Genomic DNA, 57,671 nt, shown 5'->3' on the forward strand with positions numbered 1-57,671 from the left:
CCGTTTCTCTATTGTACCCCATATTGCTCCTTACCGGTCTGACCATATTTTCTTTTATTATATCGGGATTCGCAAGGTACGTCAAGTATGTTCAAGGCTCCAAAAGCAGGGAATAAATAAGTGCATCACTATTTCTAATGATGCACTTACTGCCAGTCAGAAAGTTTCCCGTTACTTCCCCATAAATCCGCCATCGACCGGAATCACCGCACCTGAAATATAGGACGATGCATCTGATGCCAAAAAGACGGTCAAGCCCTGCAGATCCTCCATATTTCCCCAGCGTCCCATGGGAATCCTTCCGGTGATCTCTTCATACTGCTTCGGATTCACTTCCTTCATATTCGCGGTCAGCTCCGTAGACATGTACCCCGGCGCTATGGCATTTACATTCACACCCTGGGCCGCCCATTCATTGGACAGCGCCTTTGTGATCTGTGCCACTCCGGCTTTACTTGCACTGTATGCCGGGATCAGTACGCTGGCAAAGAAAGACGTCATTGAGGCGATGTTGATGATCTTTCCATATTTCTGTGTCAGCATCGTTTTACCGGCTAACTGCGACAGATAAAATACCGCATTCATGTTAATGGCAACGATCTTCTCCCAACGGTCATGAGGGAATTCAACAGCCGGCGCCCGAAATTGTATCCCCGCACCATTGAGCAGGATATCTACTCTGCCGCCAAGCTGATCCAGACATTTCTGATAAATATCCTCCAGCTCTTCTGTCTTTGACAGATCTCCTTGTACTGCATGGACCATCGGACCATTTTGTGCCATCTTTTTCGCTGACTCATCCACCATATCCAGAATATCCAGCAGAACGATCTCGGCTCCGGCATCATGCAGTGCCTGTGCCATGCCATTACACAGTCCCTTCGCCCCGCCTGTAACAATTGCTTTCTTCCCTTCTAAGCTAAATTTCTCTATAAAATTACCCATCTAAAAATTCCTCTCGCGGTACCGCTAAGCTGCGGTCACCGATTTTTGTTTCATCCGTATTGTTTTCTATTTTACGATCTAGCCTTAGCTTCTATACAGTCCATACCCCAGCTCTTTACTGATCTGGCTGCCATATTTTTTCATGCACAGCGTATATTTCTTGATCGTGGCCGGTGTGATCTGTTCCTTCGGGGCCGAGATCCCTATACAGCAGCTGACATTCCCGTTGTAGTTGAAAACCGGTACCGCTAAGCATCTTACCCCCAGAGTACGTTCTTCATCATCCAGCGCATAGCCTTGTTCCCGAACCTTCTTCAACTCTTTTTCCAGCTCCGGATAGTTTGTGATCGAATTTGGTGTATACTGCTCAAAATCATAATCCTGAAAGATATCCTCGATAAATGACTGAGGTTTATATGCCAGCACACATTTCCCCACAGCGGAACAGTGCCATGCCTCGATCATCCCGATCTGTGCCGAAAGATTATACTCCCTCTGACTCCTGACCTGATCCACAATATACATTTTACGGTTTCCCATTGCTGCCAGATGAACACTTTCCTTCGTTTCGTCACAGATCTTATATAGATAAGGCCGTGCCGCTATCGCAACATTAAAATTCTTTTTGACTCCTTCACTTAGGTAGAGCAGCCTAAACCCCAGCCGGTACTTCTTACTGACCGGGTCAACACTTACCATATCGTACTTCATCAGAGTTCCCATCAGGCGCGAAACCGTACTTTTATCTACACCAAGAATAGCCGCCACCTCTACGATCGTCGCACTTCCTCTTTCATGAATAATTGATAAAATCTCGATTCCTCTTGCCAGTGACTGTACCATTTTACACCTCTCTTATTTACTTTGCTTTAGCAGCTCAAATACTGCCTCTGCTCTTTCGCCGCCATCCGCTAGAGCCTTCATAAAATCCTCAGTCCCCGCGATGGCCTTTAAGATCTCCGGGTCTGATGCTTTCAGGATCTGGATCAGATCTCTGTGGGAGATTTTGGATATACTGCTTAGTATCTCCCGGCTCTGGGCCTGGCTTGAGGCTCTTTCCCTGGGATACCCTGCCCCTGCCGGATCTGCAAACAGCTTTTCAAATATATATTCCAAGCCGATATTGCCGGCCCATCCATATCCTTTATTCAGTGGTAAGGACACACAATTCCCTCCGTTTATCTGTGAAAAAAGCCAGGCATCCAGCGGCTCTGCGATCAATCCACACACAACTTGCGGAAATTGCAGCACCCCGTTCATAAAGCCCTGTCCTGTACCGCATCCGCCGATCACAAAGTCACAGCTTCCTGTGTTCAGAAGGACCGCCGCCATATAACTGGTGTGGATGTAGGTTAAAGACGGCATCTGCTGTGGGTTCTTCATTCCCACATTCAGCACCTTCGCATCCGTAGTCCGCTGTAATGCGTTGATAATATCCTCGTTTCTGCTTGAAGCACTTACTTCATTGATCACTGCGATCTTCATGTTTTTGTATCTCCTTTCACTATATGTAACCGCATACTTCCTTCTGTTCTAAGCGTTCCTGCCCCTTAATATAATCCGGTCAGCAGCCCCACACCATACATGACTACAGCCACGATCACACAGGAAACAACAGACATAATTACCCCCGCCTTTGCAAAATCCTTGATGGAAAAATAACCTGCTGAATAGGCAATTACGTTCGTCGGAGTAGAGGTAATTAAAATAAACGCTAAGGAAGATGCTAATGCTGCCGGGAATGCGATCGCCAGTGTCGGAATCCCTACATTGACAGAAAGCTCTATAATGATCGGGATCACAATACTTGCGGATACGGTAGCACTGGAAAGGGTTATATTCATCAGTGAAACGCTTAATACAACTACAAAGATCATCAGGATCGGACTTAATCCGCCTACATTTCCCAGCAGACCGAGGGCGATCCAGTTAGCAACTCCAGTCTGGTAGAGCACCATTCCAATGGATACTCCGGAAAGTACTAAAATAATACTGCTCCAGGACATCTCTTTTTCAATTGCCTTGTATTTCGTCTCACTGACTCCCGGGAAGAAAAACAGCATCGTAGTTAAAATAACCGGCAGGGCGATCGGAATATCGATCCCTAATAATCCTGAGATCTGAGAGGAAAATACCCACAATGCAACGGTTGCAACAAAAAGGATCAAAGTTACGATCTCGTCACGCGACAGCTTCGGCTGATGTCTGAATTCATTTTTAATTTCTTCATTCGTCTTTTTAAGATACTTCATTTCCGGCTTAAATGCCAATAACAGCAGCCCCCATGCGATAGGAATATGTACCAGGGAGATAGGGATGCCATATTTCATCCAGTCTAAAAATGAAACATCAATGCCTGCCATATCCTTCATAAATCCGATTGCCAGCGGATTCGGTCCATTTCCTGCAGGAGTTCCGAAGCCACCGATCAAGCTTCCCCATGCAACAGAAATAAGAAGCGCCTTACCAAAATTGCTTTCCAGTGGTTTCACACCCTCTTCATCCAAAAGGGATTTAGCCAGCGGCATAAGCATTGCAGCGACAGCCATATTGGAGATCCACATGGATAACACAACACCTACGACCAAAAAACCTAGTATAATATATTTCGTACTATTTCCTGTGATGGATAAGCATATGTTAACAAGTCTCTTTCCCAGCCCTGATTTATTGATGAATGCACTTAAAATAAATACACCAATAAAAAAGATAACATTAATGTTTCCGAAACCGGTCTTGACAATATTGGCAAAGGAATCCACGCCGAACAATGCCAATAGTGCCATTGCAAGCAGCCCGGTAAAATGGAACGGGATCGCCTCTGTGATCCAAAGCAGGAGGGCAAAGAACAACACAGCCAATGCTTTCTGCCCCTCCGCGGTCAGTGTTGCATCTTTCATAGTCGTAAGGGACGCCGGAAAGCTGATATTCTTAATGAGTATCAACACGACGACACTGATACAGATATAAATCCATCTTTTTGTATTTACTGATAAACCGCCTGATCTACCAGATACATTATTTGTACTATTCATAATCAATTTTCTCCATTTACAAAGTATTATGGGACGGTGAGATGCAAAGAGGCCTGCCTTTCCATCTCATTTAAAATCTTTTCGGGAGTGGCCGGAAGTGACGTGATGCGCACTCCCACAGCATCATAGACCGCATTCACGATCGCCGGTGTTGTCGGCAGCGGAGCCGGTTCACCGATCCCTTTTGCACCGAGCGGACTAAAAGGATCCCGGTCTTCCACCAGGCTTGTGTGGACCATAGGGACATCCACGCTTGTTGGCAGGATATATTTTGCAAAATCCTTATTTACAGGCACACCCCCGGAAAATTCAAAATTTTCCATGATGGCCTGTCCCATGCTCTGCACGGCACCGCCCTCGATCTGTCCTTCGATTCCCTGCGGGTTGACCGCTCTTCCAACATCATGTGAGGCCCAAATGCCAAGCACATACACCTCTCCGGTATATGTATCCACAGCGACCTCCGCGATCTGGCTTCCAAATACATAGGCCTGCCACGGATTCCCTTTTCCGCTAACAGGATCCAGTGCCTCATGATGAGCGGTATAAGTGCCTGAACCCAGCGGAACATACCCTCTCACCTTTTTACAGATATCCACTGCCTCTGTCAGTGAAAGATCATAATGAGAATGCCCTTCTACAAAGATCCTCCTGTTTTTCATGCGGATCGAGGATGCATCTACATTCCAATAGGCAGCGATCTCTCTTATAAATTTTGCCTTTACATCCCGGCAGGCATTTAAGACTGCATTGCCGATCATATAAGATTGTCTGCTTGCACCTGCATGAGCTGCTTCCGGCACTCTTGCCGTATCGTTATCACCAATCGTGATATCCTGGGGATACATTCCCAGTTCATCGGCAGCGATCTGCGTTAAGACTGTCAGGATTCCTTCACCGATCTCCGTAACTCCGGTCAATACCATAGCAGTACCGCCATCGTCAATTTCAACAAATGCCCCCGCTTTATCAACCGTCGCACACCGCCCTATTCCGTACCATCCGCTTCCCACACCCCGGCCATATCTCAACCTGGATCTGCAAAGTTCAAGCGCAGCCGGAGCTTTAAACTCATATCCCGGGATATAGGGCTGTACGATCTGACTGCCCTTTACATCCTTTCTCACCTGTCCCCTTACATTGGAAGGGCCTGGTTCCCAGTCTGCAAGCCGGGCACATTGTTTCAAGGTCTCGCAATAGCTTACACTCCCCAGCACTTGCTGCGTATGTGTGAGTGACCCATCCTTCACTCCGTTTATAATGCGCAGTTCGATCGGATCGATCCCCAGATGCCCGGAACAGATATCCATGGTGGATTCGATCGCAAAGGTCGGCTGTAAGATTCCAAAGGTCCTCATTGCTCCGGAAGGGGTATTGTTTGTATAATAGCCCTTTGAAATCACCTTGACATTCTCTATCTCGTACGGCCCTGCCCCTAAAATCGCAGATTTCGCTACCGTGCCTTTGGTAGAAAAACAGTAGGCTCCGCCATCGGATCTTATCTCGGCCTCAATTGCCTGTATCCTGCCATCTTTCGTCAGTCCGATCTTATGCCGGATGAATACAGGATGACGTTTACTGCTTCCGATCATAGAATCCTGTCTGGAAAAGACCAGCTTTACCGGACGCTTTGTTTTCAGCGCAGCGATGGCCAGAATCCCTTGATAGATCATGTCCTCCTTGCCGCCAAAGCCGCCGCCGACAGGAGTCATGATGACCCTGATCTTATTGACCGGCATCCCCAGGATCTTTGCTAACAGCATCCGGTGCTGCGTAATATCCTGATCGCATGATTTGACTACTAAGACGCCATCAGGATCCAGGTACGCCAGGCCTGCCTCTGTTTCCAGATAGGCATGATCCACACATTGTGTTGAATATTCCTGTTCAATAATGATGTCACTGCTGCCAAAACCACTCTCAACATCTCCCTTTACCACAGACGCTGCAAAGACCACATTATCGGGATAAGCATCGTGAACGACTGCTTTGCAGGCTGCTGCCTCTTCAATGCCAGAAATGGCCGGGAGCTTTTTGTATGTGATCTCAATCACTTTTTCCGCTTCCTCTGCCTCTTCCAAGGTCTCAGCAACGATCGCCGCGACCGGCTCTCCATAAAAACGGACTTTGCCCTTTGCCAAAACAGGCTGATCATGATAGTAAACACCAAACCCATCTTCACCGGGTACATCTTCGCTGGTGATCACAGTTTCCACTCCGGGCATCTCCAGTGCCTTTTCATAATCAATCTTTAAGATCTCTGCATGGACTTCCCTGCTTCTGACAAGGTGGACATGAAGCATTCTGGGCATCGTCATATCAGCTGCATATTCCAGCGCTCCCGTCACTTTTCCTCTGGCATCGACCCTTTCTATACAGGAACCGATGGTCTCACCGGTCTTAGGTGTGACCGATTCTAAGCAATCGGCGCTTTTCTCATGGTTTAAGATATCCCTGGCCAGTTCTATCGCTTCTATGATCTTCGCGTAACCTGTACATCTGCAGATATTTCCGCCGAGGCCTTTTCTGATCTCAACTTTATCCGGATGCCTGTTTCTTTTTAAAATGGATGTTGCAGCCATGATCATTCCCGGTGTACAATAACCACATTGAACAGCTCCGGCTTTTATGAAGCACCTCTGGATTATATTTAAACCATCCTTTCCAATGCCTTCTATCGTTACGATCTCACAGTGATTGACCTTTATGACAGGTATCAGACAGCTCTTTTTTAGAACACCATCGATCAAAACAGAACAAGTCCCGCATTCTCCTGCATTACATCCCTTTTTTGTTCCGATCAGATGAAGCTCTTCCCTCAGAAAATCAGCAAGCCTCATAGATGGAGCAACATTTCTGCAAACCTTTTTCCCATTTACTATCAGTTCAATCTTTTCAAGTTCTAGATCCATAATTTCTCACTTCTTTAAGATTCATTTTTATGTCTGTTTTGTTTGGTTACCTCAGTACAATATTAATTTCTGCAAGTGCTTCATAAAGGCCTGTCAGTAAAAAGTTTCTGACCACAGTTCTCCGATACTCTTTTCTGCTTCTGGATCTCACGATATCATCGGGAATATAATCCGCCATTTTATGAATCATCTCTTTGGAAATAAGCCCGCCCTTTAGATGGTCCTCAATCTCTTTTAATCTGACAGGAACCGGGGCAATTCCTCCAAACGCGATCCTGACATCCTCAAAATACCTCTTTGTTTTATCAGCTTCTACTAAAAAGGCTGCATTCACAGTCGAAATACATAAAGAACGTCTTAGTCCAACTTTCTTAAATGCACATCCATACTCTCTCAATATCGGACATGAAACGGATTCGATGACTTCCCCTTCTGATAGAGAAGTCCTGCCAACTCCTTTTATGAGATCCATGATCAGACTCTCTTTCTTACAGATACCATTCTCACTTTTCATCACCGTATGAAGGATTGCATCCATCGCCAGTAAAGGCGGGATCATATCCCCGCAGGGAGACGCATTAGCGAGGTTGCCGCCAAGCGTTGCCATCTCCCTTATCTGCCGGTCCGCAAAGTAGCAGGCGGCGTGCCTTAAGATGGGCACGTTTTCAATGAATCCAGGCTCCTCCAAAAATTGCTGGATCCTGGTATTGGCCCCGATCGTTATGGAATCCTCCTTTAATTCCACAACGGAAAACTCTTCAATACTGCTGATATCGATCACAACATCCATGCCATGGAATGGAGTTCTTTCTTTTGCGTAAAGGTCTGTCCCGCCGGAAATAATATCAAAAGAATGCGCATTGCTTTCCATCAGATTAAAAAGCTCTTCCTTTGACCGCGGCATATAATATTTTTTATATTGAAGCATACAATTACTCTCCTAGTAAGCACTGAGTCAAAGCGGATATTTAAAATCCGCTTTGCTACTTCCTTGATGAGGTTAAAATCGTTTTCCTATTCCGGGATCTTTACCACAACCTTGATTGCATCATCGATTCTTTCTTTTGAATATTTCAGGGCTGTAAGCAGCTCTGAGAATGCAAATGTATGAGTATGGATCAGGGATGCGTCAAAACGTTTTTCGCTGATCAGTGAAGCTGCTCTGTGCACAGCGCTTCTTCCTTCACCTCTGATGCCAAAAAGAGAGATGTTATTCCGTACCAGCGCTGCAACATCCACCTCAACAGGCTTAGACGGGAAAGCTGCCAGGCAGATCCTGCCGCCTCTCTTCACCATACTGGCAGCCTCGTTGACCGCATTGGGCGCACCGGAACATTCCATGACATAATGGACGCCTTCGCCATTTGTGATCTGCTTTACTGCATCAACTGCATTTTCTTTTCTGACATTTATGGTGTAGTCTGCACCTAGTTTTTTACCAAGCTCCAATCTGTTATCTCTCGTACCGGTCAAGATTACAGGGTTTGCCCCCAATGACTTCGCCACTGCAACTGCCATCAGGCCGATCGGCCCCGGTCCGGTTACAACTACGGACTGCCCTGCGATCAGGCCGCCAAGCGTATCCAGGCCATACATTGCAGTACCGGCAGTTACGATCAGTGTTGCTTCTTCATCCGTAACGTTATCTCCCACATGGCACAAAGTATTTACATTGTTGATCGCATACTCAGCAAATCCTCCGTCTGTTGTAAAGCCATTGGCTCTGTGCCCTTTGTCATTGCCTTCATAGTTTTTACCATAGTTCAGACATGAGGTGTACATTCCTTCACGGCAGCGCTCACAGCTGGAGCATCCGGCATGGATCTCCACTGCCACTCTATCCCCTACTTTATACTCGTCAACCCCAGGCCCCAGCTTCACTACGGTACCCATATATTCATGACCCGGTGTAAAGCCCTTATTGAAAGGCAGCCCCCCCTGGATCAGAGCCGGAGGTCCGTTCTCGATGATCTCCAGATCCGTTGCACAGATCGCTACAGCATCGATCCGAACAAGCACCTCTGATTTTTTCGGCTGCGGAACCGGTTTCTCTTCCAACGTCAGTTCTCCCGGATCTCCCAGGACCCATGCTTTCATTTTTTCTGGAATTTCGTAATTCATAGTATATATCCTCCTTTAATTTATCTCGCTTTTTATATGCTTCTGCCTGCTGTTATCAGGGCTGATATTCAAAAATCCACTTTACTTTTCTACTTCCCCGGTGGGATTAAAATCCGATGGTGTGCTTGAGTTTTTGAACCCGGTCGCACCAATTTCCGACATTCCAGTCTCCAAAAGAGCCAAGGCCGGACAGCTCATCTCTGCCATAATATACGGGAACATGTACCAGGGACAATCCATGATACTCATAGGCCTGATTCAATGCCTTTTCCAGCTCTTCTATCGTTTCACCGCCATAGAAGCCCTTCACCCCTTTTACAGCCTCTGCCATTTGTACATAATCTACTGCGACTGTATCATCCGTCTTATACTCCACATCATATTGAGAGTGCTGAAGACTCGTAATCGCCCCCATCCGCCGGTTATCAAACAATACGATCATACCTTTCAGTCCATGTTCAACTGCATCGATCAATATCTGCGGATTCATCATAAAGCTGCCGTCACCGGTAAAGGCCATGGGATAATCCTTCCCTCCTGCCAGCGCAAATGCAAGCATGGAGGATACAGCAAAGCCCATATAAGACGATCCGGTGTCCGATATCGTCTGTCCTCTTCTCTCATCAGTCACGATCTGGAATCCATTTGCCTGGACATCGCCTGCATCAAATATCTTAATGCAGTCATGCAGGTCTGCAAAATCTACTGCTTTTTTGATCGCAGCCGGTTCTGTGAGAATCGGTTTCCCCCGCTTTTCATCCAGCAGAACAGGGTGCTCATATCTTAACTGCTTATATGCCTCCCACTCAACGCGCTTAGCCATGCACTCTTTTAACCATTCAGGATCAGATGCCTTATCTTTGACGTTTTTCAGTAAGCCGGTCAATTTTAAAAGTACTTCCTTTGCATCTCCCTGGATGCGCACGGAGTTGTTATACTGAGCCAGATCCTCGTATTCACAATTGATATTGATCATCTTTTTAGCCTTTCTGTAGGCTGTCCCCGAGCTGTCCCACTGGCAGACTCCTCTTGCACCAATAACGATTGCTAAGTCACATTCGTTCATCGCGTAATTTCCGCAGATGGAACCTTTTGATCCGCCAACACCCATATTGCGCTCTTTTGAATATGGATAAAGGCCGGGAACCTGTGGTCCGTGTACATAAACCGCATCCGTAAGCTCTAAAAATTCCTCCAAGACTTCTGCCGGAACATCCGCGGCTCCGCCTCCGACTTTCACGGTAATTCTGGATGAACTGCAGACAGCCTCCACTGCAGCATGGAAAAGCTCCATATCTGTACTAATGACTCTTGATTCCACTGATTTCTCCGGGAACTCAAGCAGATTGCAGCTTTCCATGACCTTAGGCTGGATATTCATGGGGAGCAGCATATAAAATGGAGAATGCTTTGTCTTTCCATTCACCGCAGCATCCCCCCTTTTCAGCGCCGTAAACACCGCTTCGGGAGTATGCAGTGAGTATGCCGGTCCCAGTGTTGACAAAAACCTGAGAAACAATTCCTGTTCCCTTCTTGGAATCTGCTGCATGTTAGGACCTTCACTATGGCTGGTTTCATCTCCCATCAGGTAATAAACCCCAAGTCCATTGGCCAGTGCAACTAAAGATCCTGCGGCTGCCTGCAAAGCCCCCGGGCCGATGGATGTAAATACTGCCGAAACTTCACCATATTTCCATCTGAGCATTGACGCCACATGGGACGCCTCCACTTCGTTTCTGACATTCACTGTCTTAACAGCTTTTTCTTCTTCATAGATACGCAGCACTTCTCCGACATCTGTCATTCCATGGCCAAAAATTCCTACAAAGGTTTTCACCCCCTGATTTATCAGGCCTAAAACGACTGCCTCACTGAGGCTGATGTCTTGAAACTGGTCCAGGCTGCCTGCTTCTACAGCCTTTCGAATTGTGCCATAGGTTCTGATCTCCTTAGCACGCTTTCTTCTCTGTTCAATCATTTCGCTCATAATTATTCCTCAATACATGTTTTATTTCTTCTTCATTTTGCATTAACGACGGGTCCTTTTCATTCGTTTTCTTTCGTTTGTTTTCACCTCTCTTTTCATATATAGTAAAATCAAAACTATTTCTTTCTGAATCTGATTATATCACAATGCAACTGTGTCACAAAACACAATCAAAGGGGTCATTGCGCATTATGCAACTTCGTCCATTTTTGTCATTTTCGACAATTATATTACATATTTTTTGTGCATAATTAGCATTTCATTCTCTATGCAAGCACTGTTTCATGAGAATTTTACATATGAAATGAAAGAGATGGTTTCTTATAAATACTCAACGTAAATAGGGAGTAAAGGGATAAACTTAGAGATTATTATTACAAAACAAAAGGATAAGCTATAGAAATATGTTCAAAGAAAAAGGCGCATCACCATGATAGTGATACGCCTTTTGGATTCAATTATGCATTCTTCTTGGCAATTGCAGCCTGCGCAGCAGCGAGCCTTGCAATTGGTACACGGAATGGTGAGCAGGATACATAATCCAGTCCAAGTGTGTTGCAGAATTCTACAGAACTTGGATCTCCGCCGTGCTCTCCACAGATTCCGATGTGAAGGTTCGGATTAACCGGTTTTCCTAATTTAATGGACATTTCCATTAATTTGCCGACACCTGTCTGATCCAGTTTTGCAAATGGGTCATTCTCGAAGATCTTAGCGTCATAGTATGCATCTAAGAACTTACCAGCATCGTCACGGGAGAATCCGTATGTCATCTGTGTTAAGTCATTTGTTCCGAAGCAGAAGAAGTCAGCTTCTTTCGCGATCTCATCAGCTGTAAGAGCAGCTCTTGGGATCTCGATCATTGTACCAACTTCGTACTTTAAGTCGCTTCCTGCTGCTGCGATCTCAGCGTCTGCTGTCTCAACAACAACTTTCTTCACATATTTTAACTCTTTGATATCTCCAACCAATGGGATCATGATCTCCGGGCAAACCTTCCAGTCAGCGTGTGCCTTCTGTACGTTGATCGCTGCACGGATCACAGCCTTTGTCTGCATCTTAGCGATCTCTGGATATGTCACTGCCAGACGGCATCCACGGTGTCCCATCATTGGGTTGAACTCATGCAGAGAATCGATGATCGTCTTGATCTCTTCTACTGTCTTGCCCTGAGCGTCAGCCAGTTTCTTAATGTCTTCTTCCTCTGTAGGAACGAACTCATGAAGCGGTGGGTCTAAGAAACGGATGGTTACCGGATTTCCTTCCAGTGCCTCAAACAGTCCTTCGAAGTCTCCCTGCTGTACCGGAAGGATCTTCTCAAGTGCTGCTTCTCTTTCTTCTACTGAATCAGAGCAGATCATCTCACGGAATGCAGCAATTCTGTCTCCTTCGAAGAACATATGCTCTGTACGGCAAAGACCGATACCTTCTGCACCAAGCTCACGAGCCTTCTTAGCATCTGCAGGTGTATCAGCGTTTGTACGAACCTTCATTGTTCTGTACTTGTCAGCCCATCCCATGATTCTTCCGAACTCTCCGGCGATCGTTGCATCAACTGTCGGGATCAGTCCGTCATAGATGTTACCTGTAGAACCATCCAGAGAGATTGCATCTCCTTCATGATATTCTTTTCCAGCAAGTGTAAATTTCTTGTTAGCTTCGTCCATAGCGATGTCGCCGCATCCGGATACACAGCATGTACCCATACCACGTGCAACAACGGCAGCGTGAGATGTCATACCACCACGTACTGTCAGGATACCCTGAGCAGCCTTCATACCTTCGATATCTTCCGGAGATGTCTCAAGACGTACAAGTACGACCTTCTCTCCTCTTGCAGCCCACTCTTTTGCATCGTCAGCTGTGAAGACGATCTTACCACATGCAGCTCCTGGAGATGCACCAAGTGCCTTGCCAACTGGTACAGCAGCCTTTAAAGCAGCAGCGTCAAACTGTGGGTGAAGCAGTGTATCTAAGTTTCTAGGATCGATCATTGCAACAGCTTTTTCTTCTGTGATCATTCCTTCGTCTACTAAGTCACAAGCGATCTTAAGGGCAGCCTGAGCTGTTCTCTTACCGTTACGTGTCTGAAGCATGTACAGCTTCTTATCTTCGATCGTAAACTCCATGTCCTGCATGTCTCTGTAATGATCTTCCAGTTTATCACAGATTGCTACGAACTGATTGTAAACTTCCGGCATTACTTCCTGTAACTGAGAGATCTTCTGTGGTGTACGAACACCGGCAACAACGTCTTCTCCCTGAGCATTCATCAGGAATTCTCCCATGAGCTTCTTCTCACCTGTAGCAGGGTCACGTGTAAATGCAACACCTGTACCGGATGTCTCACCCATGTTACCGAATGCCATCATCTGTACGTTAACAGCGGTTCCCCATGAATATGGGATATCGTTGTCACGACGGTATACGTTCGCTCTCGGGTTGTCCCATGAACGGAATACAGCCTTGATAGCTCCCATTAACTGTTCCTTCGGATCAACCGGGAAGTCTTCCCCGATCTTCTCTTTGTATTCAGCCTTGAACTGCTCAGCCAGTACATGTAAGTCTTCTGCTGTCAGGTCAACGTCCTGTGTAACGCCTTTTTCTTCTTTCATCTTGTCGATGAGTTCTTCGAAGTACTTCTTGCCGACTTCCATAACTACGTCAGAGTACATCTGGATGAATCTTCTGTAGCAGTCCCAAGCCCAGCGTGGGTTGCCGGATTTAGCAGCTAATACTTCAACTACTTCTTCATTTAAACCAAGGTTCAGGATGGTATCCATCATACCTGGCATTGAAGCTCTTGCTCCAGAACGAACGGAAACAAGAAGCGGATTCTCTTTATCTCCAAATTTCTTTCCAGTAACTTCTTCCATCTTTGTGATGGCATCCATGATCTGATCCATGATCTCGTCATTGATCTTTCTGCCATCCTCATAGTACTGAGTACAAGCTTCTGTTGTAATCGTGAATCCCTGTGGTACTGGAAGACCCAAGTTTGTCATCTCAGCAAGGTTAGCACCTTTACCACCAAGCAGGTTTCTCATGGTTGCGTTACCTTCTGTAAACATATAAACCCATTTTGCCATGTCTTAATGACCTCCTAAAAATATTTTTTACAAATAATGTTGCACTAAGTCGCATATAATATTTTAATGGTTTTATTTTGGCTCGTCAAGCATTTTGTCCGTAATTTTGACCAATCTTTCGGGGTCTTTTTTGTCTAAAATACCCGTTTCTGACAAGTGTTGATTTTTGTTTTGGAATTATTCACAATTTTCCTTCCCATAATCATAAAAAACTGGGCAAACTCCCTTATGCATGGAAGTCTGCCCGTTTTCTACATTTTACAGATCCTTGTTTTTTCGTCCACCTGCCGTGTGACTCTATGCCTCTTTCAAAAAGGCCAGATATCCTTTCAGTGCCTCATAGATATCAGCCTTGCTGGATACCTCCCACGGTGCATGCATACTCAGCACTGCGATCCCGCAGTCGATCACTTCCATCCCGTAGTCCGCCATCAGGTAGGCGATCGTTCCGCCGCCCCCTCTGTCGACCGCTCCAAGCTCTGCTGTCTGCGTCACGACATGATGCATTTCCATGATCCTTCTTAACTCTGCGATAAACTCCGGGTTGGCGTCATTTCCGCCCGACTTACCCCCGCTGCCGGAATATTTGTTGAATACCAGTCCATTTGCAAGATATGCCGAGTTCTTCTTTTCATAATATTCCGCGAACTTCGGATCGTAAGCCGCGCTGACATCTGAGGAAAGCATCTTCGAATTGGACAGTGCCCTGCGCAGCTTCAGCTCTGTATAATCGCCGCACAGCTCCATCACCTCGGCAAGCGTATTTTCAAAAAAATGAGAACGCATCCCCGTTGCTCCGGTACTCCCAATCTCCTCTTTGTCAACCAGGATACAGCAGGAGGTCCGTCTCGATACTTTCAGCTCCAGCAGCGCCAGAAGAGAAGTGAATGCACAGCTTCTGTCATCCTGCCCGTACGCCAGGATCATGCTCCTGTCAAATCCTAAATCTCTGGCCTTCCCCGCCGGCACGATCTCCAGCTCAGCCGAAATAAAGTCTTCTTCCCGGATATGATACTGTTCCCGCAGGATCCTTAAGACCGACCTTTTCACAAGCTCATCTTCCTTGGCTGTTTCTTCTTCATCTAAGATTTCCAGGTGATTCTTTCCCAGCGCACGTTTCTCACTGCCCTTTTCTATCGGGAGATTTCCGATCAGAAGATCCATCTTCTCTGCGTCGATAAAATCCTTCACCTTTTTCTCGTTCTGTTCTTTTCCCAGATGGGGCAGAAGATCTGTAATGACAAAGACCGGATCCTTCTCTTTTTCCCCGATCTTGATCTCCACCTTCGTCCCGTCTTTGCGGATGACTACACCATGAATCGCCAGCGGCAGTGCCATCCACTGATATTTCTTTACGCCGCCGTAATAATGTGTATCCAGGTAAGCATTTCCGCACTCCTCGTATAGAGGAACCTGCTTCACATCGATTCGCGGTGAATCGGTGTGCGCACCCAGTATATTCAGTCCTCTTTCCAGCGGCTCTGCGCCGATCTGGAATAAGACCACGGATTTCTCCATGTGGCATGCATACACCTTATCCCCCGGTTTTAGGGTTTCTTTTGCTTCTCTGATCGTCTTTAGATCCCGGTACCCCTGGGCCCGGGCCAGTTTGACTGCGGCCTGGGCACATTCCCGTTCTGTTTTGCTGCAGTCCAGGAAATGACAGTACGCGTGGCAGATTTCTTCTGCCCGTTTCCTCTCATCCTGACTATATTCATTCCATGCATTTCTTCTCTTCATGATCATCGCTCCTTTGAACCTTCTATCAGTGATAGTATGGATGATCCTGGAAAAAATATGCATCAGAAACAGACATCATACAAATTTGCTTTAACGCATATCCTTCAAAAAGGCGCAATATGCACGGTATGCCTCATACACATCTGCCTTGCTGGAAATCTCCCATGGCGCGTGCATGCACAATACCGCCACGCCGCCGTCGATGACCTCCATCCCAAACTGTGCCAGGATATAGGCGATCGTGCCGCCTCCGCCGACGTCGATCTTTCCCATCTCCGTCATCTGGAAGGCCACCTGATTCTCGTCGAATACCTTTCTCAGCTTTGCAATATACTCTGCATTGGCATCGTTGGATCCGCTCTTTCCCCTGGATCCTGTATGTTTTTTGATCACAAGACCTTTTCCGAAGAAGGAGGAAGACTTCTTGTCATACGCATCCGCATACATGGGATCAAACGCTGCTCCCACATCTGATGAAATCATCGTGGAATTTGCCATTGCGTGACGCAGCTTTAATTCAGAAAATCCTCCCAGCTTATCCATCAGGTCTGCGACTGCATTTTCAAAGAAACGGGAGTGCATCCCGGTAGCTCCGACGCTGCCGATCTCCTCCTTATCCACCAGGATACAGCAGGAAGTACGCTCAACCCGGTCCATTTTCAGCATCGCTGCCAGAGAAGTGTAAGCACAGACACGGTCATCCTGTCCATATGACATAATCATACTGCGGTCGATTCCACAGTCTCTTGCCCTTCCCGCAGGAACGATCTCCAATTCCGCTGACATCAGATCCTCTTTCTCGATCTCATATGCATCTTTCAGGATCGCTAATATCTGCGCTGCCGCTGCATCCTTTTCTTCTCCAATCAGAGGTTTGCTGCCAATCAGAATATCCAGGTTTTCCCCCTCCACGACCAGAGCAGCATTCTTCTCCATCTGCTTTCCGGACAGGTGGATCAACAGATCTGTCACTACAAATACCGGATCGTCCTCTTTCTCTCCGATCACAACATCAATCTTCGTTCCATCCTTTTTGACCACAACACCGTGGATCGCCAGTGGAATGGTAACCCACTGATACTTCTTGATCCCGCCGTAATAATGGGTATCAAAGTAAGCAAACCCGCTCTCTTCATACAGTGGGTTCTGCTTTAAATCCATGCGCGGTGAATCCACATGCGCGCCAAGAATGTTCATTCCCTTTTCCAAAGGCATCTCCCCGATATTGAATAGAGCGATGGATTTTCCCATCCAGGCTGCATATACTTTATCCCCTGCTTTTAATTCTCCTGCCTCCGCAAGATCTATGTACCCCGCCGCCTTCGCCTGACGGATCACCTCGGTGACACACTCTCTTTCTGTCTTACCGGCATCAAGGAACTTCTTGTAATCAGATGTAAGCGATTCCAGCTCTGTCAATTGTTCCTCTGTATATACTTCCCATAAATTCTTACTCATCACAGCCTCCTGCTTATGTCATTTTTATCATTTTTTCTCATGAAGTCAGTTAGGGACGTAGCCTTATAAAAGATTACGTCCCTACTCATGAATTAAAATCTGAACTTCTCCTCAAAGTAAGCTTTCAGATCTTCGATCTTTACTCTTTCCTGTTCCATGGAATCTCTGTCACGTACTGTTACGGCTCCGTCTTCCTCGGAATCAAAATCGTATGTCACACAGAATGGTGTACCGATCTCATCCTGGCGGCGGTAGCGTTTTCCGATATTTCCACGGTCATCGAATTCACAATTGTACAGCTTAGACAATTCTGCATACACCTTTTCAGCACCTTCATTGAGCTTCTTAGATAATGGAAGCACACCGATCTTTACAGGTGCAAGTGCCGGATGGAAGTGAAGAACTGTACGCATATCTCCGCCTTCCAGCTCTTCTTCATCATATGCACTGCAGAGGAATGCAAGTACCATACGGTCAGCCCCAAGAGATGGCTCGATTACATATGGAATGTATTTCTCCTTCTTCTCGTCATCAAAGTAGGACATATCCTGCTTGGATACTTCCTGATGCTGTGTCAGGTCATAATCTGTTCTGTCTGCGATACCCCACAGCTCGCCCCATCCAAATGGGAATAAGAATTCTACGTCTGTTGTAGCTTTACTATAGAAGGAAAGCTCCTCTTTATCATGGTCACGGTATCTGATCTCTTCATCCTTCATGCCAAGAGAGTGCAGCCAGTCAAGGCAGAACTGCTTCCAGTATGCAAACCACTCCAGGTCAGTTCCAGGCTCACAGAAGAACTCTAATTCCATCTGCTCAAACTCTCTTGTACGGAAAGTAAAGTTCCCCGGTGTGATCTCGTTTCTGAAAGACTTACCGATCTGTCCGATACCAAACGGGATCTTCTTTCTGGAGGTTCTCTGTACATTCTTAAAGTTTACGAAGATTCCCTGTGCTGTCTCCGGTCTTAAATAAACCGTATTCTTTGCATCCTCGGTAACTCCCTGGAATGTCTTGAACATCAGGTTGAACTGACGGATATCTGTAAAGTTGTGCTTACCGCAGGACGGACACTTGATCTGATGTTCCTCGATAAAGGAAGTCATCTTCTCCTGTGACCACGCATCGACTGCACCTTCTATTGCGATTCCATTGTCCGCACAGTAGTCCTCGATCAGCTTATCCGCACGGAAACGCTCGTGACACTCACGGCAGTCCATCAAAGGATCAGAGAATCCGCCAAGATGTCCGGATGCCACCCATGTCTGTGGATTCATCAGGATCGCACAGTCAACACCTACATTATATGGAGACTCCTGAATAAACTTCTGCCACCATGCTCTCTTTACGTTATTCTTCAGCTCCACACCAAGATTACCGTAATCCCAGGTGTTGGCTAATCCACCGTAAATTTCAGATCCCGGGTACACAAATCCCCTCGTTTTCGCAAGAGCTACAATTTTTTCCATTGTTTTTTCTACCATAATACTGCTCCTCACATTCTTTTTCATCTCGATTTCTACCTATTATAAGGGCTAATTCCTAATTTTTCAAGCTATTTGAACATTCCTGGCAAAGATTATCTAACATGATCTAACAATTCAGTCGTATAACCCAAATTTACAACAATGTTTCCAATATCTCCAGTGACTTAAATCTCTTATCCACATACACGTCCCGATACCGGTCCAGCACCTTTGCAAGCTGCCCCAGCACCTCATCCTTCACGTTAAAAGTATAGAGCTTCTCGATCGGACTGGTCTCTATATATTGCATGCTATACAAAGTTGACTGTTCCAGACGCATTCCGTCGATGACATCCCCGCCGCAATCGCTGCACACAAGGCCGCCCTTACTTACACTGAATACAGCCGGCCGGTCCTTACTGCCGCAGACGACACACTGAAAGACCTGCGGCCCTTCCCCGTTGATCACGTATGCGCGAAGCTCAAATATGTAACGGATGAGTTGGTTCGGAATATGCGGATTCGACAGCGCCCTTAAGGTCTGGTATAAAAGCTTCAGCATTTCCCGCTCATCGTTAAATTCTTTTGCATAATAATTGGCAAACTCAAGAAAATAGAAACCATAATATGCACCGATCATGTCATTTCGAAGCTCCGAAAAATAATTGGTGATATTGGCGGACTGTATTGTATAGGAAGTCCTTCCCTCATACATGGTGAATTCACCGAAAGAAAATGGATTGACCGCACCGACTAAAGGGCTGTTCGGCCGTCTGGACCCTTTGGCAAATGCGGCAATCTTTCCCTGTTCTTTTGTCAAAATCACGACTCTTCTGTCATACTCTCCAACCGGAGCCGTAGACAGTACCATTCCCGTCAGTACAATCTGATTCACGCTCATTTACCCCGATACTTCTTTCCTTCTCATCTCCGGTCATCCTGCCGGACACTGCTTCACTGCTGCTTTCCATCTTATAATTCAAATAGTCTTCCACTTTCCCGGTGGCTATAAACTGCTGCCAGTATTCCTTCTCCATCCGATCACCTCTTCGTTAAATGCATTTCAAGATTTTATCCTTCTTATGTTATACGATTAGGTTCTCCGATATGGCCGTACAGTATACCACGTAAAATCTGCCAGCACTTTTTAAGCCAAATGCCTTGACAATCTAAAATTTAGTCCGGAAAGCCCGGACAAATTCCGGCCCTTTATTCTTCCTCACGGTATCCGAAATTCTTCATCAGAAAATCACTGTCTCTCCAGTTCTTCTGCACTTTCACCCAAAGCTTTAAATTCACCCTGCAGTCCAGCATACGTTCGATCTCAAACCGGGCTGTGCTGCCGATCTTTTTCAGCATACTGCCCTGTTTTCCGATGATGATCCCCTTGTGGGAATCACGCTCACAGATGATCGTCGCATCAATATGCATCACTTTTTTCTGCATTTTCATGCTGTCGATCGCGACCGCGATTCCATGGGGAATCTCTTCCTGCAGACAGTGGAGCGCCTTTTCCCGGATCAGCTCCGCCACGATCTGCCTCTCCGGCTGGTCCGTCACGGTGTCCTCATCATAAAACTGCGGTCCGTATGGAAGATACTGCATAATCACTTTGACCAGCTCATCCGTATTATCCCCGTTTCTTGCCGAAACCGGAACAATTTCCGCAAAATCATATTCCTTGCGGTAGACATCGATAAATTTTAAAATCTCATCTCTCTTGACCATATCGATCTTGTTAATCACAAGGATAACCGGAGTCCTGACATTTTTCAGTTTCTCAATGATGTGCTGCTCGCCTGCACCGATAAAATCCGTCGGCTCCACGAGCCACAGCACCACATCGACCTCATTTAACGTCTTCTCCGCCACATTCACCATATATTCACCCAGTTTGTTCTTCGCCTTATGGATCCCCGGTGTATCCACAAAGACGATCTGACCCTCCTCGGTGGTCAGAACCGTCTGGATCCGGTTACGGGTGGTCTGTGGTTTATTCGATGTAATAGCGATCTTCTGCCCGATCAGCTGATTCATCAGTGTGGACTTCCCCACATTGGGCCGTCCGATCAAGGTCACAAAACCTGACTTGTAATTTTCGTTCATACATTCTCCTCTCAAAATAAGTTCTTCACTTCTAAGAACAGTTCCTTCTGTTCCTCGATCTTCTCTTCTCCGCCGATGACACAGAGCTGGTCTGCAGACAGCACCGCCTGTACCACCTCTGCCAGCCTGCGGATGTCCTCCTGGTGCGCCTCAAGGATCTGCATCCTCTCCTTTTGAATCATCTCTTTCGATACATGGTTCATATACAGATTCATGGAGCGGTCGCCTTTTGCCGACGGGGTCATCGGACGGTCAATGTTACTGATCGTACCGATCACATATTTGTTCATATCACGCTCATCCACCGTAAAGTTCTTCAAATAATCCACGATTCCTTCGTAAACTTCGATCGTCTTCTCCAGATTCGGATCACGGTAGGAAATAAAATATCCCTCACCGAGTCTGTTGAAGCTGCTCATACAGCCATACGCACCGCCTTTGACACGGATATTCTGCCAGAGATAGTCATAACTTAAGATCACCTTTAAGATCTGAAGGGCTCCGTTGTAATCCACATCCCGGTCGATAAAGTTGCCGACTCTCGCCACATACTGCACCTTGGAAGAAGTCTTGAATCCCTCATTTTTCTTCCTGCAGTGTATGATGCACGGCGTCTCCTCCGGCTTTGGCTCCTCATGCAGGCTCTTTGCGATCTTTCGGATCTGCTCACAGGCCGGCTCTAAGCCTTCCTCGGATGCGGTGTAGCTTACCATCATGTTGTCGGCCCTGAAAAGCTTTACTGAGAGTTCTTTCAGATTTGCAATCAATTCTTTCTTCTTCTCCTCAAAATGCTCTTCCAGCTCTTTTACCACCTGATAATAGCCGATTCCATCCACGTCATCCTTGAACTTTGCAAGCGGTGAATCATAGGACAGCGCACGCAGCGCAGCCGTCGTATGCCCGGAAGAGAGGAAGCTCATCTGCAGCCTGGACTTGAGCATTGCCAGGATCTCTTTCAGACGCTTCTCATCATCCAGCTTAGACTCCATCAGGATTTCGCGCATCATGTGAAAGAGCACGTCCATCTTCGGATACAATGCCTTTCCTTTGATCTCAAATGTGGCACGGAACTCTTTTTCCTTTGCCTTTGTCACATCCGCATACAATTCCAGGGACGTTCCGATTCCTCCCGTATGCACATTGATCTCATTGAACAGCTCACCATATTCGTAATTCGTGGTATCAATCAGTCCGAGAACCGCCTGCAGGATCCCCGCATAAGCCAGCTTTTCCTCGGGCACGCCGGACAGGTCAAACAAAAGTGTCACATATCCGATGCCATTGGTATCAACGCCATGGTAGACCATTTTGGTTCCGTCTACCTCTTTCTCTTCGTTATAAATCGGAGCGATTTCTCTAGAAATATCTGCTCTGCTAAGGACCGGGATCTTCTCCATATCCTCTTTAGAATCTTCCTCTTCCTGATAGTCGGCCAGTGCCTTTGTATCTGCAGCCAGCTTCTTCACTTCCTCATCGCTTAAAGCTGCTTTATAATTCGCCAGCTTTTCCTCCAGCTCCTTGTCCATGCGGGCAGTTCTGCCCTTTTCCGGCTTCACAATCACGATGGATCCATGGGTATTATCCAGCAGGTATTTCTGGATCAGACCCTCGAAATATCCGGTTCCTACCTGTTCTTTCAAAAATTCAAAGGTAGGAAGTGCCTGCATGTGGATAAATGGTTTCTCATCATCATACAGCCAGCTGTCAAATAACTGAAGCCCATACATCAGCCCCTTCGGATAATTTCCAAAATCCGCCTCGCGGAAGCGGAATTCATGATAATTGATTCCCGCCTCAAGAGCCTTCTTATTGATCCCGTTCTCCACCAGATCTCTCAGAGTCTCTTCAATCACCCGGATAAAGTCTTCCTTCTGATCCAGATTGGCATTCTTAGCGATCACAGAGAAAATCGGCTGCAGGATCCCATTGTCGTAGGAGCCCATAATGTCCTTCCCGATTCCTGCGTCCACAAGCGCCTTCTTAAGCGGCGCGCCCGGTGCGGATAAAAGCGCATAGTCCAGGATCTGGAAAGCCAGGTACAGCTTCTCATCCAGGCTGTTCCCGATCACCTTATTATAGGAAAGATATGTGTTATCCTCTTCAGATTCTTCACTGGAAATCGAATACTCCATCGTAAGCTCCCTCACCGCATCAAACGGCTCCTGGTAACGGATCTTCGAATCCACCTCGATCTGCTCAAATCTGCTTAAATACTCCCGGTCCAGCCAGTCCAGCTTTTCCTCCATGTCCATATCACCGTAGAGATAAATATAACTGTTGGAAGGGTGATAGTACTTCCTGTGGAAATCAAGGAACTGCTCATAGGTCAGTTCCGGGATCACCTCCGGGTCACCTCCGGATTCATTGGCATAGGAAGTATCCGGGAACAGGGAGTTTAACACCATACGGTCAAGCACACCCTCCGGCGAGGAAAATGCCCCTTTCATCTCGTTGTAAACCACACCGTTGTATTCCAGCTTTGCGTCTTCATCGTCTAATTTATAGCTCCAGCCTTCCTGGCGGAAAATCTCCTCATGCTCATAGATGTTCGGATACAGCACCGCATCCATGTAGACATGCATCAGATTCTGGAAATCCTTATCATTACAGCTTGCAACCGGATACAGGGTCTTATCCGGGTAAGTCATGGCATTTAAAAATATATTCAAAGACCCCTTCACCAGCTCTACGAACGGATCCTTTACCGGGAACTGCCTGGAGCCGCACAAAACGGAATGCTCCATGATATGGGGAACTCCCGTGCTGTCAGACGGCGGCGTGCGAAATCCGATCGCAAATACTTTATTTTCATCGTCATTCTCCATCAGCAGGACCCTGGCCCCGCTCTTTTTATGTTTGAAAAGATATCCTTTCGATTTTAAATCAGATAGATCTTCCTGCTGCATCAGCTCGTATGCATCCAAGTCAAAAATACTCATAGTACACCTCTCTTTTTTATTCGATTCTCCTTAACTGTTCAGAACCATGAACAGTTACGATTCTCCTATTATAGCATCTTCGCCAGAACAATAAAAGGGGGCTGTTTGGATGAAATTTTTTCACCCAGGCCCGCCCCCTTTATGTGCACTGAACTTCTAAAAAAATACTTTCCCATATGATCTAATGCTGAGCATCCACATCCTTCGTCGCGATCACATCGACGCCGGTACCTGCTGCATTTTCCAAAATGACATCGCCGATTCTCACCGGCGCCTCGATCTCCACGCCTTTCAATGCCCTGATACAGCCGAAGATCTTTCCTTTCGGGATATCTTCCCTCGTTTTCACGGGTACCCTGGCATCTACACCATTCTTCACCTTCACGGTGGTGGTCACGATCCTGGTAGGATCCGTCACTTCCTTTCTCGCATAACGTTCCCCCTTGGTACAGGTATTTCCGGTCACGGATATGACCTCTTCTCCCTCCATCTCCACCTGCATCACACACCCCATGGGGCATCCGATACAAACCAGTTCTTTCTTCTCCATCTTTTTATGCCTCCTCAATCTGAATGATCATCTCTGCGTTCTCTCTCACGCCTGCAAACCAGGATTCTTTCAGCCGGATCTGTTCCATCTCCCCCGGTGCCATCACAGGCCTCTTCCGGTGCAGAAGTCTCTCGCCATTCAAATATACACTGATATAATGATTATAGTATACCTTACCTACCCGGAAACGCACAACCTGTTCTTCCTGCATCCGCGAAGGGTGGATCAGAGACGGAACCGTATAACGGACACCACCGGACGGAATCAGGGATACCACTCTCTGTGGCCGTTTTTCTTCCCGGCCGGATTCTGTTTTTCCCTCTTTTTCCTCATTTCTCCGGGACTTATCCACATAGTATGCCGCATTTTTCCCCGCAGCAGAAGCCTCCTCCGACACAAAATCCACAAGATCATGTACGTGCAGTACATTTCCGCAGGCAAATACTCCCTCGATGTCCGTCTCAAGACTTTCATCCACAACAGGTCCCGAAGTAACCGGATTCAGCGTAACCCCGATCTGGGTGGATAATTCATTTTCCGGGATCAGCCCCACAGATAAAAGAAGGGTATCACACTCATATTCCTCCTCAGTTCCCGGAATGGGGACCCCCTTTTCGTCGACTGCTGCCAGGGTGATTCCTTCTACCCGCTCTTTCCCCTGGATGTCAACGACAGTATGGCTCAGTTTCAGCGGAATCCCAAAGTCATCCAGACATTGTACAATGTTCCTCTTTAAGCCTCCCGAATACGGCATCAGCTCCGCAACCACCTGCACCTCTGCCCCTTCCAGCGTCATTCTTCTGGCCATGATCAGCCCGATATCCCCGGAACCTAAAATAACGACCTTCCTGCCCGGAAGATATCCTTCTATATTCACCAGCCGCTGAGCCGTTCCCGCGGAATAGATCCCCGCCGGACGGTACCCCGGGATATTCAGCGCGCCTCTCGGCCTCTCCCTGCATCCCATCGCCAGGATCACCGCCCCTGCCTGGATCTGGTACATTCCCCGCTCCCGGTTCATGGCCGTGATCACCTTTTCTCTGCTGATATCCATGACCATTGTGTTCAGACGGTATTCAATCTCCAGATCTTTAACCTGCCGGATAAAACGCGCCGCATATTCCGGCCCGGTCAGCTCTTCTTTAAATGTATGTAAACCAAATCCGTTGTGGATACACTGGTTTAAAATTCCCCCCAGCTCTCTGTCCCTCTCCAGAATCAGGATGCGCTTTGCTCCTGCTTTTCTCGCTGACACTGCCGCAGCCAGTCCTGCCGGGCCGCCCCCGATGATTACGATCTCATATTGTTCCATTTTATTTCCTCCCTGTTATCTATAAAAACAATATTATCAATCAAAGCTATTTTCTCTGAAAAAACATAGTTAGCTATTTATTTACCAACGAATCTTTGTTAGTTCCGAGGATCAGCCTTGACTTTCCGCCCGATTTGGTCAGTTCTTCCATCGTTACCCCAAGCTCACGGGAGAGAATCTCCATGGTCCGCGGAGAGCAGAATCCTGACTGGCACCGCCCCATCCCGGCTCTGGTCCTGCGTTTGACCCCATCCAGGGAACGTGCTCCAAGCGGCCTGTGGATGGCATCCAGGATCTCCCCTTCGGAGATCATCTCACAGCGGCAGATAATATTTCCATACGCCGGATTCTTTCGGATCAGCTCATTGCGTTCCTCCATCGTTAGTTTAGAAGGATCCAGGATCCCCTTTCTCCTGCCACAAAAACTCGGATTCTCTTTTAACCCCATTTTCTCTTTCAATATTGCCGCAATCCTCTCCCCGATCGCAGGAGCGCTCGTAAGTCCCGGTGACTCGATCCCCGCGCAGTCGATGAAGCCAGGAGCATCGAAAACCTCCTCTATGATAAAGTCGTGTCCGTCCTCATGAGCACGCAGGCCTGCGAAGCTGGTAATCACCTTTCTAAGGGGAAGCCCCTTTACATTCTGTCCGGCCTTTTTGGCAATTGCAGACATGCCATCGGCCGTCGTATTCGTCCCCTCTTTATCTTCAATATCCGCTGCCGTGGGCCCTGCCAGTAGGTTTCCATGCACCGTCGGAGTCACAAGGACGCCTTTTCCCAGTTTCCCCGGGAGAGCGAAAATCGTTCGTGACACATGTGCCCCGGCGCTCTTATCAAGCAGATAATATTCGCCCTTTCTCGGAGTAATATGAAGCTTCTTCTCACTCACCATGTTGTGAAACCGGTCTGCATAGACTCCCGCCGCGTTCACTATATATCGGGTCTCATAATTCTCCCCGGAAGTCTCAAGTAGGAATCCCTGTTCCGTCTTTCTGATCTTCTGTACCTCGGTATCAAAATAAAATTCAACCCCGTTTTCATTGGCATTCTCAGCCAATGCGATATTCAGTCCAAAAGGACACACAATCCCGGCACTCGGTGCATACAGAGCCGCGATCACTTCATCCGTCACATTCGGTTCCATCTTAAGTACCTGCTCCCGATCCAGAATCTCCAGTCCCTCTACACCGTTCTTTTCCCCCCGCTCCTTTAATATTTCCAGTGAGCGGCGTCCTTCCTTCTCCCTGCATATGACCAGAGAGCCTCTTCTGGAGAATGGGAAATCCAATTCTTCTGCCAATTCTCCTATCAAATGATTTCCCAGGACATTCATCCTGGCCATCAAAGATCCCGGTTCTGCATCATATCCGGCATGGACGATTCCGCTGTTTGCCTTGGAGGTGCCACAGCAGACATCCTCCGCTTTTTCAAGCACACAGGCCTTTACCTTATATCTGGACAATTCCCTCGCTGCTGCACAGCCGGATACGCCGGCGCCGATAATAATCACATCATACATGTTCATACCCTCCCAAAATCTTATAAAACAACTTCTAATACACAGAAAAACAGAGCCCGACAAATAAACATATCTGCTGATATGTCATCTGCCAGGCTCTGTTCTCATAGGCATACACTGTTAACTTCTGCCTTTATTATACCGCCTGAATTTTTAAATTACAACCTCAAATTTTTCTTATAACACAATGGTTAAAGCTCTCCTAATAAGAAGTCGATCAGATTCTTATGGATAATCCCGTCACGGCTCATCGGTATTTTGTCCATGGAAATCACGTATTTCGGGTAATTATCAGGGATATCTCTGTATGCTCCAAATTCGCGCTCAACAACCTGTTCATCTGCCAGATAATAGGCTGCCTGTATATAACACTTTTCCGATCCACGTTCCGCAATAAAATCGACCTCTCCACGATATGTCTTCCCGACATACACCTTGTAACCTCTTGCAATCAATTCATTATAACAGATCGTTTCTATAATGTAATTGTATTCATCCTTTACCCGGTTCTTTTTTAGCCGGAAAAATCCCAAATCGCAGACATATATCTTTTCTTCAAATGCCAGCTGCTTTTTCCCTCTGATATCATATCGTGAAACCTTATCACAAATGCAGGCTTCCTCTATATATTTTATAAAATCATACACAGTCGGTGCCGATACTTTTTGATTCACATCGGAAATCGCCTCCGCCACTTTATTCCCGGATACGGTCACAGAAGTATTTCCCACCAGATAATCCAATACCCTGTCAAGCGCATGAGGCGAAGCGATCTTGTTCCTCATGATAATATCTTTGAGTACCACAGAATCGTATATATTCGATAAAATAATCTCCTTACTTCTCTCCTCCTGCTCTTTACACACGAGCGGGAAACCACCCCATATCATATATTCTGTCAGCAGCTTCTCATGATCGGATTCTTCGCTTCGAAACGTGCAGTACTCTTTAAAATTAAATGGCATAATGCGGAATGAAACTGTCCTCCCGCTTAAATGTGTTGCCAATTCCCCTGACAACAGCTTCGAATTCGATCCGGTAATAAAAATACTTGCATTGTGTGTTGCACGAAAGGAATTTATCACAAGTTCAAATTCGGTTACATTCTGGATTTCGTCAAAGAATAAATAATGTTTTGTATCGTCCTTGATCTTCTCCTCTACAAACTCATACAGCACATCAGGTTCACAATACTTTCTATACTTATAATCTTCAAAATTGATGTATATGATCTGATTCTCCGAAATCCCCTGCTGCTTTACTTCTTCTATGATCTGCCGCATTAATGTAGACTTCCCGCATCGGCGGATTCCCGTAATGACTTTAACCATCTCGGATTCATAGAATGGTCTTATCTGCTTTAGATATAACTCCCGCTTCACCATACGATCACTTCCTTTCTGCTTCTTCTATAATACCATGCCTTTTCTCTTGATTCAATAGAATTAAATATATTTAATTCTAATTATCTATATTTATATAGCATTAAATATTTTTAATATTAATCTCATTTATCTACTTATAATTAAATATTTTTAATATTATTTCCATGTTTGATATCTTTTATTCTCCTGGCATTTTGGAATCTGGCGAATCATCCTCTGCACGGATGAGATTTGCTCCATATCATTAACACAGAAAGGCCGGAACGGCAGTTTTTACACTGACCGTTTCGACCTTCTATCCTTTAAATCACTAATTTATCTTATTTCCAAACTATTTACGATAATACAGCCTGCACACCTCATCTCCCTTGGCAATGCTCTTTAAGAGCTTCAGTTCTCCGCCGTAGGCCTCACCGATCCCATGATCTCCGCACATGGCGATATCACACAGCTCTGCAATCTCTTCATCTGTGCATCCCGCCTTCTGCCATGCCTTCACCAGAGGACAGTAATGAAAGTCAATTGCCAGAACCTCTGGCGTACTCTTTCGGATCTTCATCTCGAATACCCACTGTGCCGGCTTGGTAAACAGTGTTTTTCGAAGCCCGGTAAAATCCTTGGTTCCACCTTTTTTGACCAGCGCCGCCCCCTGGGTCAGACCACATCTTTTGATGGCCGCACTTCCAAAGTCCTTCCATTTCAGACCGCGTTTTCCCGCCTCATCACACAACAGATACAGCCATAAAGCCCGATGCTCCAGCTGTTCCCGAATGGCAGTGATCAATGGATTCTTGATCTTTGGTTCATTTTTCACTCTGCTCATTTTATTCTCCCCCTCTAATCTTCCTTCGCCCATCCATAGGAATACTTCACAGCCTTGTTCCAGCCCCGCAGCATCTTCTCACGCACCGCCGGCTCAATATCCGGCTCAAACACCCGGTCGATCGCCCAGTTGGATAGAACCTCTTCCTTATTCTTCCAGTATCCGACTGCGATTCCCGCCAGGTAAGCCGCGCCCATGGCCGTAGTCTCCACACACTGCGGCCGCTTCACCGGTGCATTGCTTAGGTTTGCCTGGGTCTGCATCAGGAAATTATTTGCGCTGGCGCCGCCGTCGACCTTTAAGGCAGAAAGCCTGATCCCGGAATCCGCCTCCATAGCCGCAAGCACGTCATTGACCTGATAAGCCAGAGATTCCAGCGTAGCCCGGATGATATGGTACTTATTCACGCCCCGGGTCAGCCCCACGATTGCACCTCTGGCATACTGATCCCAATGAGGAGCGCCAAGCCCGGTAAATGCCGGAACCACATAACATCCGTTGGTATCCTCCACCTTTTGCGCCATATATTCCGAAACCTGGGATGAGTCCACAAGCTGCATCTCATCCCGCAGCCACTGGATCGCTGCGCCTGCAACGAAAATAGAACCTTCCAGAGCATAATTGACCTTTCCGTCCATCCCCCATGCGATCGTCGTCACCAATCCGTTTTTGGAAAATACCGGTTTCTCTCCTGTGTTCATTAATAGGAAGCATCCGGTTCCGTATGTATTCTTGGCCTCTCCCTCTTGAAAACAGGTCTGCCCAAACAGCGCTGCCTGCTGGTCACCTGCTGCCCCGGCGATGGGGATCGGTGCCCCGAAAAATCCGGCATCTGCCTCGCCGTATACGCAGCTTGAAGGCCTCGCCTCCGGTAGCATGGACGCCGGAATCCCAAGCTCTGCTAAGATGTCTTCATCCCACTTGAGCGTATTAATATTAAACAGCATGGTCCGGGACGCATTGGAATAATCCGTCACGTGGACTGCGCCCTTGGTCAGCTTCCAGATCAGCCAGGTCTCCACTGTTCCAAACAAAAGCTCCCCTCTCTCGGCTCTTTCCCTCGCCCCTTCCACATTGTCCAGGATCCATTTCACCTTTGTACCGGAAAAATAGGCGTCGATCACAAGCCCTGTCTTCTCCCTGAACTGATCCGTCAATCCCTTTGCTTTCAGGCTGTCACAGTACTCGGAGGTCCTCCTGCACTGCCAGACAATGGCGTGGTAAACAGGCTCCCCGGATTCCTTATCCCAGACGATGGTCGTCTCTCTCTGGTTCGTGATCCCGATCGCAGCAATATCGGCTGCCGTAGCATTGATATTCGCCATCGCCTGCTGTGCCACCTCAAGCTGGCTGGACCAGATCTCCTCCGCGTTGTGCTCTACCCAGCCCGGCTTTGGGAAATACTGGGTGAATTCCTTCTGTGCCATACTGCACATCTCGCCCTTTTCATTAAACAGGATACACCTGTTGCTGGTCGTCCCCGAATCCAGCGCCATTACATACTTTGCCATAAGCTTAAAGCCTCCCTTTTTCTATCTTTCGTTTTACTACTGCTTAGATTACTCATCTGATCAGAGCATCCAGACCTCCTGATTGGTTGTCGATACAGCTACCGCTCCTGCATCCAGTGCCCCCAGCACATCCTCCTTATCCGCGATCAGCCCTCCTGCAATGACCGGGATCCGGCTGAGTGTGCAGATCTTCCTTAAGACCTTAGGCATCACCCCGGGAAGCACCTCGATAAAATCAGGCTTTAAGCCTTTTTGCTTCTCCAGGCTTTCAATACTTTTGAGTGCCATGGAATCGATCACAAAAAAACGCAGCACCGTATACATGGACAGCTCTTTTGCCCGATGTACAAGGGGCAGCTTCGTCGTGATGATCCCGTCTGCCTGTGTATTTTCCCTGATAAAGTCCACCGTGATCTCCCTGGTGCTTAAGCCTGTGATCAGGTCGATGTGCACCATCGCAGTCTTTCCGGCAGACTTGATCTCCTTAACAATGCCGCCGATCGTACAGATATCTCCGAACAATACGAATACCACCTGGATCTCTTCTGCGTCACAGCTCTTTTTCAGTCCCTCCCTATCCTTCACGGCCGCGATCATCGGGCTGCCTTCTACGATGTCATAAAACTGATTCACCATGTCACCTCTTCTTTTTCTTAGTTGATCCTATGTAATCCATTATAAATTCTATTCGGTATAAAAGCAATCAAAGACTATAAAACACAAAAGATAAGACCTGAGGTTCCCCCAAGTCTTATCCCATGCGTTTCTTCCATATGTTAAATCATATTCTTACAGCACCCCGCCAAGATATTTCCTGTCATCCTCCGGCGAGATTTCCCGGATGACCCTGCAGGGATTTCCACATGCCACCACATTTGCCGGAATATCGCGGATCACAACACTCCCCGCGCCTATGATGCTGCCCTCCCCGATGGTGACTCCTGATACAATGGACACATGTCCGCCGATCCAGACATCATCACCGATCCGGACCGGAAGAGCATATTCCAGCCCGGCCGCCCTTCTCTCTTTGTCGCAGGCGTGCCCTGCCGCATAGATCCCGCAGTTCGGCCCGATCATCACGTTGTCTCCGAAGGTCACCTCATTTCCTGCCAGGATCGTAAAGTTATAATTTGCGAAAAAGTTTTCTCCTAAGGTCACTCTTCCCCAGAAATCACAATGGAAAGGCTCCTCGATCCGAAAATGCTCTCCCGTCTTTTTCATCTCTCTGCGGATCATCTCTTCCCGCTCTTTTGTCTGCGAAGGACGCAGACTGTTATATTCAAAACTCAGCTCCTGGCTCCTCTCCCGCTCTTTCTGCAGGCTTTCTTCCTTCGCATAGTACAGCATTCCCGAAAGTGCTTTCTCTTCTTCTGTCATAACATGCTTCCTCTCCCGTTCCTATTGCGTCTTCTCTGCCTGTCTCCTCACTTGTTCCTATTGAATGATCTCTTCCAGTGCCTCCAGCGTGCACTGCACCATGTGTCTGCCCAGTTCCATGCTCGTCTCCTTCGCACTTTGCGCAAACCACTCGGTATTCTCTTTCGTCCTCTTTAGATCCACATGATCCGGGTAGAGTGCATACATCAGGCTGGACTCGAACTTTCCTGCATGGTCGAATCCACCGCATTTATGCTGCGCCTCTGCACTGATCAGCGGGATCACCTTGATATAAGAAAACGGATCGTCCCCGGAACCAAGATTTTCATAATAATCTGCATAATCATTGCTTCCCCACCAGCCTTTGCCACGCGTATCTTCCATGTACTCCATGATGACCTTCTTCGCCGCCTTATGGCACGCAAGCGTCATCGGCATCAGCCCGGCCTCCTCTGTCTGATGATGAGCGACACAATAGATATTCTTGTTCCCTCCATAGATCATCGACTTCAAGATGCAGTAGATATACTGCTCATATACATCCACATCAACATGGATCGTGCCGCTTTCCGGCCCCGCCACGGCATAGCTCGCAACACCGTACCAGATCGGAGGACATACTACGATCTCTTTCTTCTTTTCCAGCTCCCGCATGATCCCATTGATTACCATCGTGTCTGTTCCGCAGCTCGCATGGAGTGCATGGTACTCGATCGTCCCGATGGGAATGATAAACGGCACCTTTCTTTTTTTCGCATCATCCAGTTCCCTGTAAAACATATCTACCATCTGCATACTGTGATCCCCCTTTATCTGATATCATCGAAGCGGAAATTCTAACTCGGCTTCGATGTCTCCCTGATGAGATTAAAACTCCAGCTCATATAACTTTCCGATCTCCGGTGAAAGTACCTCGCAGCCATCCTCTGTGACTGCGATCCCTTTCTCCCAGCGCACGCCAAATGTATCGGTTGATATGAAGGTATCGATCTGATAGGTCATGTTCGGTTTCAGAGCATAATCCGAAGTCGTTTCTACCCACGGAGCCTCCACTTCGATCATTCCTGTGCCATGCAGCGGGCCATAGACGAAGTTGTTCTGATATCCATTGTCCACATAATACTGGTAAAAATTCCTGGCGATATCGGATGCCTGTACCCCTGCCTTCACCTGCTTCTGTGTCCACTTGTGCGCCTCTAATCCAAACATTACGACATCCCGGCGTCTTCCCTCCAGTTTGCCAAGCACGATCGGATAGCCGATGGCCGCAGAGTATCCGTCGATCTTCGCAGACAGATTCAGCTGTACAATATCCCCCTTCTGGAATTTTCGGTAGGAAGACCTGGAGATCGCATGTCTGGTGGATGCCTCTGAGAAGACATACATCGGAAGTCCTTCATACTCCGCACCATGTTCGTAGACAACCCTCTCTGCAACTCCCACCATCTGAAGCTCTGTCATTCCCGGCTGAATCTCCTTTATTACCTGCTGCGTTGCCAGCTCTGCGATCCGGTAGCCTTCCCTTAGGCAGTTGATCTCATTCACGGATTTGATGGAACGCAGTTCTACCATAATGTGATCTGCACGTACGATCTCTGCCTCCGGAAATGCGGTTTTGATTCCTTCCATAATAATGACAGAAGTATCCAGATAACTTGCCACACCGATCCGAAGCTTTCTGCCGCTGATTCCCAGGGCTTTGAATACATCCTGATAAGTATCGGCCTTTAATTCCGGATAGGCCGGGTCCGCACCTTCTCGATACTCCTTTAAAACAAATACTTTATCCAGTCTGGATCTGTCTGCAGCAAACTGGCTGCTCTCAGGTCCTGCAAGCAGCGCAGCATCTCCATTCGGTGCGATCACAACGCCGGCGCGCTCAAACAGCGGCCAGAACCCGGAAAAATATCTTGCATTTGCATAATCTGATTCATTGGAATTCACGATCAGGGCATCCAGTCCCTCTCTCTGTAATATTTTTGCTGCTCTTGCTACTCTTTCTTTGTACTCATAATCAGGAATGTACACTCTTCCATTTTCTGTCATATCAGTTTCCTCCAACTCTATATTTTTATTGTCTTATTTGATGTCGCTGCTCCCCCGGACATCCGTATCCGGGTGTTGTATAAAATGCAACTGCCCTCGGTTCTGCTCTTCCGTACTGCGCAACCACCGGAACGTCACTCTCCAGCATGACCGCATACTGTTCGCCCATGACCGCTGTATACTCTCCAAAGTCCTTTTCTTCGTTGGTGCGCAGACAGCGTACACGCTGCGCTTTGACCGTGATAACCAGGTCCGATACAGGATCTCTGTCTGTATAAAGCAGTGTGATCCTGACATGGGCATCTTCCTTACCCGTGTTTGTAATAATGATGGATTCATGTCCGGGAATACTGTTCACGCCTTCCGGCGGTAACTCAGCATCCGGAAAGATCCATACCCTGTTTCCATATGCCAATCTTTTTTCCTCCTTTACTTCATCTGCCTTTCTACGTCTTTCCTCTTTTCCAAAATCTGCTTGGATATTCTTAATTTACTTCTCTGTTTCCCTGCCGGGGTTAAAATAAAAGATCTGCTTCATATCTGCACAAAATTCACTCTCAGAGTCGAGCGCATAGCATTCAAAGCATGGATGCGTATGCTCCCACCACCTTTTCGTAGCAGGATCCTCCTCCATTTTCCTCATATCCGCAGCATAATCGTCTCCCACATATTCATAATAGGAAAAGACGTATCCGCCTTTCAGAAAGATCGAATAGTTTCTGATATTACATGCTTCTATCATATCCAGCACCTCATCCCATACCCGGGCATGAAGCCTTACATATTCCTCTGTTTTTCCGGCCTTTAGTTTCCCAATCTGGCCTATGATCTGCCTTGGCATAGTTACTCCTTCTTAGAGAATGAATCAATCAGGACTACAACGACCAGAATGATTCCTTTTACAACCCACTGCCAGTATGTATTGATCCCCATCAGCACCATGATGTTGGAGATCACCTGCAAAAACAGAGCGCCTATTACGATCCCGGCGATCCTTCCCCGTCCGCCTGTCAATGAGGTGCCGCCCAAAACACAGATCGTCATGACATCAAATAAGAGCTGGTCTCCCAGTGTTACATTTCCAGACTGTGTTCTTGCCGTAAGCCCCAGTGCGCCGACTGCAGACAGGATACCACTCATCACGAACGCCAGAATGGAAATAAACCGGACATTTAACCCGGACAGCTTTGCCGCTTCTTTATTGCCTCCTACGGCAAAGAAGCTGCGTCCGGTCTCCGTATGCGCGGTAAAAAAGTATAAGATTACCGCTACGACTGCCATCAGGATCACCGCCACCGGAATCCCTGCCACCTTCCCCAGAGCCATCCTGCCAAAGGATTCCGGGAGACCGGAAATCGGAAGTCCGTTGGAATAAATATAGTTAATACCCTTAAGCATGTTCATGATGGTCAGGGTGGCAATAAAGGAAGGCATTTTTCCATACACCACAAGGCATCCGTTGAGGATCCCGATCACCGCCGACATGGCAATCACGATTAAAAATGCGATCCAGATTGGCATCTTATTGTTCACGACAAACCCTGCGAAAAAGATAGAAACCATTCCGATGGTGGACGATATGGACATATCCATCTCACCGATCAGGATTACAAAAAACTCCCCCATCGCAATGATCGCCACAAAGGATGCCTGCCGCAGGACGTTCATGATATTCGTAGATGTGCGGAAATTACTGTTCAGGCAGCACAATGCAAAGAGGATGATAAATAAAAATACGATCATCCAGTCACTTAAGACTGCTTTCATGCCGCCGTTATATCTTTTCGATTTTTCTTTAAACTCATTCATTGTGCATTCACTCCTAACAAATTGTTGATGATCACTTCCTGTGTTTTTCGTTCTCCCTCTACTTCGTCCAGGACTGCCCCCTCATACATCACATAAACACGGTTGCACAATCCGATCAGCTCCTCCATTTCCGGGGAAACTAAAATCACTGCCTTTTTCTGTTTTGAAAGCTCGTGTATCAGCTGGTAAATTTCAAACTTAGCGCCGATATCAATCCCACGGGTCGGTTCATCCAGAAGAAAGATTTCCGTGTCCCGCAGCATCCATTTTGCGATTACGATCTTCTGCTGATTTCCACCTGAGAGCTTCTTCACATTCTGCCATAAAGAATGGTATTTCAGATTCATCTTCTCGTTGATCTCATATGCCGCCTTCATTTCTTCTTTGTGATCCTGGAAAATGCCCAGTTTCTTAAACAGCCTCATCGATGGAAGGGTGGTATTGTCCTTGATATCAAACTTCATAATCAGGCCCAGCGTCCTTCTTTCATCCGGCACAAGGCCCATCCCAAGCCGGATTGCCTGCCACGGGCTATGTATTTTGACCGGCTTTCCTTTGACCAGGATCTCTCCCTTCACGACCTTGTGATTCCCAAAAACAGCCTGCACAAGCTCTGTCTTTCCTGCCCCCAGAAGTCCGGCTAATCCGACAACCTCCCCTGCACGTACCTTAATGTTGATATCCCGGAACGCCTTTGGAGCAGTCAGGCCTTTCAGCTCCAGGATCACATCACCCAACTCTTCATTGACCGGGGGATAGATATTCTCCAGTTCACGCCCGATAATCAGTTTTACCAGCCCATCGTAATCTACCTCTGACACTCTGCCTGAGTGAATATACTTTCCATCGCATAGAACCGTATAGGAATCGCAGCAGGAAAATACTTCATCCAGCCGGTGTGAAATATAGATAATTCCGATTCCTTTTTCTTTTAACACCGAGATGATACGGAAGATGTTTTCGATATCCTTTTCCTGCAGTACAGCGGTCAGTTCATCAAAGATAATAATCCGCGGGTTATCTAAAAGCGCCTTGGCAAGCTGGATGATCTGCTTCTCGGCGGTGCGCAGATGTTTGACCGGTATCTTTAAGTTCACATCACACTGCATTGATGCCATCAGCTCTTCTGCCCTTTTATCCAGCGCCTTCCAGTCGATACGGCCAAGCTTTTTTTCATACCGCCCGACAAAGATATTCTCCACCCCGGTCATATCCTCCATCAGCGTAAATTCCTGATGCACGATGGCGATTCCGCGTGCCTGAGATTCCCGGATCGTATAGGAAGAGGTCTTGATCTTCTCGCCCTGAACATATAATTCTCCTTTTGTCATCTGGTTTTCTCCAGTAATACACTTGGAAAGTGTGGACTTTCCTGCTCCATTCTCGCCAACCAGCGCATGACACTCTCCCGGCATCAATGTAAAGTTCACCTGATCCAGGGCCTTGACTCCTGGAAACTCCATGACACAATCCTTCACCTCGATCAGCGGAGTCACTTCCTCCTTTGTTCCGCCCATAGTCTCACTCCTCCTTATAGCCACAGCCATCCGAATGCCTCAACACCTGAGCTGATCACCTCTGTGTCTTCCGCCTCTGGATGACGGATATTATGGATCAGCCGCTTTAATTCATGGTATGGGAACATGCAGCTTCCGATCCCTGTCTCTGTTACCGGATTGATGTCGAAGAACATCTCCTTTACAATATCGAAGTCCTGTTCGTTGTAATACAGAATCTCATCCAGTAGCCTGTCCTTTTTAACCGGATCGTCCTCTTCCTCATACGCCAGAGCCGCAAGGACCATATCGTAGATCACGGCATTCCTGCGCTCTGCATTTTTCAGCTTATCAAAATGTGTGAGCCACGGACGCAGCTTTTCCTCTTCATAAGCTGCTCTTCTGAGCATTTCTATCTTTGCCATGATATTTTCATGATTCTGCTTTGCCGCCAGGATCGCCGGCAGATCCTTCTTCGTCATCTTATTTTTCTGGAACGGGAACGGTGTGGTATACAACGGAATCTGGCTTTCATGGATGGTCACCATGTTTTTCATGACATAGAGCACCGTCTCTGACAGATCCCCGAAATTTTGTCTGCAGGCACGATGGTAGAATTCCTCGTTATCCATCATGGAGCCCCAGCCGTAATTTCCATGCGCGAACAGATGCATGAACAGTCCGTACCATTCGAACATGAAACCGTTGATTCCGTGAACCCCCATCTTCACGCTGCCCTTATGCTGGCGGATATCCGTCTCGATCACCTGCTCGTTGGGCTCGTCCTCATAACGGATTACATTGCTCTGAAACGTCCTGTATAAGCGTCCCATAGTGGATGTAATCGAGTTCGATTCGGTGTCGCGTGCCCAGATCCGTTCCTTTCCGAATGCCTGGCACCATTTCTCAAATTCAGTCTCAGGCACATACAGGCCCGGTGCCCAGAAAAGCATGATATCTTCCGGCATACTGTCCACACATTCCTTCAAAAACTGGGGAGATTTTTCAAGCGGCGGCTGACGGAATGCACGGATTCCAATCACGACTTCTGGATTAATTTCACGCACGGCATCGTAGATCTTTTTCAAGAGCCACATATTCGCCTTGTGCTTCGCCTCTCCCGGTGTTTTGGCAGATGCATGCCACCGTTTCTTACACTCTTCACATTCACAGAACCAGAAGCCCTCCTCACTCTCCTCCAGAGTGTAGCCGTCAAATCCGATCCTGGCGATCTCTCTCATGGATTCTACGATATAGTCCACATTGCCCGGATAGCTTAGACACAGGGAATCAAAATCATTCTTGAAATCACTGCCTTTCGGGGTCTGCATTCTGGCCTCAGGATGCTTGATCGTAAATGCCCCGTTGTAGGAATTCAGCCCCACATAGGCAAATATCTTCACTCCGAATCGGTGAGCAGTGCGGATAAATTTCTCAAGGAACGGCTCCTCCAGATTCGGGTGTGTATATCTGACGGTCAGCCATCTCCTGTTTTCGGCATTCCATATCTTGATGGGAACATTCCGAAATACGGTTTCCGGGAAGCCCGGCATCTCGAACGGCCAGTATCCGTACATGACAAGATTAAACTGATTGATCTTATTATCCAGACAGATATTCAGATACTGCTCCCATTCCTCGTATCCCCAGAGCTGACTGTCGAACCCAAACCGTCCGTATCCCGCATACCAGGAAAAAGTCTGTGCGATTGCTCTCACAGGGACAGAAGGATAATCCACAAGATACAGTTCAGGAAGGACATACCCGTCTTCCTTCTCCATTAAAATCTGCTTCATGGAGGTTACTGCATTGATAAATCCCACTTTCGTTTCGTAACTGATCTCAACCTGTCCTGCATCTATCTCTAATACATAGCCCTGTTCCCTGAAAAGCTTCTCGTTTTCCGTCTCGATTCCATCCAGAGAATGTTTCAGAATGACCTGTATATTCTTTTCCTCGTCTTCTCCGTTAAACACGATCCTGCGGTAATTCCAAAATCGTTCCTCAGCCAGGCATATAAGCTCTTCATCCGGCTTTTGTCCCTGTTCATCCAGCAGGGTGATTCCTGTAAATATCTTTGTATAGGTTCCATATTCCTTCACAGATTTCGGTTCCGGTATCAATTGAATCATAGGCTGCTCCTCCTGCTTTTAGAGGCAGACAGACCCATGGTGCCCGCCGCCTCTTATTCATTCTTCATCTGCTTTCATAGCTTCTCGTATTCAGCATAAAATGGTTTCTTTTAAACAGTATGTACCCTGACTTATCCAAGCCATTTCCAATTCTGCCAGTCATAATCCTTGATATTTTCGTTGGTGATAACCTCTGGCTCCGGCAGATCATATTTCTCCGGAAGCTCCTCCTTGTGAACCAGTACCTTGATCATGGCATCACATGCCTGATAGCCTAAGACGACCGGATCCTGGAGCACTTCGCCGAGCCATGCTTCATTGTTTTCCTGAATCCATCCGAGCACATCGATATCGCCTGCAATCCCGACAAATTTCGTTTCTTTTCTTCCCTGTGCAACCGCTGCATTATAGGCACCTACCACTTCTGCATCATTATGTCCGCATACAACGTCGATCACTGGTTCTCTCTGAAGGACATTTTCCATTAACGTCTGTGCGGAGTCTCTGTTGCCTGCTCCTGTGTCGCCTTCTTCGATGATCTTTGCTTTCGGATACGCCTTTAATACGACTTCTTTGAATCCCTCGAAACGGTCAGCGGATACCTGGCCTGAGGTCGGCCTTGTGATGAACAGGCAGACCGGATCTTCTTTGTCGAGGGTATCCAGATATTTGACCGCTGTTTCTCCTGCCTTCTGGCCCAGAGCTTTCATATCATGTCCGACAAATGTGGACCAGACAACATCACTGTCGGATGCAGGTTCCTGTGCATAGTCTCCGACAACAACTGGGATATTGTTGGCTACGCATTCCTTCATGGTAGGGATCGCAGAGGATGCATCCGCCGGGAAGAGGATGATACCGTTGCATCCGCCGGCCTGCATGTTATCCAGATTGGTCAGCATAGTCTGTACATCTGATCTGGAATCCTCAAAGTCAAATTCAATGTCTACATTTTCCTGATCCCCGTTATCTTCCAGCCACTGATTACATCCGTCAACAACACCCTGATACCATGTGTAGGCCGTCAGCTCCATGATCGAAACACCGATCTTTAACTTCTCTTTGCCTGAACCACTGTCAGACGCCTGCTCTGTCTCCTTTTTTTCGCTTTCTTTGGCATCCTTGTTACCGCCTGCACATCCTGCCATACCCAAAACCATCATTCCTGCCATCGCCGCTGCCAATACTTTTTTACCTTTCATAATCACTACCTCCTTAAAATAATTTTTGCAGCCATGCAATTTCTCATGGATTATGATTTAATTCTAGTTTTTTTCTTTTTCGCAGTCAACGTTTTGCCTTTCTTTTTCACTTCATTTCATTTAAACGTTTCATTTATTTTCTTATTTCAAACCAGCCGAAGACGTTCTATTACGAAATTTGCTTATTTACCAGCCATCTGTCTTTCCTCCCTGCTAGGCAGCACCATGATGATCGAAGATAGCTTTCACTATAAGTCGATAACTAAAAAATGCCAGACAGCTCAAATAACTGTCCGGCACTTTCTTTTTAATCTATTCACCTGTTAAACTTACCTTTCATTCTCTTCTCCTTCTATTGTAAAATTTTTCATTCCCTCCGGAATAGTATCCACCATTCCAACCACTTTGTTATCGACTATGATCTCATAGCCTTCTCCAACCTTTTGTAAATATGTATTTTTGCTATTAATTTCAAATGACCCTTCCATTTTGTCTGGTGTTATATACACCGGTTCTACTACTACAGACAACGAAGCAATAAATAGTGTGATAAATAGCAAATATAAAATGTAATACTTTTTATATGTTTTTATCTCCCCGCTATCCAAAACAGATAAAAACCTCTTCTTTAAAAGCGACTTAGGTAATTGATAAAACCCTAAACTTAAGCGTGGATTTCTATTACATTTATCCTCAGCCACTTCTATTAAACACTCTAAGTAACTAATTCTTTCCTTATCAGAAATTTTATCCGTTATTGTCAGATCGTTATTGAATTCTAAAATATTAGTCATCTGTCTTTTCAATATATATACTACAGGATTCCACCACTGTATAACGCATAACATTTCTACCAAAAACTTTACCCACATATCGTGATGTAAATAATGTCCTAACTCATGTTTTATTATATATCCCAATTTATCATTATCAATACACTTTTCCGGCAACACAATAATAGGGTGAAAAATTCCAAAAATGAATGGTTCGGAGATATAGTTTAGTGAAATAATTTTTAGTATAATTCTACGTTTTGTACTTTTTTCAGTAGATTCTATAATCTCCTTTACCAAACTATTTTCCACAGGTCTGCCATATCTTAAAAGTTTTTTTAAACGAATATAAGACTTTATCCTTATCACCGCTATTATAAAAGTTACCAAAATCCAAATAGTCGTTGCTATATAGCTGATTTTCATTCCAACAATGCTCTTCGCCAGCACTTTGCTAAACTCAGGCAAAATGTAATGTGATTCAATCGTATGAGTAAATGAAAATTCTAATGGTATAAACACTCTAATACCTGTAAAACAACAGCACGCCAATAAAAATTTAACCAAAGGTAAGCTAAGTCTTTTTCTGCAGTTTAATAGGATCTGGATAGTAATGACAATAATGAAACAAAATAAAATCCCTATCAGCCCTGAAGCAACAGATATAAACATTATTGTTCCTCCGTCCTTTCAAGACTTCTTTTTCTTTCTGCAATCATAATTTCAAGTTCCTCAAGTATATCTTTTTCGGGTTTCTCACCGTTCAATAACGCAGAAATAGCATTCATAGAAAAGGTATTCTTTTTTAGCAGCGGAAATTGTATTTCATCCATGAGATAATCATTTGGCGATTTTACGACTTCATATTTTCGGGTAAGAACTTTCCCACTGTACACAATATCGGCCACCTTTAAATAGTTCTTTTTTACCAAACTTCTTAACGCCGTTTGAACAGTACTAATACTCAATTGCGGATTAAAAGAAACGATTTCTGATGCTATGAGTGGCTCCCCCTTTTCCCAAAAAATATTCATAATATCTAATTCTCTATTACTGATTCTACTACTTTTCATTATTTTCTCTCCTTTTATGTAATATTAAAATGCCACTACAAATCTTCTTCCTCACATTTCCCTTCCGAAACTTTTCTAAAAATAATATGAGGAATGCACATGCAAATTATAGTCAGCATTAATGTAATCAAAACAAGCGCCCAAAATGGATATTGATATTGAAAATAGGCAATCTGCTGCTTCATTAGTTTTCCAAAACTATGCAAGACTGTGATTCCTGGTATCAGCAATAATGCTAATATGATCCCGGAATAATAGAAAAATTCTAAAATAAGAACTTTCTTCTGTTGTGCGCTAGTCATACCAATACATTTCAATAGAAAAAACTCCTTTTTGCGTATCAGAACACTTGTTGTTATTGTATTCATAAAATTCATAATCCCGATCAGGAATAATCCCGTGCAGATCAACCCCATAATTGCTCTAGTTGCCTCAATATAATTCTTTTCTTTAGCAACTAAATCCGAATTGCAGACAATAGTAAAAAGATCCGTATCATTACCCTCCCCTTTATCTTTATAATAAACTATATTCTGCTCTGTCACCCACCTTTTTAAAGCGGATTTTACCATTGCTTCTTTTTCTGATTCAACCCGAAAAGCTACTTGAAACGTTTGCTTTGGAAAATTCTGTAATTGATCAAAAGTACTTTCTGTAACCAGATAATATAATACATCTTGTCCCTGCCAAGGTAGACTTAATTCTGGAAATCCTTTCCGCGTACTATCTAAATACCCACAATTAGAAAGTCTGCCTTTCTCAATAAATGTATTGTCCTGTTCATACATTGCTAATGCCGGGTAAAGATATAAGGGTTTGTTCAAAGTCTTCACTATTGACTGTTCATCTTTTTTCGTCAAAATATGATCATGCACTATACAGGATCCCATACCTTTTAAAAAGCTATCTAAATCTACATTCAACTTTTTTTCTTTTATATAATTTATAAGTTTTTGCATTTTCCTATCATCAAGAGAACGAATAATACCAATCCCGTGATATCCTGCAAAAGTCCCATCCCAAATACTATTATCAGAATTCGCGATCGGATAAAAAGCTGATTGTTCCCTAATCTCCAATTGTTCTTCTTTTGTTTTTTCATAAAATGCAGCTCTATCCACATCACTGATTCTTACAAAATATCCTTGAGTTTGTTCCATTTCCGATACATCCAATTGGGCTATTTCAGCGATTTTATCAAGCATTGAATCTGTAAAAATTGTGTAATCATAAATTGTTTCTACAACAGCCTTTTCCTTTTCTATTAAAGTATCATTGGACACTGGATAGTTTCCTATTGCCTCTTTCGTGATTGCTATTGTGAAATCAGGATTTGATGCTAATTGATTACTGATATCGGCCCCTTTGACGAACATTACTGCACATAGCGCTGTTTCACATGCAATTGCAAGTAGAAGGATACTAACTACAAATTGTCTGGGTGACCTTATGGCATTTCTCCATGCCAACTTGACAAGTGAAATATCTTTGCTGCAAAACTTATTTGAACGCTTCATGTCTGTATAGAATTCATCCGCTGATATTCTCAAGGTATTTAAGGATCCCATTCTATTTATCCTATTAATCAAAAGGATGCTTGCAATCAGAAGAGTAATGACCGTAAATATCACTGCTCCTAACAAAAGCCAGACGTTAAATAGATCTAAATTTTCAAAATTTCCATTACTGCCAAAATACATTTTCCCTATATAATAAGGCAATATCAGGTATACGGTTAAACTGCCCAGTATACCTCCGATAAAGCTCCCAATCGTTCCAATCCAAAGACATTGCCGAAGTATAATTTTACCAATCTGTTTTGATGTACAGCCTATAATTTTTAATAGGCTCAATTGGGCAATTCGTTGTCCTGTGGAAACCAATAACACATTATAAACCAGCGCGAAAATCGAAAATAGAATTACAATTCCCAAACATGCCGCTGTTCCGTATCCTCCAAGTACAGTTTCTACTGCTTGGTATTCTGGCGAATCTGTGGAGAAAAACATTTGCTTAGGGTTCTTTAATGTAACATCTTTATACAGCAATTCTTCTATCTTCTCACCACTTAAATAATCTAAATCCGTATTAATTAAAAGTCTAAGCGGGTAAAAAGAAATATTATGGCTCTTGAGGTATTCTTTTGATACATAGGACTCTGACATTCTGGATGTTTCATCTGTGTACTCCTTGTAATACCCTGATAATATAAAATCTTGTTCTCCTTGAGCTTCCATATCCATTCCAAACCGTTGAAAATCCACTGAAATATTCATTCCGATCTCTGGATTTTTAACCCCAAGGTCATCTAATGTTTTCACAGATAACATAATTTCATTTTTGTTCTGAGGGTACCGGCCTTTAATATCTGTATATGCTGGCTTAACTATTTTTTCATATGCGGTTTTGTCCAGCACACTGCATGCAGCAACTTCTCTTCTACCATTCATCAGATAACCCAGCCGTTTTTGACATCCAACGTTTTCTACATAAGTCAGGCGCTCTATATCCTTTTTATTTTTTTTGGTTCCTTCATCAAGATAGTTAGAGGCATGTCCACCAGCTTCACTGGTTTTTCTTACAATATCCGCACGTACTTTCCCATATGTAAAACTAAAGATGCCAAAGAACAGGATAACAGCTGCTGCAACTGCGGTAATCAATATAAAGTAACAACTCTTATTTTCCTTGATGTAAGCGCCCGCTAGTGTAGATGTAATCGTCTTTTTTCTGCTAAACTTAAATGATTTCTTCCTGTTCATACACTTTTCCATCTCCGATTTGAATTACTCTGTCCGCCATTTCTGCTACTTTATCATCGTGTGTTACAATAACCATAGTCTGATGGAACTTTTTATTCATTCTTTTTAATAAATCCATAACTTCCATTTTAGTTGCTGAATCAAGATTTCCTGTTGGCTCATCAGCTAGGAGCACTGTTGGCTTCGAAAAAACTGCCCTGGCAATTGCAACTCTCTGTTGTTGTCCTCCTGACAACTCCCCGGGCATACAGAAAAGCTTTTCTTTTATTCCAAGCTCTTCCGCTAACTTTAAAACAAATTCTTCATCTATACTTTTATCATCCAATTTTACAGGCAACACGATATTCTCAAATACATTCAATACAGGTATTAAATTATACCGCTGAAATACAAATCCAACATTTCTACGACGAAATACGATCTTTTCTTCTTCTGACAAATCAGCCAGCGATACACAATTTATGATGACCTTTCCTTTTGTAGGATTATCAAGCCCTCCCATGAGATTGAGCAGTGTAGATTTACCACTTCCAGAAGCCCCCATGATAACCACCATCTCTTCCTGCTTGACGGACATATTAACATCTGACAACACTTTAATATAACTGTCTCCAAATCCAAAACTTTTTGAAACCGAAACAATTTTAATCGCTTCCATATCCTTCCTTTCATATTAATCTTATTTAATATTCCAATAGACGTCTTTTGGTGCTTTATTACTCTTCGTAAAATGAATTATTTCCTTATCATCAAATTGATGTCAAATATACACTTATACTGCCGGATATGCGATATTGCTTTATAAAACCCAGGAATACATGCCTCTAACTTTCAAGACTTTGCCGAGTATTCATATTTACAATTTATAACCATACATTATAATGTTTTTAATATATTGTCAACTTTATTTTTTATTATCATTTTTGTTTTACTATATAGTACTTCATGGTATGATTAGATGCTACTTCTGATGAGCTATCGGTTCATTATTAAAAGTTGCTATAAAAAATTTTTCAAAGTTGAATTTCATTCGAGCAAAAAAATATATCCACCCTTTCCTCTTGACAAGCGCACCATAGAATGATATGATAAGCAACAATTTAATAAACTAAACCGTTGAAGCGGAGATAACGGCAATGATGCCTTTACAGAGAGCCCGGGATGCTGAGAACCGGGTGAGAAACAAGTTGTCAAATGGACCGCTGAGGGCGCAGTCAAATGTGAGAGATCACAGAGTATTCTGCGACGCTTGAGGCAGGCGTATAAATGCCGGGGATATGTTAGTATCCTGCTAAGTGCATAGGGCATCCCTATGAATTCGAGGTGGCACCGCGGATAGTGTATGTATTATTCGTCCTTGACAGATCAGTAACTTTCTGTCAGGGATGTTTTTTTACTCCTTTGGCAGAAGTCAAAGGAGTATTTTTTATTTGGAGGAAAAAATCATGAACATTTCACCGAACCTAAGTGATGTCAAGAAAATTGCAGCCACAGGTAAGTATCATGTACTGCCAGTCAGCTGTGAGATCCTCTCTGACTTCACCACACCGATCGAGACAATGCGGATACTGAAAAATGTATCCACCCACTGCTATCTGCTGGAATCCGCAGCTGCCAATGAAAAATGGGGACGGTATTCTTTCCTCGGTTTTGATCCGAAAATGGCGGTCACCTGCGTGGATGGGGAGATGGAGATCGGCAGTCTCAAGACTAAAACTGACCATCCATCCGAAATCCTTCGTCAGATACTAGAGGCTCATAAGAGCCCCCGTTTTGATGATCTGCCCCCTTTCACCGGAGGGCTTGTGGGGTACTTTTCCTATGATTATCTGGGTTACAGTGAACCTGCCGCAAGATGTGATACACAAGATACTGAGGCCTTCAAGGATGTTGACCTGATGCTCTTTGATAAGGTCATTGCCTTTGACCACGTCCGACAAAAGATCATTCTCATTGTTAACATGCCGCTTTCTGATCCAGAAACGGGATATCACAAGGCGGCTATGGAATTGCATCAGCTTGCTAACCTTTTGCGAAACGGTGAGAAGAAAAAAGAACCGGCCGGGAAACTGCTGGGAGAGATCACGCCGCTATTCGATCAAGAACAGTTCTTAACTATGGTGGAAAAAGCCAAAGCTCATATCCGGGAAGGCGATATTTTCCAGATCGTGCTTTCCAACAGACTGTCAGCACCTTTTGAAGGAAGTCTGTTCAATACCTACCGCGTGCTGCGTACTCTCAATCCATCACCGTATATGTTCTACTTCTCAGGTACGGACGTGGAGGTTGCCGGAGCATCACCGGAAACACTGGTGAAGCTAAAAGAGGGGGTGCTGCACACCTTCCCCCTTGCAGGCACCAGGCCGCGCGGAAAGACCGACGAGGAAGACAGGGCTTTGGAAGCCGAACTGCTTGCTGATGAAAAGGAACTTGCCGAACACAATATGCTGGTAGATCTGGGACGGAATGACCTCGGCAAAATCAGTAAATTTGGTACCGTGCAGGTCGAAAATCTGCACTCGATAGAACGTTTTTCTCACGTGATGCACATCGGCTCTACCGTGCGCGGTGAGATCCGTGAAGACTGCGATGCCCTGGATGCCATTGAAGCGGTACTGCCTGCCGGAACTCTTTCCGGGGCTCCTAAGATCCGTGCCTGCCAGCTGATCGGCGAACTAGAAGACAACAAGCGCGGTATCTACGGCGGTGCCATCGGATACATCGATTTTTCGGGCAATATGGATACCTGTATTGCGATCCGTATCGCTTACAAGAAAAATGGAAGGGTATTTTTAAGAAGCGGGGCCGGCATCGTTGCCGATTCTGTCCCGGAAAAAGAATTTGAAGAGTGTCTGAACAAGGCAAATGGCTCCTTAAAGGCACTTAAGATCGCACAGGAGGAAGACATATGATTTTACTCATCGATAACTACGACAGCTTTTCATATAATCTCTATCAGCTCGTCGGCGGGATAGACCCTGATATCAAGGTCATCCGCAACGACGAGATGACTGTAGAGGAGATAAAAACATTAGATCCCAGCCGCATTATTTTATCCCCGGGTCCTGGCAGGCCAGAAGACGCAGGCATTCTCATCGAGACTGTAAAAACACTCGGAAAAAGCATCCCTATTCTCGGTGTCTGCCTCGGCCATCAGGCCGTCTGCGCGGCATTCGGCGCGGATATTACCTACGCAAAGAAGCTGATGCACGGGAAGCAGTCAAAGGTCAGCTTCGATCCCGCCTGTCCGCTGTTTAATCAGATTCCAAAGACCGCTTATGCAGCGCGGTATCACTCACTTGCAGCAGACCCACAAACGCTCCCTGACTGCCTAAAGATTACAGCTTCCACAAGCCTTGGCGAAATCATGGCGGTACAGCATAAGGAATATCCGGTCTATGGCGTACAGTTTCATCCCGAATCCATCCTGACCCCAGATGGCGGGAGAATGCTGAAAAACTTTATTCAGGGAAGCTAAACGACGTCCCCTTAGAGGCTTATCCCCATTTTCCAGTCGATAAGAACCCTTCTACCAAATGCTTTGCCCCGTCGATGATCTCCCGGTCATATCCCAGGATCTCCAAGAGCTGTATCGCATTGCGGGAAGTGGATCTTCCTTCGTAGAGCAGGTAATCGAACACGATCTCCCCATTCGAAACCTGCTCCTGGAAATGGTAGTTGTCATACTCATTCTCCAATAAATAGGTCAATTCAATATCATGAGTGGCAGCAAAGCACAAAATTTCTTTCTTATGAAACTCTTTTAATACCTGAGTAGAAGCTGCAATACGTTCCACCGTATTCGTCCCGCGCAGCACCTCATCCACAAAACAGAGTACAGCCTCCTCGCCCAACGGCTCCATCACACGCTTCAAAGCCTTAATTTCGGCTATATAATAACTCTCTCCTTTGTACAGGCTGTCCTTTAGTGCCATAGAGGAAAAAATGCGGAACCATCCCCCACGATATTCTCTTGCCGCACAGGTATGAAGGCTCTGCGCCAAAATGGCATTCAACGCCATTGTCTTCAAAAAGGTAGATTTACCAGAAGCATTGGACCCCGTAACCAGGATCCCCTGTGACGTCTTGATTGAATTCGGAACCGGTTCTGCAAGACCCGGGTGATAGGCATCCTTGATCTCAAAACACTTCTCCTTCGTAAACTCCGGCTGACACCAGTATGGAAGCGCCTCTCTTAAAGAACCTACCGCGATCATGCTTTCCAGGAATCCCATAGCCGTATACAGTTCTTCCAGCACATCAAGATTCTGCCCCAGCCTTCTCATACAGCGATGAAAAAAAATGCAGTCCAAATGCGTGATCATCCGTACATAATCTAAAACCATCTCTGTTAGAGACGGACTGTCCCAGTTCGCCGGACCAAAATATCCACTGGCCCCCATCAATTTTTTCAGCTTCTTATAATCCTGCTCTACCCTGTCATGATATCCGGGACTGGCGATCAGCTTCTTTTTGCTGATCCGCTTTGCAGCCCCCACCAGTCTTTTAAAGTACTGCAAAGCCTGCATAGAACCTTCCAGCGCCTTCCTCTTGCTGAAATAGGTCCCGATATTATAAACCATGACAAGAATAAACAATCCCACACCTTGTTCCGGTGCAAAGATCAAAGCTCCAACAGAAAAAAGGAACACAAAAAAGGAAAGGTAGTGCAGAACCGGAATCTCCATATTCAGACTGATGCTGTCCATGATATAAGTGTAAACTGAAGAGGCATGATTCTTCCCTACACGGGCAAATTCAAGCTGCATCTCTGTCCGCTCCTTTTCATGTGTCTGGTAATAAGCGATCAGCTCCTCCTGCTCCTTCCACTTTTCAGAATCGATCTTCGGAACATGCAGCAGGTAATACAAATAGTCCTCACCTGCAAATGACCACGTATGATTGACCGTCAAAAACAGTGAATCCAGATCCAGATCATTCCAGGTGATCTCATCGATCATACTTTCTTTGGATCTGGTGTACTCTCCGATTACGGACAGGACCTCATCTGAATAATCCAGCTCTCTAAAACGTCCATAATTATATAATAGTCTTTTTCGTATCTTATAAAGTCTTCTCATCTTATCAAGATACGATAGTACAATAAAAAATAAAATGAAACTAACAACCAGTCCAGCTATAAATTTTATCTGTGTCATACTGCGCCTCCTTCGCTGTTATTCACCGGGCACCTATGTACGGCCCCTCTTTAATTGTATTATTTAACTAATACAATTATACTATTAAAGAAGGAGAGTGTCAATTCATAGAAAACAATTTTCCGCTATTTATTCAGCCCTGCAGCCATATTTGTGGAACCTGTGTATGTAAGCCTGCTCACCAACCTGCTACTATGGACTTCCTTTCTTCCAGGTGTTACAATGAAAAAAATGTGAAAAGGAGCCCTGATCTTATGATTGATTATATCCTGAACAATAAATTAATCCGTCTCACAGACGGTATGCCGCCTCAGCCAGGGGTTATCACCATAAAAGTCCGAACCTTTGAGGAGTATATACAACAGTTTCAGGATACGCCACAGTTTCATATCATGCAGCGTAATCTTACCAATATCCGTCACTGTAAGGCGGATATTCTGGGAGACTATGTGATGGGAACATTTTCTGTTCCCCTGAAAGAAGCGCCTTCTGTCGGCAGGCAGAGCTTCTGTTTTTATCTGACTGACTCCCTGCTTGTATTTATTGATGATCAGAACACAGTTACAGGAATCCTTTCACAATTAGAAGAAATGCCGCTTTCCGGCACTTCTTCGCCACTTCATTTTCTATTTGATTTTATGGAGTATGTAATCAAAGACGATGTGTTTTTCTTACAGCATTTTGAAGAAAAACTGACAAAACTTGAAGAACAGCTATTAGACGGTAAGGATGAAGGCTTTGACCGGACCATCCTCCATATCCGTAAGGAACTTGCGGTACTGGGTGCATATTATGAACAGTTAGCCGATATGGGAGAATCTCTGCAGGAAGCCCCTTTGGGCAGATCTAAACCCAAGACCTCATCTCTTTTCGGATTATTTACGGACAGAGCTTCCAGGCTGCATTCCGATGTACAGATGCTCAAGGAATATTCCATGCAGCTTCGTGAGATGCACCAATCCCAGATTGACGTGCGGCAGAACCAGATCATGAAGGTGCTGACCATCGTGACAACTCTGTTCATGCCCCTGTCCCTGATCGCTGGATGGTATGGAATGAACTTTATCAATATGCCGGAGCTCGCCTCGCCTTACGGGTATGCAGCCGTTATTGTGATCAGCCTGGTGATCATCGGAGTGGAGCTGTGGATCTTTCATATTAAAAAATGGTTTGATTGAACTCCCTAAAATAGAATCCCCTCATTCCAGATCATCCGATCTGTAATGAGGGGTAAACTTTTCTTCTATACTAAGGTCTCCATGTCCCTTCCACATCACTCCAGTTCTTCTCCGCATAGTCCAGCAGAGTCTCTGCCTGTTCCAGGGACATCTCCGGGAACATCAAAAACAGGCTGTGTGATCCGTATTTCTGTACGATTCTGTCTACATTTTTGATCCAATCCTCAAACTCACCCGAATACACCTTGATCCAAAGAGATTTTCCTGCTGCCCTGACTTTGTCGTAGATGACATCCCACTCTTCCAGTGTCCCGTCCGGGCCTGCATCCCCGCTGGTCCACTGCAGCGCATCTATCTCATCAATCTCCATCAGTGCATCCAAATGACGGATCGCATCCGGCCCATCCAGGTGGTATAATACCTGGTCTGCCTTTTTCGCCTGCTCACGCAGAGATTCCTGGATAAAGTCACGGAAGTTATCAGGAGACATCATTGCAGAAAAATCGCACTGGAGCTTTACTGTTTTTCCCGGTCCCCAGATCTGGAATACTGTATAGGCATTTCCACCATTCTCATCTTTGATGATTTCATGGAAACGGTCATAATATTCATAGTAAATCTTTCCGATCTGATCGATCCTCTCTTCTATGATCTCGGGATCGTCGATCATATCATACAGCGTATCCTGTGCCCCGCGCAGAGAAACGAGTACATCAATATTTTCCATCAGGTCCGGCATATCCACAAAGAAATCATCCCCTGCCAGTTCCCTGCATCTTTTCACCAGAGCAAGATGTTTCTTAAACCACTTGTTCTCCGGATCAAATTTGAATTCCGGTGTATCCTCCCAATCCTCTATACATGGCTCAAACCAGACTGTATCTTCCTTGAATCCAATCTCTGACCCCAGATATGCAGCCAGGGACCCGGGACCAAAGTCCACATCCAGATTCGGGAAACTCTCTCCCATGAATTCATGTGTCTCACAGAACTGACGATATCTTGCCACAATACGGTCTGCATCCTGATACTTGTCTTCCATGTCTTTCCATTTTAATTCTTCCGGAAGATTATAATATTTCCCCTGGCAGATGACATCCATGCATCCTCCCTGAACCGGTTTCCCGTCGGAATACTGCTCGATCTCAGGTTTTCTCGCAATCACGCACATTAACGGTCTTCCTGTATTCTGGTGCTTCCAGTAATTCTCCCATTTTTCCCGGGTCTTCTCCCAGTCTTTTTTATACATCATTTTTTTCATCCTCCTAATCCATTTCGTCCATCTTAAATAAAGAAATTTTCATTGCTTCACCACGATACTCAGCTTCCCATTCTTCACCATCCAAGATCACTTTCATTCTCCTGTGCATAATACTCTGTGGGAAGTCGTATTCTGCAGCACCGATCAACAGTGTCTTTCTTTCCTCTTTCCAGTCCAGTGTAATCTGATTTGAGATCCCTTTTTCATATCCATAATCGTCACCCGCATCCTCATACAGCGTAAAATGCGCATCCTTCCCCGGATAAATATGGATCTTAAGAGGTGTTTCTACCTCCTCAGAGGCATACTGCATCCCCTGCTCCATCGGAAGGATAGAACCTGCTTTGACAAATACAGGAATACGCATTAGATCAACATGGATATCGATCCACTGACCACCCTCGTACTGTGTCCCATTTTCCAGATCGATCCAGCGCTCCCCTTCCGGCAGATAACACCTCCAAATCTTCGAATTCTCTAATTCCCGGTTTCCCGGTCCATAAAACATCGGCTTCGTCACCGGACAGATCAGCAGACTGTCGCCAAACATAAACTCACTGTCCATACAAGCTGCAGTTTTATCCTCTGAAAAATCAAACAGGAGGCTTCGCAGCATCGTGTAGTCCTCCAGGCACACCTTTCCTGCCATAGAGTAAATATAAGGCATAAGGCGATATCTCAAGCGGATACTCTCCTCCAGCGCATCATAGAAGATCTCCCCCGGCTCACCGAAGTTCCAGATCTCCCTTGGGGTGTCCGTGCCATGAGAACGGAACATCGGGAGGAACGTTCCATATTGGAACCATCTGACATAAAGCTCCCGGTATCCCAGATCATTTACGCCTTCCTCAAAATCTCCCCGCCAGAACCATTTCATCGAGGGATCTTCCTGACATCCGCAGCCCCGGTTTTCCCATTTTTCATTGACCGTAAAGAAAGCCCCGATATCCAGCGTCCAGTAAGGCATCCCGCTTAAACACATATTCAGCCCTTCTGTGATCTGCTTTCGAAAATTCTCCCAGGTTGCACAGGTATCACCTGACCACAGCATAGTACCGTATTTCTGGCTTCCTGCATAACCGGAACGAGTCAGATTCAGGACCCGTTTCTTTGGCGCAGCCTTTCGCTGATTCTCATAGATTCCTTTCGCATGGGCCGCTGCATATAGATTGGCCCGGTCTGCACGCAGAAACTTCTTATGTTCATTTCCAACCAATTGGAATCTCTCCCATGGTTCTCTTTGGTATGCCCCGTTCCAGTCCGGTCCCGAAAAGGGCTCTGTTGAATCACACCACCAGGAATCAAACCCTCCTGAAAAAAGCTCTTCCTCGGCCTGTTTCCAGTATAGTTTTCTTGCTTCTTCATCGAAAGCATCATAGGTGGCATAATCATTTAACAAAAATCCGTGCGTCTCCATCTCATCACAATTGTCTGTACCGGAGTTCATATTCGGCCACACGGAAACCATGGTATGTACATTCATATCATGAAGGATATCGTTCATCCTGCGAAGATCAGGGTAGCGTTTCTTGTCGACCTTCTTATTCCCCCAGGCGCCGTCCTCCCATGTATTCCAATCCTGTACCACACAGTCCAGCCCGACCTTCCTTCTACGGTATTCCCTGGCAGTCTCGATCAGTTCCTCCTGATTATGGTATGCCTCCTTGGACTGCACGTAACCATAAGCCCATTTCGGCAGCATCACGGCTTTTCCTGTCAACTGGCGGTATCCCGAGATAATCTCGTCCACATTCTCTCCCACGATGAAATAGTAATCCAGCTGTTCCACCAGATCCAGATATAGGTAGGAACCCCTCCTGTCATCGTTAAAAGTCATTAAGCTTCCACAGTCCGCAAGAATTCCATATTTCTTATCGGATATGAAAAACGGGATCGGGATCCTCATATTATGCTGGTAAAGATACTGAACATTCCCACGGTAGTCATAGATTCCCTCTTCGCCTTGTCCAAGACCATGGATGTGTTCCTCCTCATCCCAGTCAAAGTACAGCTTCCCACGGTAAGCCATGTGGTCCATTGTGGGGTTTAGGTTTTCCACAAAGTTCCGTTCGCCGTCTACTGTAAGCACCCGCCGGATCATTGGTTTTTCTCCGCCCGTAGAGTAGACCATAAGAGGGGACTCCGCCAATTCCTTTTTTCCTTCCCTCAACAGGAGTCTGTCGCTTTTCTTATCCCGCCAGAGAAATCTTCCCGTCTGCTTTTCAACAGTCAACGAAATCCTGGATGTCTCAAACTGATAAACGCCGTCCTTTTCTTCCATTCTCAATCCGGCCTTTCGCTCACACTCGATTCCAATGGGGGATACCGGCAGGACCTCTTCTCGTTTTGTATAAACACACCGCACGATGTTTTCCGCAGCTCCAAAGACCGACAGTCTTCCCTCATCTGTCAGCAGTTCTGCGGATTTTCCATCCTGACTGACCGTACATGATAATATTTTCATTGTTTCGCTCTCCTTTTACATGTGCCGCTCTCCCGATACTGTTGATATTCCAGGCGGTAGTTCCCGCCCGTATATTCCTGCATCTGTCCAGCTTAAACTCTATCCCTTGACTGCGCCTGCTGTCTGACCGCCTACGATATATTTCTGGCAGGCCAGGTACATTATGATGACCGGAAGACAGGTCAGCAGGATATCTGCACAGATCAGATTCCAGCTCTTGCTGTACTGACCAAAGAAGTTGTAAACCGCCAGTGTCATCGGCCATTTTTCCGAGGAATTCAAGAAATACAAAGGCATTACAAATTCGTTCCAGGTATTTAAGAAACACAGCACCGCTGCCGTCACAATACTGGACTTTAGCATTGGCAGGATGATATTGAAAAAGAGCCGAAACGGTCCGCATCCATCGATCACAGCGGCCTCATCCAGATCAACCGGAACTTTTGAAACAAATCCGTAGATCAAGAATACTGTAAACGGCAGCTGAGTCGCAACATACAGCAGGATAATCCCTGGCACACTGTTGTTTAGATGGGTCACCTGCATAACCTTCATCAATGCAACATAGTTGACCGGGATGACGATTCCTAACACCATATACATATAGATCCCGTTGTTGAAACGGTCACGCCTGCGTGAGAAAACATAAGCCGCCATAGACCCGAGGATCACTGCGATCAGCGTCGCACACCCCGCATACAGGAAACTGTTCAAAAAACTCCGGATCAGTTTTCCCTGTTCGATCACAACAGAAAAGTTGCTGAACGTCCATTCTTTCGGCAGGGAGAGTGATAATGTAAGCGCCTCTGAATCTGACTTAAACGCATTGATTACGATTAAAGCCAGCGGAATGAGCATGATCAGAGAGATGATCCATGCCAGAACATTTTTTAAAACGTTAATTGTCGTTTTCTTCGTCTTACTATTCATTATTCCTGCACCTCGTCTTTCGTCAGAATTTTAATCATAAAGAATCCGGTCACTACCATAAAGATAAACATCACAGAACTGATCGTTGTACCTTCCGCATACAGACCCTGAGAAAATTGTTTAAATACTGCCGTGTACATTACCTCTGTCGTATGTCCCGGTCCTCCGTTAGTCAAGGCATATACCATATCGAATACCTTCAGTCCGTAGAGTACATTTAATACGATAGTCACTGCCAGCGTCTGCCTGAGCATCGGCAGTGTAATATGCAGGAACTTTTTCCAGCCGTTTGCACCGTCAATGCTGGACGCCTCGTAGTAAACCTCCGGGATAGCCAGGATCCCCACGATCAGCATTGTCATGATATATCCGGTCCCTCTCCAGATGTCGACTGCCATAACAGACCAGAATGCAATCTTAGGATCGGTAAGCCACTGCTGCGTCAGGCTGTCCAGTCCAACTGCCCTGAGCCCTTCATTTAAGAGCCCCATCTTTGGATTCAGGATGGATGTAAACACGAGGCCAATGATCAGGATAGACAGCACCGACGGCATGTACATCACGCCTCTGTGGAAATTTTTCCCCTTAATGTTCTTGCTGAGGGCAAGCGCAAACAGAAGCCCCAGTCCCGTCTTTGCCGCTGTCGTGACGGCCGTGAACAGCAGCGTGTTCGTAATATACTTGAAGTAATTTGTATCTGCGCTAAATACATTTTTAAAGTTTTCAAGCCCAACAAAATGCACCTCTTTTGAATATGCAGACCAGTCTGTAAATGAATACCCGATACCGATGATTCCCGGCACTACGCACAGAGCCGTGTAGATCAGCAGGGCACCGGCTGCAAAATACCATGGATACAACTTTGATTTTTTCACTTAGATCTTCCTCCTATCAATCCCTTTTTATTCATTTTATACAAATATCATTTCTAATCACATGCACACATTGGGCCATTTTATGTATTTTTTTAACCTTCATGGAAATAGTGCTGTACATTATGCTATACTGTTAAAGCAGCATTATATAGAAATAACTTTTGCTGCAAATCCAAACCCGGGAGGTTTTATGAGAGGTAGATCAAAGAATATCCAAAAAATCCTGTCCTCCT

46 protein-coding genes (2 of these 46 cut by a window edge) are annotated in these 57,671 nt (G+C 45.7%); 4 read left to right on the forward strand and 42 right to left on the reverse strand.

Annotated elements, in window-relative coordinates:
* The 37 genes from AC4OGX_RS07655 to AC4OGX_RS07835 form a co-directional block, all read right to left on the reverse strand.
* On the reverse strand, positions 1-22 hold the 5' end (the start) of the coding sequence (locus tag AC4OGX_RS07655; protein WP_493329566.1) for a FadR/GntR family transcriptional regulator. Its footprint begins 686 nt before the window's first position; the window shows 22 of its 708 coding nt (coding positions 1-22); the start codon lies at positions 20-22; its stop codon lies beyond the left edge, outside the window.
* A 149-nt stretch (positions 23-171) separates the two neighbouring features.
* Positions 172-945 (reverse strand): SDR family oxidoreductase, encoded by a 774-nt coding sequence (locus AC4OGX_RS07660; RefSeq protein ID WP_493329567.1) that lies wholly within the window; start codon positions 943-945, stop codon positions 172-174.
* Between the two features lie 84 nt (positions 946-1,029).
* Entirely contained in the window at positions 1,030-1,788 is a 759-nt protein-coding gene (locus AC4OGX_RS07665) for an IclR family transcriptional regulator (protein WP_493329568.1), read from the reverse strand.
* A 12-nt stretch (positions 1,789-1,800) separates the two neighbouring features.
* Complete coding sequence (locus AC4OGX_RS07670; protein WP_493329569.1) at positions 1,801-2,430, reverse strand: RpiB/LacA/LacB family sugar-phosphate isomerase; 630 nt, start codon at positions 2,428-2,430, stop codon at positions 1,801-1,803.
* A 65-nt stretch (positions 2,431-2,495) separates the two neighbouring features.
* Positions 2,496-3,980, reverse strand: a complete 1,485-nt coding sequence (locus AC4OGX_RS07675) for an SLC13 family permease (protein ID WP_493329570.1) — start codon at positions 3,978-3,980, stop codon at positions 2,496-2,498.
* 26 nt (positions 3,981-4,006) lie between these two features.
* Positions 4,007-6,892: a molybdopterin-dependent oxidoreductase gene (locus tag AC4OGX_RS07680; RefSeq protein WP_493329572.1), complete on the reverse strand. Its 2,886-nt coding sequence runs from the start codon at positions 6,890-6,892 to the stop codon at positions 4,007-4,009.
* Between the two features lie 46 nt (positions 6,893-6,938).
* A complete protein-coding gene (locus tag AC4OGX_RS07685) occupies positions 6,939-7,820 on the reverse strand; it encodes an FAD binding domain-containing protein (protein WP_493329573.1) in 882 nt (293 codons plus the stop codon).
* A gap of 86 nt (positions 7,821-7,906) precedes the next feature.
* Positions 7,907-9,013, reverse strand: coding sequence for a zinc-dependent alcohol dehydrogenase (locus AC4OGX_RS07690; RefSeq protein ID WP_493329574.1), 1,107 nt, complete (start codon positions 9,011-9,013; stop codon positions 7,907-7,909).
* A gap of 106 nt (positions 9,014-9,119) precedes the next feature.
* Positions 9,120-11,000 (reverse strand): thiamine pyrophosphate-dependent enzyme, encoded by a 1,881-nt coding sequence (locus tag AC4OGX_RS07695; protein WP_493329576.1) that lies wholly within the window; start codon positions 10,998-11,000, stop codon positions 9,120-9,122.
* 458 nt (positions 11,001-11,458) lie between these two features.
* Positions 11,459-14,089: a pyruvate, phosphate dikinase gene (gene ppdK, locus AC4OGX_RS07700; protein WP_493329577.1), complete on the reverse strand. Its 2,631-nt coding sequence runs from the start codon at positions 14,087-14,089 to the stop codon at positions 11,459-11,461.
* Between the two features lie 297 nt (positions 14,090-14,386).
* Positions 14,387-15,829: an aminopeptidase gene (locus tag AC4OGX_RS07705; RefSeq protein ID WP_493329578.1), complete on the reverse strand. Its 1,443-nt coding sequence runs from the start codon at positions 15,827-15,829 to the stop codon at positions 14,387-14,389.
* A gap of 90 nt (positions 15,830-15,919) precedes the next feature.
* A complete protein-coding gene (locus tag AC4OGX_RS07710) occupies positions 15,920-17,290 on the reverse strand; it encodes an aminopeptidase (protein ID WP_493329579.1) in 1,371 nt (456 codons plus the stop codon).
* Positions 17,291-17,379: 89 nt separating this feature from the next.
* Entirely contained in the window at positions 17,380-18,771 is a 1,392-nt protein-coding gene (locus tag AC4OGX_RS07715) for a glycine--tRNA ligase (protein WP_493329580.1), read from the reverse strand.
* A gap of 136 nt (positions 18,772-18,907) precedes the next feature.
* On the reverse strand, positions 18,908-19,654 hold the full coding sequence (gene recO, locus AC4OGX_RS07720) for a DNA repair protein RecO (RefSeq protein WP_493329581.1): 747 nt from the start codon (positions 19,652-19,654) through the stop codon (positions 18,908-18,910).
* Entirely contained in the window at positions 19,590-19,790 is a 201-nt protein-coding gene (locus AC4OGX_RS07725) for a hypothetical protein (RefSeq protein ID WP_493329582.1), read from the reverse strand. The genes recO and AC4OGX_RS07725 overlap by 65 nt, the downstream gene beginning before the upstream one ends.
* A gap of 172 nt (positions 19,791-19,962) precedes the next feature.
* Positions 19,963-20,859, reverse strand: coding sequence for a GTPase Era (gene era, locus AC4OGX_RS07730; protein WP_493329583.1), 897 nt, complete (start codon positions 20,857-20,859; stop codon positions 19,963-19,965).
* Positions 20,860-20,870: 11 nt separating this feature from the next.
* Positions 20,871-23,798 (reverse strand): insulinase family protein, encoded by a 2,928-nt coding sequence (locus AC4OGX_RS07735; RefSeq protein WP_493329584.1) that lies wholly within the window; start codon positions 23,796-23,798, stop codon positions 20,871-20,873.
* Between the two features lie 181 nt (positions 23,799-23,979).
* Positions 23,980-24,348, reverse strand: coding sequence for a DUF1667 domain-containing protein (locus AC4OGX_RS07740; RefSeq protein ID WP_493329586.1), 369 nt, complete (start codon positions 24,346-24,348; stop codon positions 23,980-23,982).
* A 4-nt stretch (positions 24,349-24,352) separates the two neighbouring features.
* Positions 24,353-25,660, reverse strand: coding sequence for an NAD(P)/FAD-dependent oxidoreductase (locus tag AC4OGX_RS07745; protein ID WP_493329587.1), 1,308 nt, complete (start codon positions 25,658-25,660; stop codon positions 24,353-24,355).
* A 73-nt stretch (positions 25,661-25,733) separates the two neighbouring features.
* A complete protein-coding gene (locus tag AC4OGX_RS07750; protein WP_493329588.1) occupies positions 25,734-27,179 on the reverse strand; it encodes an NAD(P)/FAD-dependent oxidoreductase in 1,446 nt (481 codons plus the stop codon).
* Positions 27,180-27,370: 191 nt separating this feature from the next.
* Complete coding sequence (locus tag AC4OGX_RS07755; RefSeq protein ID WP_493329589.1) at positions 27,371-28,564, reverse strand: ATP-binding protein; 1,194 nt, start codon at positions 28,562-28,564, stop codon at positions 27,371-27,373.
* A gap of 331 nt (positions 28,565-28,895) precedes the next feature.
* Entirely contained in the window at positions 28,896-29,387 is a 492-nt protein-coding gene (locus tag AC4OGX_RS07760) for an L-2-amino-thiazoline-4-carboxylic acid hydrolase (protein ID WP_493329591.1), read from the reverse strand.
* Positions 29,388-29,401: 14 nt separating this feature from the next.
* Positions 29,402-30,898 carry a glycerol kinase GlpK gene (gene glpK, locus AC4OGX_RS07765; protein WP_493329592.1) on the reverse strand — a complete coding sequence of 499 codons (1,497 nt, stop codon included), beginning with the start codon at positions 30,896-30,898 and terminating at the stop codon, positions 29,402-29,404.
* 60 nt (positions 30,899-30,958) lie between these two features.
* Entirely contained in the window at positions 30,959-31,534 is a 576-nt protein-coding gene (locus AC4OGX_RS07770; RefSeq protein WP_493329593.1) for a glycerol-3-phosphate responsive antiterminator, read from the reverse strand.
* 153 nt (positions 31,535-31,687) lie between these two features.
* Entirely contained in the window at positions 31,688-32,278 is a 591-nt protein-coding gene (locus AC4OGX_RS07775; protein WP_493329594.1) for a sugar O-acetyltransferase, read from the reverse strand.
* A gap of 57 nt (positions 32,279-32,335) precedes the next feature.
* Positions 32,336-33,073, reverse strand: coding sequence for a creatininase family protein (locus tag AC4OGX_RS07780; protein ID WP_493329595.1), 738 nt, complete (start codon positions 33,071-33,073; stop codon positions 32,336-32,338).
* A 72-nt stretch (positions 33,074-33,145) separates the two neighbouring features.
* Positions 33,146-34,324 carry a M24 family metallopeptidase gene (locus tag AC4OGX_RS07785; protein WP_493329597.1) on the reverse strand — a complete coding sequence of 393 codons (1,179 nt, stop codon included), beginning with the start codon at positions 34,322-34,324 and terminating at the stop codon, positions 33,146-33,148.
* Positions 34,325-34,349: 25 nt separating this feature from the next.
* The gene (locus AC4OGX_RS07790) at positions 34,350-34,739 is read right to left on the reverse strand and encodes a sensory rhodopsin transducer (protein ID WP_493329598.1); all 390 of its coding nucleotides are present in this window, start codon (positions 34,737-34,739) and stop codon (positions 34,350-34,352) included.
* A 75-nt stretch (positions 34,740-34,814) separates the two neighbouring features.
* Positions 34,815-35,165, reverse strand: a complete 351-nt coding sequence (locus AC4OGX_RS07795; RefSeq protein ID WP_493329599.1) for an L-rhamnose mutarotase — start codon at positions 35,163-35,165, stop codon at positions 34,815-34,817.
* 2 nt (positions 35,166-35,167) lie between these two features.
* Complete coding sequence (locus AC4OGX_RS07800) at positions 35,168-36,133, reverse strand: ABC transporter permease (protein WP_493329600.1); 966 nt, start codon at positions 36,131-36,133, stop codon at positions 35,168-35,170.
* Complete coding sequence (locus tag AC4OGX_RS07805) at positions 36,130-37,650, reverse strand: sugar ABC transporter ATP-binding protein (RefSeq protein WP_493329602.1); 1,521 nt, start codon at positions 37,648-37,650, stop codon at positions 36,130-36,132. The genes AC4OGX_RS07800 and AC4OGX_RS07805 overlap by 4 nt, the downstream gene beginning before the upstream one ends.
* Before the next feature lie 14 nt (positions 37,651-37,664).
* On the reverse strand, positions 37,665-39,761 hold the full coding sequence (locus tag AC4OGX_RS07810) for a glycoside hydrolase family 20 zincin-like fold domain-containing protein (RefSeq protein ID WP_493329603.1): 2,097 nt from the start codon (positions 39,759-39,761) through the stop codon (positions 37,665-37,667).
* Positions 39,762-39,892: 131 nt separating this feature from the next.
* Positions 39,893-40,963 (reverse strand): sugar ABC transporter substrate-binding protein, encoded by a 1,071-nt coding sequence (locus AC4OGX_RS07815; RefSeq protein ID WP_493329604.1) that lies wholly within the window; start codon positions 40,961-40,963, stop codon positions 39,893-39,895.
* 329 nt (positions 40,964-41,292) lie between these two features.
* The gene (locus AC4OGX_RS07820) at positions 41,293-42,408 is read right to left on the reverse strand and encodes a M56 family metallopeptidase (RefSeq protein WP_493329606.1); all 1,116 of its coding nucleotides are present in this window, start codon (positions 42,406-42,408) and stop codon (positions 41,293-41,295) included.
* Positions 42,408-42,809, reverse strand: coding sequence for a BlaI/MecI/CopY family transcriptional regulator (locus AC4OGX_RS07825; protein ID WP_493329607.1), 402 nt, complete (start codon positions 42,807-42,809; stop codon positions 42,408-42,410). Before AC4OGX_RS07825 ends, AC4OGX_RS07820 begins: the two co-directional genes overlap by 1 nt.
* A gap of 35 nt (positions 42,810-42,844) precedes the next feature.
* Positions 42,845-45,571 (reverse strand): ABC transporter permease, encoded by a 2,727-nt coding sequence (locus AC4OGX_RS07830; RefSeq protein ID WP_493329608.1) that lies wholly within the window; start codon positions 45,569-45,571, stop codon positions 42,845-42,847.
* The gene (locus AC4OGX_RS07835; protein WP_493329609.1) at positions 45,549-46,229 is read right to left on the reverse strand and encodes an ABC transporter ATP-binding protein; all 681 of its coding nucleotides are present in this window, start codon (positions 46,227-46,229) and stop codon (positions 45,549-45,551) included. The genes AC4OGX_RS07830 and AC4OGX_RS07835 overlap by 23 nt, the downstream gene beginning before the upstream one ends.
* Before the next feature lie 787 nt (positions 46,230-47,016).
* Here AC4OGX_RS07835 and trpE point away from each other — a divergent pair.
* Both trpE and AC4OGX_RS07845 read left to right on the forward strand, forming a co-directional pair.
* Positions 47,017-48,483: an anthranilate synthase component I gene (gene trpE / locus AC4OGX_RS07840; RefSeq protein ID WP_493329610.1), complete on the forward strand. Its 1,467-nt coding sequence runs from the start codon at positions 47,017-47,019 to the stop codon at positions 48,481-48,483.
* Positions 48,480-49,049 (forward strand): anthranilate synthase component II, encoded by a 570-nt coding sequence (locus AC4OGX_RS07845; RefSeq protein ID WP_493329611.1) that lies wholly within the window; start codon positions 48,480-48,482, stop codon positions 49,047-49,049. Before trpE ends, AC4OGX_RS07845 begins: the two co-directional genes overlap by 4 nt.
* A 19-nt stretch (positions 49,050-49,068) precedes the next feature.
* On the opposite strand, the gene AC4OGX_RS07850 is transcribed toward AC4OGX_RS07845, so the two are convergent.
* Positions 49,069-50,730 carry a MutS-related protein gene (locus AC4OGX_RS07850; RefSeq protein ID WP_493329612.1) on the reverse strand — a complete coding sequence of 554 codons (1,662 nt, stop codon included), beginning with the start codon at positions 50,728-50,730 and terminating at the stop codon, positions 49,069-49,071.
* A 254-nt stretch (positions 50,731-50,984) separates the two neighbouring features.
* Here AC4OGX_RS07850 and AC4OGX_RS07855 point away from each other — a divergent pair, with 254 nt between their 5' ends.
* Positions 50,985-51,908, forward strand: coding sequence for a magnesium transporter CorA family protein (locus AC4OGX_RS07855; protein ID WP_493329613.1), 924 nt, complete (start codon positions 50,985-50,987; stop codon positions 51,906-51,908).
* Between the two features lie 70 nt (positions 51,909-51,978).
* Here AC4OGX_RS07855 and AC4OGX_RS07860 read toward each other — a convergent pair whose 3' ends face one another.
* From AC4OGX_RS07860 to AC4OGX_RS07875, 4 genes are all read right to left on the reverse strand, one after another.
* A complete protein-coding gene (locus AC4OGX_RS07860) occupies positions 51,979-53,160 on the reverse strand; it encodes a trimethylamine corrinoid protein 2 (protein WP_493329614.1) in 1,182 nt (393 codons plus the stop codon).
* A 13-nt stretch (positions 53,161-53,173) separates the two neighbouring features.
* Positions 53,174-55,633 (reverse strand): glycoside hydrolase family 31 protein, encoded by a 2,460-nt coding sequence (locus tag AC4OGX_RS07865; protein WP_493329616.1) that lies wholly within the window; start codon positions 55,631-55,633, stop codon positions 53,174-53,176.
* Between the two features lie 99 nt (positions 55,634-55,732).
* The gene (locus AC4OGX_RS07870; protein WP_493329617.1) at positions 55,733-56,563 is read right to left on the reverse strand and encodes a carbohydrate ABC transporter permease; all 831 of its coding nucleotides are present in this window, start codon (positions 56,561-56,563) and stop codon (positions 55,733-55,735) included.
* Positions 56,563-57,438 carry a carbohydrate ABC transporter permease gene (locus tag AC4OGX_RS07875; protein ID WP_493329618.1) on the reverse strand — a complete coding sequence of 292 codons (876 nt, stop codon included), beginning with the start codon at positions 57,436-57,438 and terminating at the stop codon, positions 56,563-56,565. The genes AC4OGX_RS07870 and AC4OGX_RS07875 overlap by 1 nt, the downstream gene beginning before the upstream one ends.
* Before the next feature lie 190 nt (positions 57,439-57,628).
* Here AC4OGX_RS07875 and AC4OGX_RS07880 point away from each other — a divergent pair, with 190 nt between their 5' ends.
* Positions 57,629-57,671, forward strand: partial view of a sensor histidine kinase gene (locus AC4OGX_RS07880; protein WP_493329619.1) — the 5' end (the start) only. Its footprint extends 1,754 nt past the window's final position; the window shows 43 of its 1,797 coding nt (coding positions 1-43); it begins with the start codon at positions 57,629-57,631; its stop codon lies off the right edge, out of view.

The sequence above is a fragment of the Faecalicatena sp. genome, assembly GCF_058819085.1.

What these genes read in the sequence shown, in the direction of transcription:
- AC4OGX_RS07805 (WP_493329602.1), bottom strand. Translation starts at nt 37,650, where the DNA reads ATGGGCGGAACAAAGGAGGAAGTGACTCCGCTGATCGAGGTGAAGGAT.
- AC4OGX_RS07820 (WP_493329606.1), bottom strand. Translation starts at nt 42,408, where the DNA reads ATGTTTATATCTGTTGCTTCAGGGCTGATAGGGATTTTATTTTGTTTC.
- glpK (WP_493329592.1), bottom strand. Translation starts at nt 30,898, where the DNA reads ATGGCAAAGTATGTAATGGCGCTGGATTCGGGGACGACCAGCAACAGG.
- AC4OGX_RS07660 (WP_493329567.1), bottom strand. Translation starts at nt 945, where the DNA reads ATGGGTAATTTTATAGAGAAATTTAGCTTAGAAGGGAAGAAAGCAATT.
- AC4OGX_RS07740 (WP_493329586.1), bottom strand. Translation starts at nt 24,348, where the DNA reads ATGGAGAAGAAAGAACTGGTTTGTATCGGATGCCCCATGGGGTGTGTG.
- AC4OGX_RS07785 (WP_493329597.1), bottom strand. Translation starts at nt 34,324, where the DNA reads ATGACAGAAAATGGAAGAGTGTACATTCCTGATTATGAGTACAAAGAA.
- AC4OGX_RS07695 (WP_493329576.1), bottom strand. Translation starts at nt 11,000, where the DNA reads ATGAGCGAAATGATTGAACAGAGAAGAAAGCGTGCTAAGGAGATCAGA.
- ppdK (WP_493329577.1), bottom strand. Translation starts at nt 14,089, where the DNA reads ATGGCAAAATGGGTTTATATGTTTACAGAAGGTAACGCAACCATGAGA.
- AC4OGX_RS07775 (WP_493329594.1), bottom strand. Translation starts at nt 32,278, where the DNA reads ATGACAGAAGAAGAGAAAGCACTTTCGGGAATGCTGTACTATGCGAAG.
- AC4OGX_RS07705 (WP_493329578.1), bottom strand. Translation starts at nt 15,829, where the DNA reads ATGAAGAGAAGAAATGCATGGAATGAATATAGTCAGGATGAGAGGAAA.
- AC4OGX_RS07810 (WP_493329603.1), bottom strand. Translation starts at nt 39,761, where the DNA reads ATGATTCAATTGATACCGGAACCGAAATCTGTGAAGGAATATGGAACC.
- AC4OGX_RS07770 (WP_493329593.1), bottom strand. Translation starts at nt 31,534, where the DNA reads ATGGTGAATCAGTTTTATGACATCGTAGAAGGCAGCCCGATGATCGCG.
- AC4OGX_RS07735 (WP_493329584.1), bottom strand. Translation starts at nt 23,798, where the DNA reads ATGAGTATTTTTGACTTGGATGCATACGAGCTGATGCAGCAGGAAGAT.
- AC4OGX_RS07690 (WP_493329574.1), bottom strand. Translation starts at nt 9,013, where the DNA reads ATGAATTACGAAATTCCAGAAAAAATGAAAGCATGGGTCCTGGGAGAT.
- AC4OGX_RS07795 (WP_493329599.1), bottom strand. Translation starts at nt 35,165, where the DNA reads ATGCCAAGGCAGATCATAGGCCAGATTGGGAAACTAAAGGCCGGAAAA.
- AC4OGX_RS07725 (WP_493329582.1), bottom strand. Translation starts at nt 19,790, where the DNA reads ATGGAGAAGGAATACTGGCAGCAGTTTATAGCCACCGGGAAAGTGGAA.
- AC4OGX_RS07755 (WP_493329589.1), bottom strand. Translation starts at nt 28,564, where the DNA reads ATGGTGAAGCGGGAGTTATATCTAAAGCAGATAAGACCATTCTATGAA.
- recO (WP_493329581.1), bottom strand. Translation starts at nt 19,654, where the DNA reads ATGAGCGTGAATCAGATTGTACTGACGGGAATGGTACTGTCTACGGCT.
- AC4OGX_RS07685 (WP_493329573.1), bottom strand. Translation starts at nt 7,820, where the DNA reads ATGCTTCAATATAAAAAATATTATATGCCGCGGTCAAAGGAAGAGCTT.
- AC4OGX_RS07825 (WP_493329607.1), bottom strand. Translation starts at nt 42,809, where the DNA reads ATGAAAAGTAGTAGAATCAGTAATAGAGAATTAGATATTATGAATATT.
- AC4OGX_RS07855 (WP_493329613.1), top strand. Translation starts at nt 50,985, where the DNA reads ATGATTGATTATATCCTGAACAATAAATTAATCCGTCTCACAGACGGT.
- AC4OGX_RS07760 (WP_493329591.1), bottom strand. Translation starts at nt 29,387, where the DNA reads ATGAGCAGAGTGAAAAATGAACCAAAGATCAAGAATCCATTGATCACT.
- AC4OGX_RS07845 (WP_493329611.1), top strand. Translation starts at nt 48,480, where the DNA reads ATGATTTTACTCATCGATAACTACGACAGCTTTTCATATAATCTCTAT.
- AC4OGX_RS07850 (WP_493329612.1), bottom strand. Translation starts at nt 50,730, where the DNA reads ATGACACAGATAAAATTTATAGCTGGACTGGTTGTTAGTTTCATTTTA.
- AC4OGX_RS07745 (WP_493329587.1), bottom strand. Translation starts at nt 25,660, where the DNA reads ATGGAACAATATGAGATCGTAATCATCGGGGGCGGCCCGGCAGGACTG.
- AC4OGX_RS07800 (WP_493329600.1), bottom strand. Translation starts at nt 36,133, where the DNA reads ATGAATGAGTTTAAAGAAAAATCGAAAAGATATAACGGCGGCATGAAA.
- AC4OGX_RS07670 (WP_493329569.1), bottom strand. Translation starts at nt 2,430, where the DNA reads ATGAAGATCGCAGTGATCAATGAAGTAAGTGCTTCAAGCAGAAACGAG.
- AC4OGX_RS07815 (WP_493329604.1), bottom strand. Translation starts at nt 40,963, where the DNA reads ATGAAAGGTAAAAAAGTATTGGCAGCGGCGATGGCAGGAATGATGGTT.
- AC4OGX_RS07780 (WP_493329595.1), bottom strand. Translation starts at nt 33,073, where the DNA reads ATGCAGATGGTAGATATGTTTTACAGGGAACTGGATGATGCGAAAAAA.
- AC4OGX_RS07675 (WP_493329570.1), bottom strand. Translation starts at nt 3,980, where the DNA reads ATGAATAGTACAAATAATGTATCTGGTAGATCAGGCGGTTTATCAGTA.
- AC4OGX_RS07830 (WP_493329608.1), bottom strand. Translation starts at nt 45,571, where the DNA reads ATGAACAGGAAGAAATCATTTAAGTTTAGCAGAAAAAAGACGATTACA.
- trpE (WP_493329610.1), top strand. Translation starts at nt 47,017, where the DNA reads ATGAACATTTCACCGAACCTAAGTGATGTCAAGAAAATTGCAGCCACA.
- AC4OGX_RS07715 (WP_493329580.1), bottom strand. Translation starts at nt 18,771, where the DNA reads ATGGTAGAAAAAACAATGGAAAAAATTGTAGCTCTTGCGAAAACGAGG.
- AC4OGX_RS07865 (WP_493329616.1), bottom strand. Translation starts at nt 55,633, where the DNA reads ATGAAAATATTATCATGTACGGTCAGTCAGGATGGAAAATCCGCAGAA.
- AC4OGX_RS07835 (WP_493329609.1), bottom strand. Translation starts at nt 46,229, where the DNA reads ATGGAAGCGATTAAAATTGTTTCGGTTTCAAAAAGTTTTGGATTTGGA.
- AC4OGX_RS07750 (WP_493329588.1), bottom strand. Translation starts at nt 27,179, where the DNA reads ATGTATGATGTGATTATTATCGGCGCCGGCGTATCCGGCTGTGCAGCA.
- era (WP_493329583.1), bottom strand. Translation starts at nt 20,859, where the DNA reads ATGAACGAAAATTACAAGTCAGGTTTTGTGACCTTGATCGGACGGCCC.
- AC4OGX_RS07870 (WP_493329617.1), bottom strand. Translation starts at nt 56,563, where the DNA reads ATGAATAGTAAGACGAAGAAAACGACAATTAACGTTTTAAAAAATGTT.
- AC4OGX_RS07665 (WP_493329568.1), bottom strand. Translation starts at nt 1,788, where the DNA reads ATGGTACAGTCACTGGCAAGAGGAATCGAGATTTTATCAATTATTCAT.
- AC4OGX_RS07860 (WP_493329614.1), bottom strand. Translation starts at nt 53,160, where the DNA reads ATGATGTATAAAAAAGACTGGGAGAAGACCCGGGAAAAATGGGAGAAT.
- AC4OGX_RS07680 (WP_493329572.1), bottom strand. Translation starts at nt 6,892, where the DNA reads ATGGATCTAGAACTTGAAAAGATTGAACTGATAGTAAATGGGAAAAAG.